The 56,630-nt window shown below is 70.9% G+C and carries 54 protein-coding genes and 1 pseudogene (2 of these 55 running past the window's edge); 31 read left to right on the plus strand and 24 right to left on the minus strand.

The features are described from left to right. On the minus strand, positions 1–28 hold the 5' end (the start) of the coding sequence (locus F6W97_RS17180; protein WP_155371365.1) for a LacI family DNA-binding transcriptional regulator. It extends 1,001 nt beyond the left edge of the window; only the first 28 of its 1,029 coding nucleotides appear in the window; it begins with the start codon at positions 26–28; the stop codon falls past the left edge of the window. A gap of 190 nt (positions 29–218) precedes the next feature. On the opposite strand from F6W97_RS17180, the gene F6W97_RS17185 reads away from it, so the two are divergent. From F6W97_RS17185 to F6W97_RS17205, 5 genes are all read left to right on the plus strand, one after another. Then, entirely contained in the window at positions 219–2,114 is a 1,896-nt protein-coding gene (locus F6W97_RS17185; RefSeq protein ID WP_230686751.1) for a glycoside hydrolase family 127 protein, read from the plus strand. Between the two features lie 147 nt (positions 2,115–2,261). Then, positions 2,262–3,551 carry an ABC transporter substrate-binding protein gene (locus F6W97_RS17190; RefSeq protein WP_230686752.1) on the plus strand — a complete coding sequence of 430 codons (1,290 nt, stop codon included), beginning with the start codon at positions 2,262–2,264 and terminating at the stop codon, positions 3,549–3,551. A 70-nt stretch (positions 3,552–3,621) separates the two neighbouring features. After that, entirely contained in the window at positions 3,622–4,581 is a 960-nt protein-coding gene (locus F6W97_RS17195) for a carbohydrate ABC transporter permease (protein WP_155371368.1), read from the plus strand. Positions 4,582–4,592: 11 nt separating this feature from the next. Further along, positions 4,593–5,402, plus strand: coding sequence for a carbohydrate ABC transporter permease (locus tag F6W97_RS17200; protein ID WP_155371369.1), 810 nt, complete (start codon positions 4,593–4,595; stop codon positions 5,400–5,402). 115 nt (positions 5,403–5,517) lie between these two features. Beyond that, positions 5,518–8,823 (plus strand): discoidin domain-containing protein, encoded by a 3,306-nt coding sequence (locus tag F6W97_RS17205; RefSeq protein WP_230686753.1) that lies wholly within the window; start codon positions 5,518–5,520, stop codon positions 8,821–8,823. 154 nt (positions 8,824–8,977) lie between these two features. Here F6W97_RS17205 and F6W97_RS17210 read toward each other — a convergent pair whose 3' ends face one another. After that, positions 8,978–10,147 carry a serine hydrolase domain-containing protein gene (locus tag F6W97_RS17210; protein WP_230686754.1) on the minus strand — a complete coding sequence of 390 codons (1,170 nt, stop codon included), beginning with the start codon at positions 10,145–10,147 and terminating at the stop codon, positions 8,978–8,980. Between the two features lie 801 nt (positions 10,148–10,948). Here F6W97_RS17210 and F6W97_RS17215 point away from each other — a divergent pair. The 5 genes from F6W97_RS17215 (at position 10,949) to F6W97_RS17235 (ending at position 15,323) form a co-directional block, all read left to right on the plus strand. Beyond that, positions 10,949–12,154 (plus strand): helix-turn-helix domain-containing protein, encoded by a 1,206-nt coding sequence (locus F6W97_RS17215; protein ID WP_155371371.1) that lies wholly within the window; start codon positions 10,949–10,951, stop codon positions 12,152–12,154. Next, the gene (locus F6W97_RS17220; RefSeq protein WP_196279192.1) at positions 12,151–12,891 is read left to right on the plus strand and encodes a TIR domain-containing protein; all 741 of its coding nucleotides are present in this window, start codon (positions 12,151–12,153) and stop codon (positions 12,889–12,891) included. The genes F6W97_RS17215 and F6W97_RS17220 overlap by 4 nt, the downstream gene beginning before the upstream one ends. A 152-nt stretch (positions 12,892–13,043) precedes the next feature. After that, a complete protein-coding gene (locus F6W97_RS17225) occupies positions 13,044–13,283 on the plus strand; it encodes a hypothetical protein (RefSeq protein WP_155371372.1) in 240 nt (79 codons plus the stop codon). Next, positions 13,280–13,702, plus strand: coding sequence for a hypothetical protein (locus F6W97_RS17230; RefSeq protein ID WP_155371373.1), 423 nt, complete (start codon positions 13,280–13,282; stop codon positions 13,700–13,702). The genes F6W97_RS17225 and F6W97_RS17230 overlap by 4 nt, the downstream gene beginning before the upstream one ends. 157 nt (positions 13,703–13,859) lie before the next feature. Beyond that, entirely contained in the window at positions 13,860–15,323 is a 1,464-nt protein-coding gene (locus F6W97_RS17235) for a hypothetical protein (RefSeq protein WP_155371374.1), read from the plus strand. Positions 15,324–15,440: 117 nt separating this feature from the next. Here F6W97_RS17235 and F6W97_RS17240 read toward each other — a convergent pair whose 3' ends face one another. From F6W97_RS17240 to F6W97_RS17255, 4 genes are all read right to left on the minus strand, one after another. Beyond that, a complete protein-coding gene (locus F6W97_RS17240) occupies positions 15,441–15,626 on the minus strand; it encodes a hypothetical protein (RefSeq protein ID WP_155371375.1) in 186 nt (61 codons plus the stop codon). Positions 15,627–15,661: 35 nt separating this feature from the next. Further along, on the minus strand, positions 15,662–16,474 hold the full coding sequence (locus F6W97_RS17245) for an ATP-grasp domain-containing protein (protein ID WP_155371376.1): 813 nt from the start codon (positions 16,472–16,474) through the stop codon (positions 15,662–15,664). 80 nt (positions 16,475–16,554) lie between these two features. Further along, positions 16,555–17,598 (minus strand): serine hydrolase domain-containing protein, encoded by a 1,044-nt coding sequence (locus tag F6W97_RS17250; protein WP_155371377.1) that lies wholly within the window; start codon positions 17,596–17,598, stop codon positions 16,555–16,557. Positions 17,599–17,608: 10 nt separating this feature from the next. Continuing rightward, on the minus strand, positions 17,609–18,058 hold the full coding sequence (locus tag F6W97_RS17255; RefSeq protein WP_196279193.1) for a DUF6220 domain-containing protein: 450 nt from the start codon (positions 18,056–18,058) through the stop codon (positions 17,609–17,611). 206 nt (positions 18,059–18,264) lie between these two features. Here F6W97_RS17255 and sigJ point away from each other — a divergent pair, with 206 nt between their 5' ends. After that, a complete protein-coding gene (gene sigJ, locus F6W97_RS17260) occupies positions 18,265–19,206 on the plus strand; it encodes an RNA polymerase sigma factor SigJ (RefSeq protein ID WP_155371378.1) in 942 nt (313 codons plus the stop codon). A 57-nt stretch (positions 19,207–19,263) separates the two neighbouring features. Continuing rightward, on the plus strand, positions 19,264–19,818 hold the full coding sequence (locus tag F6W97_RS17265; protein WP_155371379.1) for a TIGR03086 family metal-binding protein: 555 nt from the start codon (positions 19,264–19,266) through the stop codon (positions 19,816–19,818). 7 nt (positions 19,819–19,825) lie between these two features. Here the strand turns inward: F6W97_RS17265 and F6W97_RS17270 are convergent, their stop codons facing one another. After that, a complete protein-coding gene (locus F6W97_RS17270) occupies positions 19,826–20,665 on the minus strand; it encodes a potassium channel family protein (RefSeq protein WP_155371380.1) in 840 nt (279 codons plus the stop codon). A gap of 89 nt (positions 20,666–20,754) precedes the next feature. Here F6W97_RS17270 and F6W97_RS40150 point away from each other — a divergent pair, with 89 nt between their 5' ends. Together F6W97_RS40150 and dinB are read left to right on the plus strand one after the other, a co-directional pair. Continuing rightward, on the plus strand, positions 20,755–20,901 hold the full coding sequence (locus F6W97_RS40150) for a hypothetical protein (protein ID WP_196279199.1): 147 nt from the start codon (positions 20,755–20,757) through the stop codon (positions 20,899–20,901). Between the two features lie 85 nt (positions 20,902–20,986). Further along, entirely contained in the window at positions 20,987–22,177 is a 1,191-nt protein-coding gene (dinB, locus tag F6W97_RS17275; protein ID WP_155371381.1) for a DNA polymerase IV, read from the plus strand. Positions 22,178–22,183: 6 nt separating this feature from the next. Here dinB and F6W97_RS17280 read toward each other — a convergent pair whose 3' ends face one another. Next, on the minus strand, positions 22,184–22,801 hold the full coding sequence (locus F6W97_RS17280; RefSeq protein WP_155371382.1) for an MBL fold metallo-hydrolase: 618 nt from the start codon (positions 22,799–22,801) through the stop codon (positions 22,184–22,186). Positions 22,802–22,803: 2 nt separating this feature from the next. Continuing rightward, positions 22,804–23,169, minus strand: a complete 366-nt coding sequence (locus tag F6W97_RS17285; protein ID WP_155371383.1) for a VOC family protein — start codon at positions 23,167–23,169, stop codon at positions 22,804–22,806. A 201-nt stretch (positions 23,170–23,370) separates the two neighbouring features. Here F6W97_RS17285 and F6W97_RS17290 point away from each other — a divergent pair, with 201 nt between their 5' ends. Both F6W97_RS17290 and F6W97_RS17295 read left to right on the plus strand, forming a co-directional pair. Further along, positions 23,371–23,643 (plus strand): DUF305 domain-containing protein, encoded by a 273-nt coding sequence (locus tag F6W97_RS17290; RefSeq protein WP_196279194.1) that lies wholly within the window; start codon positions 23,371–23,373, stop codon positions 23,641–23,643. Positions 23,644–23,895: 252 nt separating this feature from the next. Beyond that, positions 23,896–24,342 (plus strand): hypothetical protein, encoded by a 447-nt coding sequence (locus tag F6W97_RS17295; protein ID WP_155371385.1) that lies wholly within the window; start codon positions 23,896–23,898, stop codon positions 24,340–24,342. 92 nt (positions 24,343–24,434) lie between these two features. On the opposite strand, the gene F6W97_RS17300 is transcribed toward F6W97_RS17295, so the two are convergent. Continuing rightward, positions 24,435–25,403 carry a helix-turn-helix transcriptional regulator gene (locus F6W97_RS17300; protein WP_155371386.1) on the minus strand — a complete coding sequence of 323 codons (969 nt, stop codon included), beginning with the start codon at positions 25,401–25,403 and terminating at the stop codon, positions 24,435–24,437. 64 nt (positions 25,404–25,467) lie between these two features. Here F6W97_RS17300 and F6W97_RS17305 point away from each other — a divergent pair, with 64 nt between their 5' ends. Next, positions 25,468–25,929 carry a hypothetical protein gene (locus F6W97_RS17305; protein WP_155371387.1) on the plus strand — a complete coding sequence of 154 codons (462 nt, stop codon included), beginning with the start codon at positions 25,468–25,470 and terminating at the stop codon, positions 25,927–25,929. Positions 25,930–26,017: 88 nt separating this feature from the next. Here F6W97_RS17305 and F6W97_RS17310 read toward each other — a convergent pair whose 3' ends face one another. The 5 genes from F6W97_RS17310 to F6W97_RS17330 all read right to left on the minus strand — a co-directional run bounded on the left by F6W97_RS17310 (position 26,018) and on the right by F6W97_RS17330 (position 31,864). After that, a complete protein-coding gene (locus tag F6W97_RS17310; RefSeq protein ID WP_155371388.1) occupies positions 26,018–26,881 on the minus strand; it encodes a sugar phosphate isomerase/epimerase family protein in 864 nt (287 codons plus the stop codon). Between the two features lie 72 nt (positions 26,882–26,953). After that, positions 26,954–28,138 carry a substrate-binding domain-containing protein gene (locus tag F6W97_RS17315; protein WP_155371389.1) on the minus strand — a complete coding sequence of 395 codons (1,185 nt, stop codon included), beginning with the start codon at positions 28,136–28,138 and terminating at the stop codon, positions 26,954–26,956. A 70-nt stretch (positions 28,139–28,208) separates the two neighbouring features. Then, the gene (locus tag F6W97_RS17320; RefSeq protein WP_155371390.1) at positions 28,209–29,213 is read right to left on the minus strand and encodes an ABC transporter permease; all 1,005 of its coding nucleotides are present in this window, start codon (positions 29,211–29,213) and stop codon (positions 28,209–28,211) included. Positions 29,214–29,277: 64 nt separating this feature from the next. Further along, complete coding sequence (locus tag F6W97_RS17325) at positions 29,278–30,282, minus strand: ABC transporter permease (RefSeq protein WP_155371391.1); 1,005 nt, start codon at positions 30,280–30,282, stop codon at positions 29,278–29,280. 64 nt (positions 30,283–30,346) lie between these two features. Then, on the minus strand, positions 30,347–31,864 hold the full coding sequence (locus F6W97_RS17330) for a sugar ABC transporter ATP-binding protein (protein WP_230686755.1): 1,518 nt from the start codon (positions 31,862–31,864) through the stop codon (positions 30,347–30,349). Between the two features lie 453 nt (positions 31,865–32,317). On the opposite strand from F6W97_RS17330, the gene F6W97_RS17335 reads away from it, so the two are divergent. Next, positions 32,318–35,878 (plus strand): ThuA domain-containing protein, encoded by a 3,561-nt coding sequence (locus F6W97_RS17335; protein ID WP_155371392.1) that lies wholly within the window; start codon positions 32,318–32,320, stop codon positions 35,876–35,878. A gap of 83 nt (positions 35,879–35,961) precedes the next feature. Here F6W97_RS17335 and F6W97_RS17340 read toward each other — a convergent pair whose 3' ends face one another. Beyond that, positions 35,962–37,227 carry an AI-2E family transporter gene (locus F6W97_RS17340; RefSeq protein WP_155371393.1) on the minus strand — a complete coding sequence of 422 codons (1,266 nt, stop codon included), beginning with the start codon at positions 37,225–37,227 and terminating at the stop codon, positions 35,962–35,964. Positions 37,228–37,470: 243 nt separating this feature from the next. Between F6W97_RS17340 and F6W97_RS17345 the strand changes: the two genes are divergently transcribed. Both F6W97_RS17345 and F6W97_RS17350 read left to right on the plus strand, forming a co-directional pair. Next, entirely contained in the window at positions 37,471–37,626 is a 156-nt protein-coding gene (locus F6W97_RS17345; RefSeq protein WP_155371394.1) for a hypothetical protein, read from the plus strand. Between the two features lie 281 nt (positions 37,627–37,907). Beyond that, entirely contained in the window at positions 37,908–38,735 is an 828-nt protein-coding gene (locus F6W97_RS17350; protein ID WP_155371395.1) for an NAD-dependent epimerase/dehydratase family protein, read from the plus strand. Positions 38,736–38,830: 95 nt separating this feature from the next. Here F6W97_RS17350 and F6W97_RS17355 read toward each other — a convergent pair whose 3' ends face one another. The 4 genes from F6W97_RS17355 to F6W97_RS17370 form a co-directional block, all read right to left on the minus strand. Further along, positions 38,831–40,120, minus strand: coding sequence for a S1 family peptidase (locus F6W97_RS17355; RefSeq protein WP_196279195.1), 1,290 nt, complete (start codon positions 40,118–40,120; stop codon positions 38,831–38,833). A gap of 153 nt (positions 40,121–40,273) precedes the next feature. Then, positions 40,274–41,023: a class I SAM-dependent DNA methyltransferase gene (locus F6W97_RS17360; RefSeq protein WP_155371397.1), complete on the minus strand. Its 750-nt coding sequence runs from the start codon at positions 41,021–41,023 to the stop codon at positions 40,274–40,276. 61 nt (positions 41,024–41,084) lie between these two features. After that, positions 41,085–41,537 (minus strand): DUF4440 domain-containing protein, encoded by a 453-nt coding sequence (locus tag F6W97_RS17365; RefSeq protein ID WP_155371398.1) that lies wholly within the window; start codon positions 41,535–41,537, stop codon positions 41,085–41,087. Further along, positions 41,534–42,313, minus strand: coding sequence for an IclR family transcriptional regulator (locus F6W97_RS17370; protein WP_155371399.1), 780 nt, complete (start codon positions 42,311–42,313; stop codon positions 41,534–41,536). The genes F6W97_RS17365 and F6W97_RS17370 overlap by 4 nt, the downstream gene beginning before the upstream one ends. Positions 42,314–42,440: 127 nt before the next feature. Between F6W97_RS17370 and F6W97_RS17375 the strand changes: the two genes are divergently transcribed. The 10 genes from F6W97_RS17375 to F6W97_RS41270 all read left to right on the plus strand — a co-directional run bounded on the left by F6W97_RS17375 (position 42,441) and on the right by F6W97_RS41270 (position 53,726). Further along, positions 42,441–43,769, plus strand: coding sequence for a sugar ABC transporter substrate-binding protein (locus tag F6W97_RS17375; RefSeq protein ID WP_155371400.1), 1,329 nt, complete (start codon positions 42,441–42,443; stop codon positions 43,767–43,769). 28 nt (positions 43,770–43,797) lie between these two features. Further along, the gene (locus F6W97_RS17380; protein WP_155371401.1) at positions 43,798–44,775 is read left to right on the plus strand and encodes a carbohydrate ABC transporter permease; all 978 of its coding nucleotides are present in this window, start codon (positions 43,798–43,800) and stop codon (positions 44,773–44,775) included. Further along, positions 44,775–45,626, plus strand: a complete 852-nt coding sequence (locus F6W97_RS17385) for a carbohydrate ABC transporter permease (protein WP_155371402.1) — start codon at positions 44,775–44,777, stop codon at positions 45,624–45,626. Before F6W97_RS17380 ends, F6W97_RS17385 begins: the two co-directional genes overlap by 1 nt. A gap of 46 nt (positions 45,627–45,672) precedes the next feature. After that, a complete protein-coding gene (locus tag F6W97_RS17390; protein ID WP_155371403.1) occupies positions 45,673–46,596 on the plus strand; it encodes a 5-dehydro-4-deoxyglucarate dehydratase in 924 nt (307 codons plus the stop codon). A gap of 28 nt (positions 46,597–46,624) precedes the next feature. Further along, positions 46,625–47,932: a glucarate dehydratase family protein gene (locus tag F6W97_RS17395; RefSeq protein ID WP_155371404.1), complete on the plus strand. Its 1,308-nt coding sequence runs from the start codon at positions 46,625–46,627 to the stop codon at positions 47,930–47,932. Then, entirely contained in the window at positions 47,926–49,038 is a 1,113-nt protein-coding gene (locus F6W97_RS17400; protein WP_155371405.1) for a hypothetical protein, read from the plus strand. The genes F6W97_RS17395 and F6W97_RS17400 overlap by 7 nt, the downstream gene beginning before the upstream one ends. After that, positions 49,035–50,324, plus strand: a complete 1,290-nt coding sequence (locus F6W97_RS17405; RefSeq protein ID WP_230686756.1) for an aldehyde dehydrogenase family protein — start codon at positions 49,035–49,037, stop codon at positions 50,322–50,324. The genes F6W97_RS17400 and F6W97_RS17405 overlap by 4 nt, the downstream gene beginning before the upstream one ends. Before the next feature lie 71 nt (positions 50,325–50,395). After that, the gene (locus tag F6W97_RS17410; RefSeq protein WP_155371406.1) at positions 50,396–50,881 is read left to right on the plus strand and encodes a hypothetical protein; all 486 of its coding nucleotides are present in this window, start codon (positions 50,396–50,398) and stop codon (positions 50,879–50,881) included. A 162-nt stretch (positions 50,882–51,043) separates the two neighbouring features. Continuing rightward, positions 51,044–53,389, plus strand: coding sequence for a cellulose binding domain-containing protein (locus F6W97_RS41265; RefSeq protein ID WP_155371407.1), 2,346 nt, complete (start codon positions 51,044–51,046; stop codon positions 53,387–53,389). Between the two features lie 202 nt (positions 53,390–53,591). After that, entirely contained in the window at positions 53,592–53,726 is a 135-nt protein-coding gene (locus tag F6W97_RS41270) for a hypothetical protein (protein ID WP_269059698.1), read from the plus strand. Between the two features lie 19 nt (positions 53,727–53,745). Here the strand turns inward: F6W97_RS41270 and F6W97_RS17420 are convergent, their stop codons facing one another. After that, entirely contained in the window at positions 53,746–54,411 is a 666-nt protein-coding gene (locus F6W97_RS17420; protein ID WP_155371408.1) for an NAD(P)-dependent oxidoreductase, read from the minus strand. Positions 54,412–54,471: 60 nt separating this feature from the next. Next, entirely contained in the window at positions 54,472–54,717 is a 246-nt protein-coding gene (locus tag F6W97_RS40750; RefSeq protein ID WP_230686770.1) for a hypothetical protein, read from the minus strand. Here F6W97_RS40750 and F6W97_RS40755 point away from each other — a divergent pair. After that, positions 54,599–54,946, plus strand: coding sequence for a winged helix-turn-helix transcriptional regulator (locus F6W97_RS40755; RefSeq protein ID WP_230686768.1), 348 nt, complete (start codon positions 54,599–54,601; stop codon positions 54,944–54,946). The two genes, F6W97_RS40750 and F6W97_RS40755, sit on opposite strands and share 119 nt — an antisense overlap. 59 nt (positions 54,947–55,005) lie before the next feature. On the opposite strand, the pseudogene F6W97_RS40760 reads toward F6W97_RS40755, so the two are convergent. Beyond that, positions 55,006–55,443, minus strand: a pseudogene (locus tag F6W97_RS40760) (GNAT family N-acetyltransferase); the annotation flags it as partial. 308 nt (positions 55,444–55,751) lie between these two features. After that, positions 55,752–56,630: the end of a DUF11 domain-containing protein gene (locus tag F6W97_RS17435; protein WP_230686757.1), read on the minus strand. Its footprint extends 1,602 nt past the window's final position; 879 of the gene's 2,481 nt are visible here — the last part of the coding sequence; the start codon falls outside the window, past its right edge — the gene reads right to left on this strand; it ends in the stop codon at positions 55,752–55,754.

A 56,630-nucleotide genomic window follows, 5' to 3' on the forward strand; every position in this document is an offset into this window, starting at 1 on the left:
TCACCGACGTCGATCGCCGCCTGCCCATGGAAAGCCTTTCGCTCGTTTTTCGACAACGTGTCGGAGCTTACGCACGGAACCGTTGCTGTGCATAGCCCTGGCCACGTTATCGAGATGTGACACGACGGCCATCTTGCCGAAAAGGTTTTCGGCATCCATGGTTGCTCCAACGTGGAAGTGACCGCGGTCACGAGAGCTTGTTGGAGGCGGAGATGACGGTGGCGGCGCGAACCGCCGACCTCACCGGAGGTCGGCCCGTGGTGCCGTCGCGAGGAGTCCTGCGACCGCTGGGCCTGAGCGAGGTCCGGATCACGGGGGGCTTCTGGGCGCAGCGGCAGGCGACCAACGGGCGGGCGACGCTCGACCATGGTCGCGAATGGATGGACAAGCTCGGCTGGACCGGCAACTTCACCGCTGAAGTGGGCCGGGGCAGCGCCGAGCGGCGCGGTCGCGAGTTCTCCGACTCCGAGGTGTACAAGCTGATCGAGGCGATGTCATGGGAGACCGGCCGGCAGGCCGACCCGGCCCGCGACGCCGAGATCGCCGAGCTGACCGCGATGATCGCGAGCGCGCAGGCCGAAGACGGCTACCTGCACACGGCGTTCGGCCGGTCCGGCCAGCGCGCCCGCTACGGCGACCTGGCCTGGGGGCACGAGCTCTACTGCGCCGGGCACCTGCTCCAGGCGTCGGTGGCGCGGGCCCGCACCAGCGGCGACGACGCGCTGCTGAACGTGGCGCGGCGGGTCGCCGACCACGTCTGCGAGGAGTTCGGGCCGGCCGGCCGCGACGCGGTCTGCGGGCACCCGGAGATCGAGCCGGGCCTCGTGGAGCTGTTCCGGGCGACGGGGGAGCAGCGCTACCTGGACCAGGCGGCGCTGTTCGTGGCCCGGCGCGGCCGGCGGACCCTGCCCCGGCACGAGTTCGGCTGGGCGTACTTCAGCGACGACATCCCGGTCCGCGAGGCGAAGGTGCTGCGCGGTCACGCCGTGCGGGCGCTCTACCTCGCGGCGGGGGTCGTCGACCTGGCCGTGGAGACCGGGGACGACGAGCTGCTGGAGACGGTCGCGGCACAGTTCGACCGGACCCTGGCCCGGCGCACGTACCTGACCGGCGGGATGGGCTCGCGGCACCTCGACGAGGCGTTCAGCGACGACTTCGTGCTGCCGGCCGACCGGGCGTACTCGGAGACCTGCGCCGGCATCGCGGCGATCATGGTGGCGTGGCGGCTGATGCTGGCCACCGGCCGCGAGCACTACGCCGACGTCATCGAGCGCATCCTCTACAACGTCGTGGCCACCGCGATCGGCGACGACGGCCGGTCCTTCTTCTACGCCCACACGCTGCACCAGCGGTCGCTGACCCCGGTGCTGCCCGGTGACGTGGAGCAGCTCGGCTTCGGCGGCGGCCCGCGCGCGCCGTGGTTCGAGGTGTCCTGCTGCCTGGCCAACACGGCCCGGCTGCTGGCCAGCCTGTCCACGTACGTGGCCTCGGCCGACGACGACGGGCTGCGCGTGCACCAGTACGCCGACGCCGACCTCGACACGACGCTGGCCGACGGGCGGCGGGTCGGGCTGCGGATGCGCACCGGCTACCCCGACGAGGGGACTGTCGGCATCGAGGTGACCGCGGCCGAACCCGGCCCGTGGACGCTCGCGCTCCGGCTGCCCTCCTGGGCCGCCGGTGCGACGGTCACCGTCAACGGCGAGCCGCAGCCGACCTCGGGCGACCGGGCCGTGCTGCAGCGGGACTTCGCCGTCGGCGACCGGATCGTGCTCGCGCTGCCGATGCGGCCCCGGTTCACCCGCCCCGACCCGCGCATCGACGCGGTCAGAGGCTGCGTGGCGGTGGAGCAGGGGCCGGTCGTGCTGTGCGCGGAGTCGGTCGGCGGCGTCCTGGACCTGGACAGCCTGCGGGTCGACGCGGGCACCGACCCGGCCGCCGACGGCGGGGTGACGGTCCGCGGGCTGACCGAGGAGCTGCCGGAACGGCCGTGGCCGTACGCCGACGCCGGACCCGTCGGGCAGCGCACCACCTTGGACGTGCCACTGGTTCCGTACCACCGCTGGGCGCGCGGCGGACCCTCCACCATGCGGGTCTGGCTGCCCACCACCTGATCCACCACTGACGCACCACGTAACGAAGGCACCACCGCACATGGGGACACGGCTCGTCCCGGTTCGCCACCGCTCCCTCGGCGCACCGGGCGACTTCCCGGGTTCCGGCTCCACCCGCTCATCCACATACCGATGGAAGGAGAGATTGTGAGATCTAGAGGACTTCGGGCGCTGGCCGTCACGGCGGCGGCCCTGCTGGTGACCGCCGTCGCCGCGTGCGGCGCAGACGACCCGGAGGCTCCCGGCGCGTCGGGCACCGCCGGTGTCGACGACGGCGCGCAGCTGACGCTGTGGACCCGTGCGGCCACCGAGTCGGTGTCCAAGGCGTACGCCGAGGCGTACAACAAGACGCACAAGAACAAGGTGACCGTCACCTCGTACCCGAACGAGGAGTACCCGGCGAAGCTGGCCTCCGCGGCGGGCGCGAAGGCGCTGCCCGACCTGTTCGGCGCGGACGTCGTCTTCGCGGCGCAGTACGCCTCGCAGGGCCTGTGGACCGACCTGACCGAGCGCCTGGCGGCCAGCGGCCTGAAGGACAAGGTGTCGCCCGGACACCTCAACGCCGGCACCTGGGACGGCAAGAACTACGCCGTCCCGCACACCGTCGACATGTCGGTGATGCTCTACAACAAGGACCTGTACACGAAGGCGGGCCTGGACCCGGAGAAGGGCCCGACGTCGCTGAAGGAGTTCGCCGAGCACGCCCGCAAGATTGACAAGCTGGGCGGCGACGTGAACGGCACCTACTTCGGCGGCAACTGCGGCGGCTGCGTCGAGTTCACCTTCTGGCCCTCGGTCTGGGGCGCCGGCGGCGACGTGCTCGACGCCAAGGGCGAGAACGCCAAGGTCGACTCCAAGGAGATGGCCGACGTGTTCGGCATCTACCGGGCGCTGTACGACGAGGGCGTGGCGGCTCCGGCGTCCAAGGACGAGGCCGGTCCGACCTGGCTCGGCGCGCTGCAGAGTGGCAAGATCGGCATCGCCCCCGGGCCGTCGGTGTGGCTGGGCCTCATCGAGGAGAAGGGCGTGAAGATGGGCGTCGCGCCGATCAGCGGGCCCGACGGCGGCGACTCCACCTTCATCGGCGGTGACGCCATCGGCGTCGGCGCCACCAGCACCAAGGCCGCCCAGGCCTGGGACTTCCTGCTCTGGACGATGTCCGAGGAGGCCCAGGTCGAGGTCATCGCCAAGAACAAGGGCGTGCCGATCCGCACCGACCTGGCGTCGAACAAGTACTCCGCGGCCGACCCGCGCATCGTGCTCATCAACAGCCTGGTCGCCAAGGGCAAGACGCCGTACGCGAAGAACTTCAACGCCTCCTTCAACGACCCGCAGAGCCCATGGCTGCAGACGGTCCGCGGAGCCCTGTTCGGTGATGCCGCCAAGTCCCTGACCGACGGCAACACCGCGATCACCAAGTCCCTCCAGCAAGGCTGACCCGAACCCGGCCCGGCCGCCGCCCTACCCCGGCGGCCGGGCCACCTCGACCGACCGACCCGGAGACGCGATGTCCACGCTCACCCCGCCCCGCAGCGGCAAGGCGCGCCCGCTGCCCGCACCGGAGGCCGCCCGGCCGCCGAAGCGGTTCCGGCGCAGCGCCGCCCGCAGCCGCGCCGCGCTCGGGGCCCTCTACGCGACGCCCACTGCGGTCATGGTCGGCCTGTTCTTCCTGGTGCCGCTGGTGCTGGTCGGCTGGATGTCGCTGCACAAGTGGCCGCTGCTGGGCGCGCCGACGATGAACGTGCCGGACAACTACACCCGCATCGCCGACAACGAGCTGGTCGCCTCGGCGGTCTGGTTCACCGTCAAGTACACGGTGCTGATGACGGTGGGGCTGTTCGTCGTCGCGTTCGGGCTGGCCCTGCTGGTGCAGCAGCGCCGGCGCGGGGTCGGCTTCCTGCGCACCGCGTTCCTGCTGCCCATGGCCGTCGGCTTCGCCAGCGCCTCGCTGCTGTTCCTGGGGCTGCTGTCCGACGAGATCGGCCCACTCAGCGACCTGCTCCGCAAGCTCGGCGTGATCGACGGGTACGTGTCCTGGACCAGCGGCAGCTCCGAATCCGCGCTGGGTTCGGCGATGGTGCTGGTGCTGTGGCGCTTCGCCGGGTTCAACATGCTGATCCTGCTCACCGGCCTGCAGGCGATCCCGCTGGAGGTGTACGAGGCGGCCCGCATCGACGGCGCGAGCCGCTGGCAGACCTTCCGCCGGGTCACCATCCCGCTGATGCGCCCGACGATCGCGCTGGTGCTCACCATGATGATCACGGGTTCGCTGCTGGCGTTCGACCAGTTCTGGATTCTCACCCGCGGCGGCCCGGACAACAGCACCACCTCGCTGGTGATGGTGATCTACCGGGAGGCGTTCATCCGCCTCGACCTCGGCTCCGCCGCCGCCATCTCGGTCGCGCTGCTGGCCGTGCTCGTCGTCTTCAACGTCATCCAGCTCGGCGTCCTGCGCCGGCGCTCCTAGGAGAGGCAACCATGACCAGGTCTTCCCTTGCCGGACGGTGGGGCTACTACGTCACCGGCACGGCGCTGGCGATCCTGTTCCTGTCGCCGCTGCTGTGGAGCGGCTGGGCGTCGCTGCGCACCAACACCGGCTTCGGGCTGGAGAACTACGACCGGCTGTTCACCTCGGACAACGGCATCCGGGTGCACCATGTGGTCAACAGCCTCACCGTCAGCGCACTGACCGTGGCGGGCACGCTGCTGGTGGCGACGCTGGGCGGGTACGCCTTCGGCCGGTTCCGCTTCCCCGGCCGGGACCTGCTGTTCCTGCTCACCCTGGCGATCCTGATGGTGCCCTACGCGACCATCCTCATCGCGCTGTACGTCCTGCTCGGCTGGATCGGCCTGCAGGACAGCCTGATCGGCCTGAGCCTGGTGCTGATCATGTTCCAGCTGCCGTTCTCGATCTTCATGATGCGCAACTCGTTCGAGGCGGTACCCCGCGAACTCGAGGAGTCGGCCCAGGTCGACGGCTGCAACAGCGTCTCCACCCTGCTCCGGATCATGCTGCCCGCGGTGAAGCCCGGCCTGATCACCGTCGGCCTGTTCGCGTTCCTGACCTCGTGGAGCGAGTTCTTCGCCCCGCTGATCCTGCTGAACTCGACCGACCAGTTCACGACGACTCTCGCCGTGGTCAACATGCGCACCGCCAGCCACGGCTCCATCGACTACGCCGCGCTGGAGGCGGGGGTGGTCTTCATGGCCGTGCCCTGCCTCCTGCTGTTCGCCTTCATGCAGCGCAGCTACGTACGGGGGTTCACCTCCGGCGCGCTGAAGGGCTGAACAGCCCGTTTGACCCCCGGCCGCGCCCGCACCGCCTACCCGGCGGGCGCGGCCGGGTTCACCAGACCTCTCACCGCGTTCCTTCCCACCGTCCCCCTTTGTGGAGGTGAACACCATGCCACTGCTTTCGCGCTCCCGGCGCAGAAGCCTGGCACTCGGCCTGTCCGCAGTACTGGCCACCGGAGTGATCGCCGTACAGGCGTCCAATCCGGCGATGGCGGCGCAGACCATCGGCTTCCCCACGTTCAGCGGCCCGGCGATCCCCGCCCCACCGGTCGCCTACACCAGCGGCAACATGATGCAGTCCATCTACAACGCGGAGTCGGCCGGCACCGACTTCTGGATGGACCGGCTGCTGGCCCGTCCCGGCAACGACCCGGCCGGCACCTGGCTGATGACCCGCGGCCGCGCGTTCTACCTCAAGACGCACACCCCGGGCACGCTCGGCTTCGCCGGGCAGGCCGCCTACTGGGAGAGCATCAACAACAGCAACGCGTACACCGTCGCGGTCACCCCCGGCACGTTCACCGAGCAGGTGAACTCGCGCTGGCAGGCGCCCAGCCACTGGAAGAGCGTGCACACCAGCGGCTCGATCACCATCAACCAGACCAAGTTCATCACCGACAACAACGTCGCCGTGACGAACCTGTCCATCACCAACGGCGGCAGCAGCTCCACCACGCTGCAGCTGCGGGCGACCTCGCCGTTCGCCACCTCCGGCAGCGGCAGCGAGCTGACCGGCCAGGTCAACGCCTACAACAATCTGACCACGCTGTACCCCCGCATCACCGGTGACGGCTTCACCGTCTCCAGCGGCGGGCTCAACCGCTCGGTGACCATCGCCGCGGGCGCGACCGTGACCGCCAAGGTGGTCATGGGCTTCGTCACCAACGAGATCCCGGCGTCGCTGACGGAGTACAACGCCTACGCGGGCTACAGCAACGCGACCGCGTTCGCGACCCACGTGCGGGCGTACAACCTGTGGTGGGCGCAGAACCTGCCCTACATCGACGTCGCCGAGCCGGCGATCAAGAAGAACATCTACTACCGCTGGTGGCTGATGCGCTTCAACAACCTCGACGCCGACATCCCGGGGCAGACCTTCCAGTTCCCGACGTCGACCGAGGGTGTGCTGGGCTACAACAACGCGATCGTGCTGACCCAGCCGATGCACATCGACGACCTGAAGTACCTGCGCAACCCGATCTACGCGATGGGCAACGTGCTGTCGACCGGGCAGGTCTCCAAGGGCGGCCGCTTCCTGGACAACCCGGGTGACCCGGAGAACTGGTCCAACAGCTACACCCAGTACATCGCCGAGGCGGCGTGGAAGGCCTACCAGATCTACGGCGGCCAGCCGGCGATCGCGGGCAACATCGCCAAGTACGCCGAGGGCGACGTCAAGGGCCAGCTGTCCTTCTACGACACCAACAACAACGGGCTCATCGAGTACGACTGGGGCGCGCTGACCGGCAACGACGCCGACGCGGTGTCGTTCCACTACCGCTCGGGCCGGATGGACCGCGCCGAGTCGGCCTACCAGTACTCGGGCGCGCTCGCGGCGGCGCAGGCGTACGACGCGATCGGCAACACGGCCAAGGCCGCCGAGATGCGCACCTTGGCGACCCGGATCCAGAACGCGCTCACCAGCGTGCTGTGGAACTCCAGCCGCCAGCTGTTCGAGCACCGCTACCCCGACGGGACCTTCAACCCCTGGAAGGAGATCAACAACTACTACCCGTTCGCGGTCGGCGCGATCCCGAACACCGACACGTACAAGCAGGCGCTGCGCCTGTACGACAGCCCGGCGCAGTACCCGATCTTCCCGTTCTACACGGCCAACCAGGTGGACAAGGCGGCCGCGGCAGCCCAGGGCCAGCCCGGCTCGAACAACTTCTCCACCATCAACTCCACCGTGCAGTTCCGGCTGTACTCCTCGGTGCTGCGCAACTACCCGAACGCGTGGATGAACGCCCAGGACTACAAGAAGCTGCTGTACTGGAACGCCTGGGCGCAGTACCCCAACGGCAACACCCAGTACCCGGACGCCAACGAGTTCTGGGCCGACTGGAACGGCAGCTCGATCACGTACCGCTCCTGGATCCACCACAACATCCTCGGGTCCAGCAACTGGACCGTGATCGAGGACGTGGCCGGGCTGCGCCCGCGCAATGACGCCAAGGTGGAGCTGTCGCCGATCAACATCGGCTGGACCCACTTCGCGATCAACAACCTGCGCTACCGCAACGCCGACCTGTCGATCGTCTGGGACGACCCGGCCGACGGCGTGACCCGCTACCCGGGCATCCCGCAGGGCTACTCCATCTTCATCAACGGCAACCGCGTCGCCACGGTCAACAGCCTGGTCCCGTTCACCTGGGATCCGGCCACGGGCGCGGTGACCACCAGCGGCACCGTCGCCTTCAACACCTCGGCGCCGAGCCTGCAGGCCCCGACGCAGGTCGTGCAGACCGACGCCCGGCTGACCGACATCATGGCCAAGGCCGGCGTCGACCTGACCGCCAACCTGACCAACCTGGTCACCGGCTCGACCGTGTCGGCGTCGTACAGCGGCTCCGGTGCGGGCACCGGCGGCGCGGTCGACGGCTTCCCGATCAACGAGCCCTTCTGGGGCGCGGGCGGCTCGCCGAACGCGCAGGACTGGTACGAGGTCAACTTCGGCACCGCCCGGACGCTGAACGAGGTGCGGCTCTACTTCAAGGACAGCCGTCCCGCGTCGGCCACCTACCGCGCGCCGTCGTCGTACCAGATCCAGTACCTCAACGGCTCCACCTGGACGAACGTCGCCAGCCAGGTCAAGACCCCGGCCGCGCCACGGGCCAACTACAACCTGGTCACCTTCCCGGCGGTCAGCGCGCAGCGGGTACGCGTGCTGGCGACCAACGCCTCCGGGGCGAAGACCGGCCTCACCGAGATCAAGATCTTCAATCGGGGCGGCGTCCAGCCGCCGGACCCGCCGGTGTCGACCAACCTCGCCCTGTCGGGCACGCCGGTCTGCTCCTACACGTCCACGTGGGAGGCCTGCGCGGCGATCAACAACGGTGACGAGCCGACCAGCTCCAACTACGGCGGCACCAACCAGGGCAACCGCTGGGGCACCTGGCCGGAGACGGGCACCCAGTGGGCCGAGGTCCAGTGGTCCTCAGCCCAGTCGGTGAAGCAGGCGCAGGTCTACTTCTTCGACGACGAGGGCGGCATCGACATGCCCTCCACCTGGAAACTCCAGTACTGGAACGGCAGCGCCTACGTCGACGTCCCCGGCGCGAGCGCGTACACCCTCACCAAGAACGCCTACAACACGGTGAACTTCACCTCGGTCAGCACCACTCGACTGCGCGTGTCCCTCACCGCGACCGGCACGGCCTCCCTCGGCCTCCTGGAGGTCAAAGCCTTCGCCTGACGAAGGAAGGGCACCTTCACATCGCCATAGGTAGCGGAAGGTGCCCTTCTTAACAGTCCCGGTAGAGATGATCGCCGTCTGCGGTCGGAAACTGTGGTTCGACCGCACTTTCTGACCGCAGACGGCGATCACCACGTCCGAGCCCGCCGGGGGGTCAGCTGGTCGGGGTGGGAGCCGGGGGCGGTGCGGGCATGGTCGGCAGGGCGAGCCCGGCGTAGATCTGGTTGAGGACCGTCGGGAGGAGGGCGTTGGCGGTGGGGCGGCTGGCCGGGTCGACGGTCAGGTTGGTCCAGACCACGATCGTCACGTTGTTGTCCAGGTCGTGGCCCATGAACGAGTTGAAGCCCGGCATCTCGCCCCCGTGGTAGTACAGCGAGGCGTTCGGCGCCAAGCGCTGGTAGGTGATGCCGTACCCGTACTTCTGCCCGAGCTCGCCGCCGTCCGGCTTCTCGGCCTGGAGGCTGTCCAGCCACTGCTGCTGCATGCCGGCGTTCAGGACCTTCCCGGTGACCAGCGAGCGGATCCACGTGGCGAGGTTCTCCGCGGTGGAGATCGCCCCACCCGCGGCGGTGGCGTACGACGGGTTCTGGTTCGTGTAGTCGATCGGCTCCAGCGAGCCGGTGCGCATCGCCGCCTGCATGTCCGCCGGGTAGGGCGCGTCGATCATCGCGTGCGCCGAGCCACCGTAGAGGTAGCCGTGCGAGCCGGGGTCCGGGATGGTGTTGTCCTCCGGTGCGGGCAGCAGGGTCCCGTCCAGCCCGAGCGGGCCGTACAGCCTGTCCTTGAACTGCTCGCCCAGCGGGCTCCCGCCCACCTTCTCCGCGACCAGTCCGAGCAGCGCGTAGTTGGTGTTGTCGTACTCGTACTCCGCGCCGGGCGCGAAGTTCGGCGGGTGCTGGAACGCGATGTCGAGCACCTCCTGCGGCGTCCACACCTTCGCCGGGTCGGCGTCGAGGGTCGCCGAGAACTCCGGGGCGTTCGTGTAGTTGTACAGCCCGCTGCGCATCTTCAGCAGCTGCTCCAGGGTGATGTTCGCGCCGTTCGGCACGTCGGGGACGTACGCCGAGATCGGGTCGCTGAGCTTGAGCCTGCCCTCCTGGGCCAGCAGCAGGATCAGCGCGCTGGTCATCGTCTTCGTGTTCGAGCCGATCCGGAAGTGGGTGCTCGTCGCCGGAGGCTTCTGCACGCCCCGCTGCATGGTCCCGGACACCACGGTGTACGACCCTTGCGGCGTGCAGACCAGCACCACGGCCCCGGGGACCAGCATCGACTCGGCGGCGGCGTCGACGGCAGCCTGCAGCGACGCCTGATCGATCTGCTTCAACGCGGGTCCCCCTGGTGGCGGCGTGGCACCCGCGGCAGGCGGCGCGCAAGCCTGCGCGGCAGCGGGGGCGGCATGCGCCGCGCTGGGCGAAACGGCGGCGAACGACCAGCTCGCGAGGAGCACCACCGCGCCGGCGAGCCGTGTCCCGGACGCCGTGCCGAGGCGTCGACCGGGCCGGCGATGGTCGATTTCCGGTGTGCCATTCGCCTGAGAACGCCTCAACATCGCCATCACGGCCTCTGTCGTGGAAGTCGGTGCCGCACCGCCCGTTGTGCCTGGCACGTCGGCGACACCCGAACCCACCCAGTTTAGTGCCGAGGCCGGGACGTACTGATCGTTTCGCCTGGTCAGGTGCTGGTTCCGGGGCGCCTGCGGTGTCGTCAGGCGGTGTCGTGGCGACGTGCGGCCTGCCGCTTGTGTTCCTGGCACAGGGCTGCGGTCGGTTGACCACAGTTGCCACACCAGGTGAGGGGTACGCCATCGGTGGGCGGTGTGCGCCCGTGCCGGCGGCGTGCCGACCAAGCCCCGACCAGGACACCGAGCGCCGCGCCCGCGATCGCTCCGGCGAGCGCCTCCAGTGCTGCCACAGCGCGACCTCCGTTCGGGGTGGTGGTGCCGGGGCGGACGGGGGTGCGAGCCACGGGCGTCCCGGCGCCGGCTCCATGCGAAGTCCTGCTGAACGGGACGCGCATTCCGGCCCGCCTATCACGGTATTGAGGTTCACCGCTGCGGGTGGCACCATTTGGCACCACGGACTCTAATCTGGAGTCGATCCCCCTCGCCTACCTCGTAGGACATGCGATGAAGTCACCCGAACGTCCTTCACCAGAGCCGATCGGCGACAAGATCAGACGCCTGCGCGAGATTCGCGGCTACTCGGTGCGCCAGGCCGCCGCGCTGGCGGGGATCTCCCACACCCAGTGGGGGCGCATCGAGAAAGGGCAACGCAGCGCGGACAACAGGTTCCAGCTGGCGGACATCGCACAAGCGCTGAAGGTCTCGCTGTCCGACCTGACCGGCGCGGCGGGCCTGGTGGCGGGGGACTACGCGCACACGCGCACCGCAGTCGCGCAGACGATGCAGGCCGTCATCGAGGCGGACCTCGAAGATCCGCCCTTGGCCGAGCCGATCCCGATGGACCTGCTGACCCAACGCCTCGAACTCGTGCAGAGTCTGCGCTTCAAGTGTGATTACACGGGTGCCTCGACCGTCCTGCCGGAATTGTTGAAGGGTCTGCACGCGGCGGCGTTCGGCCAGGACCGCGTGCGGGCGCTGCGGGGCCTGGTCCTGGCGCAGGAGACGGCATCCTTCGTGGTGCGCTACCTCGGCGACCCGGCCAGCGCGGTCATGATCGCTGACCGGAGCAGGCAGGCTGCGGCAGCATCAGGTGATCCGGTGATCATGGGCCTGTCCGCCTGGACCCAGGCGCACGCCGCGGCGGGATGCGGCCTGTATTCGCGTGCGCAGCGCATCGCCGACCGGGCGGTGGCAGACCTCGAGCGCGCCGTCGGGCTGCCGGACGCACGAGAGATGCTCGGCCAGCTGTTGATGGTGGCCGCCTTCACCCGGTACGCGCAGGGCGATGTCAGCGGGGCCGCGAGCGCCGTCGCCGAGGCGGAGAGGCTCGCCGAGCTGACCGGGCAGAGCGCGGCTCTGGGATTGAACTTCGGTCCGACGAACATCAGGTTCTGGCAGGTCAACATGGATGCCGACGGTGCGGATCCGGGACGTGCCGTGGAGATCGCGCGCGGGGTCGACCCGAACGACGTGCCGGTCGTGTCCCGGCAGGCGGGGTTCCACATCGACGTCGCCCGCGCGCTGGCCAACATCGGCCAGGACCAGGCCGCGATCCGCCAGTTCCTGATGGCCGAGCGCATCGCCCCGCAGCGGGTGCGCATGTCCCCGATCGTGCAGGAGACCGCGCGGGGCATGCTGGAGCGGGCGCGTCGCGGCACCGGATGGGTGGAGCTGCGTGGTTTCTGCGAGCGGGTCGGTGTCGGCCTGTGACCGCACCGCAGGTCACCGTGGTGTACGCGAACGAGGAGCCACCCGCCGCCTGGCAGGCGTCAGTGTTCGTCGCAGGTCCGATGCCACGTGATCCGGAGTTGCCGTCGTGGCGTCCCGAGGCGTTGCGGCTGATCACCGAGTGCTGGACGGTCGACGGCCTGCTGGTGGTGTTCGTGCCCGAACCGCGCGACCGCCACCGTCCGCCGGCGGGTTACGTGCACCAGCTGTGGGAGGACCGGTGGATGTCGGTCGTCGACGCGATCCTGTTCTGGGTCCCGCGTGAGATGCCGGGCACGCCCGGACTGACCACCAACGTCGAGTTCGGCAGGTACGAGGGCAGCGGGCGGGTCGTGCTGGGCATGCCGCCGCACGCGCAGAGCGTTCGCTATCTGCGGCACTTCGCCGACCTGCACGAGGCCCCGGTGGCGGACACGCTGCCGCAGACGGTTTCCGCCACGCTCGGGCTGGTGGGCTGCGGGTCGTGGCGGGAGGCAGGCACGCGCGACGTACCGCTGATCGTGTGGCGTACCCGTGCGTTCCAGACCTGGTGGAGTGCCCTGTCGGCGCGTGGTGACCAGCTGTGCGGCGCGCGGGTGCGCTGGACCTCAGGTTCCGGCGCGGCGTCATGGGTGGTCGACGCGACGGTCGCTGATCCCGGCGGCGGGGTCGAGCTGCGCCGGGTGATGTGCCTCGACGGCTCAGGCGACACGGTGACGGCGGCCGTCCAGGCGTCGTGATCGCTCGCGGGGTGTTGGACCCGCGCCCGGCGTCATCGACGTCCAGGGAATCGAAGCGGGACCTCGCCGCCGTCGCGTCCCGTCGCGCACCGGCGGTCGCTGCTAGCGTGTCCTCTGGCCGGACCATGTCATACAGATGTAGCCTCAAAGGTATGACATCGCCAGGTCGCCGGGTCACGGTTTATCTGCCGGCGCACATCGCCGACATCGTCGAGAGCCAGGGCAAGGGCAATCAGTCCCGATACCTCGCCGAAGCCGTGCAGACCCTGGAGCGCCGCCGGGCCACCCTCGCCATGTTGCGCGAGGCCGGTTACCTCGTCACGGCTGAGGGCGTGCAGCGGATGCGCGAGCGGGTGCAGGCTCTGGAGGCACGGCGAGCGAGCCGCGGGTGACGGCCCCGGACGAGGCGATCGCGACCGATCCGCAGGTGCGCGTGGTGCTCGACCAGACCGCACTGATCGCGTACGCCCGGCTGACCGGGATGGGTGTCGCCGAGCTGATCGCCATGGTCGAGGAGGACGACGGCACCAGCCTGGTCGGCATCCCGGCGGGGCAGTTCCTGGCCGCGCACTGGCAGTTGGACCCTGACGAGCAGCAGCGGCTGATCGGCCTGGTGAGCCGGCCGGAGTCGGTGACGGTGGTGCTACCGCTGCTGGGGGGCGACGCCGTCGAAGCGGTGGAGATCGGCCACGGCATGGGGCACGCGGTGATCGAGGCCCGCCGCCGGGGTGCGCTGCTGGCCACGTATGACGGCGACGAAGCCCGCCGCCACCTGGCCGCCGACGGCGTACTGGACCTCATGGACAAGTAGTCCCGCCGGTGTCGGTCGTGCGATCTCGATGGCCGTGGCGAAATGTCCATCTGCAGGACAGAGAGTAATTGGACCGTTACCGTTTGGGCATAATGTCCCACTTTGGCGGTTGCTGTTCTCTGTGAGGCGCACCATGCACGTATCCAGGCTTCGTCCCATGCTGCTCGCCTGCGTCCTGCTGAGCGGCGGCTGCACAGCGGCCTTCAACGCAGACGCCCGGCAGGCGTCCCGCACGGTCATGCCGACCGAGCTGACCACGATCGTGGCGGGGGCCACCGGCGCCGAGCTCGCGGTCCAGGCCAGCCGATCGCTGTTCAGCCATGCCCCGGCGGTCGTCCTCGTCGGCGAGCAGGACGAGTCGAGCCTGGCCGACGCCGGCTCCGTGGCCGTCGAACTCGGCGTTCCCATGCTGCTCACCGCCGCCGCGGACGGCACGGCGGCCGCGGTGCGCGAGGAACTGGGCCGGCTCGCGCCGGAGACGCTGATCCCGGTCGGCGACGCGGCCACCGGTTGGGCCAAGGACCACGCGATCAAAGGCCAGGAAGTGAAGCCCTACCAGGGCTCTGGACTGCCGCGGCTGGCGGCGGCCGCCCCGCTGGACAAACTGATCGTGCTGACCCTCGACCGGGCGGACGCCGCGGCGGCGACGGCCACCGCCAAGGCGAGCCGGGCCCAGGTGCTCGTGCTCAAAGATCCCGACCCCCGCTCCGACGACGAGGTGATCAAGGCGCTCACGGGCCGGCCCGCCACGCACGTGATGGCCCTCGGCAGCGCCTTCGGGCCCGCGGAGCGGCTGCGCAACCGGATCGCCACGGCCGCCACCGGAACGCTGCTGCCCGGTGGCCGCCAGGTGGTGTTCCCCAACCGCCGCATGATCGCCCTCTACGGCCACCCGGGCGACTCCGGCCTCGGCTCGCTCGGCGAGCAGGGCGTCGACGCCGCAGTGGCCCGTGCCCGCAAGGTCGCCGGTCAGTACGCCGCGATCGACAAGGGCCTGGTCGTACCCGCCTTCGAGATCATCACGACGGTCGCGTCCAGCGACCCGGGGCCCGACGGCGACTTCTCCAACGAGTCGACGGTCGATCACCTGCGCCCCTGGGTCGACGCCGCGGGCAAGGCCGGCATCTACGTCCTGCTGGACCTGCAGCCCGGCCGCACCGACTTCCTCACCCAGGCCAAGCGCTACGAGGAACTGCTCGTGCAGCCGCATGTCGGCCTCGCCCTCGACCCCGAATGGCGGCTCGCGGCCGGCCAGCGGCACATGGTGCAGATCGGCTCGGTCGGCGCGAACGAGATCAACAAGACGGCGGCGTGGCTCGCCGAGCTCACCCGCTCCCGCCACCTGCCGCAGAAGATCCTGATGCTGCACCAGTTCCGCACGGACATGATCAGTGGGCGGACGGGTATCGACACCAGCGTCGACGAGCTGGCCGTGGTCATCCACGCCGACGGCTTCGGCTCGGCCAGCGAGAAGATGGCGACCTGGGACAACGTACGCGCCGAGGCGCCGAACCAGGTCTGGTGGGGCTGGAAGAACTTCTACGACGAGGACAAGCCGACGTTCTCGCCGAAGCAGACCATCGCGATCGAGCCGTCCCCGGTCTTCGTCTCGTACCAGTAGCAGGCGTCGACCGAGATCGTTCGACTTGCCGGGCACCCGTGCGTATCTTGAGGCGGCATTCGCCCGGTTGCCTGGCAAGTCGGTGGATCGTGGGGTGGGCGGCGCAGGGGGTGGCCGTCAGTTCCAGTTGGTGTCGGTGCACGTCAATTCCGGGCACACCCCCGCCACGTACGCGAAGTCGTCGCCCAAGGCGCCACGCAGGCGCCGGTCGGTGACCGCGCGGCCGAGCAGATCCACGAGTGCCGCCACCCCGCCTGCCGTGCCGACCGGGGACGAGGTGCCGGGCGGGGTCTGGAACGACATGCGCGGACTGTACCGGCACGGCTCGACTCAGCCGACTACCCGGCGGGCCCGGCAGACCGGACGAACGCATGATCGCGGGAGGCCAGGCGGTCGCGTGGTCCGGCCGCGCGGAGCACCACGTCCAGGACCCGGTCGGGGTCGGCGGCGTAACTCGTGCTGAACCAGGCCATGTTCGCCTCGACGACCGCCCAGTGCTCCTCGCCCCGGTCGGCGTCGCTCGCCAGGCCCACGTCGACGACGACGGCGCTGGGCAGGCTGTCGGCACAGGCGCCGAGCAGGTCAGCGGCGAAGGCGAGCACGTCCGCGCGGTGCGCGCCGACCTCCAGCGGGGCCGGGTCGAGCCGGCCACCGGTGGCGTAGCGGCAGGCGGTGTGGACAGCACCGTCGAGGACGAACAGCCGGTACTCCACCACGAACGTGACGATGTCGCTGACCAGCACCGCGGTGTCGGCCGGCAGGCGCTCGTCGCCGGGCAGGCGGGAGCCGTCGGCGTAGACGCACGCGGTCAGGGTCTTGTCCCGCGGCGGCTTGACGAACATCGGCGTACGCGACCAGCGCGCCTCACCGAGCGTGGTGAGGCTGATCTCGCGGTGCGTGTACTCGTACGGCAGCCGCGTCAGCCAGTCGTCGTCCGGTTCGAGCAGGGCCAGGTCGAGGTCCGCGGCGACCGTGCCGGCGAAGACGGGCCCGCCGTAGACGTGTCCGCCGACGGTGTGCCGCAGCCGGTCCGGCGCCGCCGGGCCGACCAGCTGCTCAACTGCCAGACCGCGTCGCCGGGCTGATGCGGACAGCAGCTCAGCCGTGCTGTCGAGCCGTGGAGGCAGTACCAGGAAGTCGGCGGTCGTCATGAGTGACGATTCTGGCGAGCATCAGCTCTCCCGTCGCCGCATTATCCGTGCCGCCATCAGCGGGGGACCTTCCGGAACCGTCAGTCGTGGCCGTCGAAGACGAACGCGAAGTGGCTCAGGACGTGCTCGGTGCTCGGCGACCGCCCGGTGTCGGTGGTGATCGACACGGTGAGCTGGCGCGACGCGTCCGGCGTGTGGAAGGAGAACGTGTCGTAGCCGAAGAAACCGCCGTGCTTTCCCCACACGGCCGCGCCACCCGGCAGGCGGACCCGGACCAGGCCGAGGCCACTGTCCGTCCCGGCCGTCGTCCACGGCGTGGGGGTCAGCATCTCCCGCAGTTCGGCGTGGCCGAGCAGTTCGCCGCGCAGCAGCCCGGCGAAGAAGCGGTTGACGTCGCGCGCGGTCGAGACGATGCCGCCGGAGGCCCACGCCGTGGACCGGTCGAACACGGTGACGTCGACCGGCCCGCCGTCGCCGGGCAGGTAGCCGTGCGCGTGTGGTCGGGGCAGGCCGGGGTCCTCATCGCGCACGACGGTCCCGGCGAGCTGTAACGGCGCCAGGATCCGGCTCTCGACGTGCTCGGCGTACGGCCGGCCGGCGGCCTGCTCGATGACCATGCCGGCCAGGATGTAGCCGGTGTTGTTGTAGGCGATGGCGCTGCCGGGCGGGAACTGCGGCCCTCGGCGTTCGGCGAGGGCGACCGTCTCCTCGGGACGGACCCGCAGGCCGCGCCGCGACAGCACCACGCCGGCGTCCAGTTTGCCGTTCACGGTCCAGGCGTCGGTGTAGTTGTACAGCCCCGCGGTGTGCATCAGCAGGTGGCGGACGGTGATGGCGTCGCCTTCGGCGAGCAGGCCGGGCAGCCATCGCCCGACGGTGTCGTCGAGGCTCAGCCTGCCGTCGCCCGCCAGCTGCAGCATCGCGGTGGCCGTGAACGTCTTGGTGACGCTGCCGATCCGGAAGTGGCCGGCCGGGTCGACCGGCGTTTCGGTTCCCCGTTCGGACACGCCGCCGGCCATCGCGTACGAGCCGGTGCCGTCGCGCACCTCGCACAGTGCGCTCAGCGCCCCACCGGCCACGATCGCGTCGAGGGCTTCCTGCAAGCGGGCCGGCGAGATCAGCATGACGTGGACCCTAAGGTGCGACCGGCTCCGCCGCCGGCCCGGATCCCACCGCGTCGGTGGCCGGCACAGCCGGTGCCGCGGCCCTGGCCAGCGCCCATGCCTGCCGGAGGGTCGTCATGACCATCGCCAGCAGGAGCAGGCCGTTGACCGCGTGCAGTCCGAAGACGAGCTGGCCGCCGGTGTCGCCGACGGCTCGGGCGAGTTTCGCGATCACCACCTGGACGGCGGTCAGGCCGGCGATCCCGGCCGTCGTCGCGATGAGCCGCCCCGGGATCCGGGCCGGCGCACCGACGATCACCATCACCACCGGCAGGAGGAAGATCACATATCCCAGTACGTGGTGGGGCCGGTAGGCCGCGCCACCGGGCCCGGTGGCGGACGCGCCGCTCGCGGCGAAGTAGAACTCCGCCACGACGACCAGCGTGAGCAGGGTCGCCAGCACGGCGAAAGCCTTGCGCATCGAAAGCTCCTTGCGGTCGACCGCATCGCGGGGCGGCGCCGCCACCGGCGACGGGGCCGGGTTGCCGAGCCGTTCCGCGTGCGGAATGGTGTCTCACTGTTCCGACGACGCAGCCGCTGGAAATGTGAGGTGACGCCGACCACACCTCGCGCCGCGGGTGCCGCGTCGGACCGATGAGCGGCGCGACCGAAGGAGCCGGTGACACCATGACCACCCGACCGGAGCCGGACGACGGCAGCACCGACCCCGGGCCGGCCGCGGTGATGAGCGAGCGGCGTCAGCTGATCAATCTCGCGTATCGGCTGCTCGGCTCGCTGGCCGAGGCGGAGGACGCGGTGCAGGAGACCTATGCCCGCTGGTACGCCATGTCCCGGGAGCAGCAGGACGCCATCGCGTCGCCCGGCGCCTGGCTGGCGAAGGTCGCCGGCCGCATCTGCCTGGACGTGCTCGGTTCGGCGCGGGCCCGGCGGGAGCGCTACGTCGGCGAATGGATCCCGGAGCCGCTGCCCGGCCGTGGCGAGTGGACCGGTGGGCGGCCGGGTGGGAGCACGGGCGATCCGGCCGACCGGGTCACCCTCGACGAGTCGGTCAGCATGGCCTTCCTCGTCGTGCTCGAATCGATGACCCCGGCCGAGCGGGTGGCGTTCATCCTGCACGACGTCTTCTGCCACTCGTTCGCCGAAGTGGCCGAGATCGTCGGCCGTACGCCCGCGGCTTGTCGCAAGCTGGCCTCCTCGGCCCGCGCCCGGGTCCGCGCGTCGCAGGCCCAGGCGGCTCCGGTGGCCCGGCAGGCCGCCCTCGTCAGGGACTTCAAGCTGGCCTGGGAAGCCAAGGACATCGGGGCGCTGGTCGCGCTGCTCGATCCCGACGTCACGGCGATCGCCGACGGCGGCGGCGTGGTCAGCACGGTGCCACGTCCGGTGCAGGGCGCTGCGCAGGTCGCGCGCTACGCGGTCGAGGTCGCGAGCTGGCTGCCGGGCCTGACGCTCCTGGAGCGTACGGTCAACGGCCTGCCCGGCCTGGTGGCCCAGCGCGACGGCGTCACGGTGACGGTGCTGGCCTTCGACATCGCCGGCGGGCGGATCAGGCAGATCTGGGGGATACGCAACCCCGACAAGCTCCGGGCGTGGACGGCGGAACGGTCGTAGCCCCGTTGTATGGTCCAGCCGTGGCGCGGTGTGCGCCGACGCGAAGGAGCTGACGTGATGGCCGGTCCCGCTGACGAGCACCGCCTCATCGCCGGGGCGTTCACCGAGCGCGTGCGCGGCGTCGCCCCGGGCGGTTGGGATCGGCCGGCACCGTGCGCAGGCTGGGTCGCCCGTGACGTCGTCGGTCACCTGGTCGAGTGGTTCCCGGGTTTCCTGCGGGCGGGTGCGGGCGTCGAGCTGCCGAAGGGTCCGCCCGTCGCCCAGGACCCGGTGGCCGCCTGGACGGTCCACAGCGACGGGGTGCAGGCCCTGCTCGACGATCCGGCCACGGCAGACAAGGTCCTGGCTAACCCGAACATCGGCGAGATACCGCTGGACCAGGCGGTCGCCATGTTCTACACGTCGGACGTGTTCATGCACACCTGGGACCTGGCTCGGGCGACCGGCCAGGACGAGCGCCTCGACCAGGAGCGGTGCGCCGCGATGCTGGAGGGGATGCTCCCGATGGACGCGGTGCTGCGGTCCAGCGGGCATTACGGGCCGAGGGTCGCGGTTCCCGACGACGCCGACCCGCAGACGCGCCTGCTCGCCTTCATCGGCCGCACTCCCTGATCGGGATTCATTCGGGGGCGGCGCCCGGCGTGGGAGTGTCGCCCGGCGCGAGGTGACGGGTGAGCACGGCCAGCTGCTCGCGCAGGCCGGCGAGTTCCTTCACCTCCGCACGGAGGAGCGCGAGTTCGGCGAGCACCGGCTCGTTCGGTGTTCCCGGATCTGGCCCGGCGTCTTCAGGTTCAAGGCCGAAGAAGCTGGCGAGAGATCCGGCGAGCAGGCCCAGCAGCGCGACGCCCATGAACATGACGGCCGTCCCGTCGATCCGGCCGGCGGTCGTGATGGGCACGATGTCGCCGTACCCCACGGTGGTCAGGGTGACCGTCGCCCACCAGATCGCGTCGCCGAAGGTGGCGAACTCCGGGTTGGTGGGGTGCTCCGCGTAGTAGGCCATGGCCCCGCCCACGAACAGGACCGCCAACGCGATGATCGCGACCCGCCCGAGCCGGGCGAAGAGCCGCCGGACGCCTTTGGTGGCCAGCAGCAGCCGGCTGAGCCTGGCCAGCCGCAGCACCACCACGATGCTGCCGCCGTGAGCGCCGGAGAGCAGGAACCACGGTGCGGTGAGGATCACGATCGCGAGGTCGAACTTGCCCAGGCGGGTGCCCAGGTAGTTCACGAGCAGCCGCTGATGCATGAAGAAGTCGGCGACGAACACCAGCCACGAGACGACGCCGATCAGGACCGCGACCCAGTTTCCCTGCTCGGGGGCGACGATCAGCGGCAGCACCGCGGACAGGATGATCGGGAGCCGGGCGAGGCGGTCGTATCTGGCCAACGCCGCCGTGGCCGCCGCGTCTCGCGGCTGTCCGCCTCGCGGGACCGCAGTTGCCTCCTCGGTCGGGTTCACCCCAGAGATCCTGCCCGTCCCGGCACGCCGCGCCCGGGAACCGGGCGACTGCGCCGCAGCGTGTTGCCGGCTGCGTACGCTGGCCGGACGTGACGAAGGTCGATCAGGAAGGCGGCGGCATGTCGCAGAACCGGCGGACGGTGGAGACCTGTCTCGAAGGTTTCCGCAGGAACGACCACGCGCAGATCCTGTCCTGCCTGACCGGCGACATCGAGTGGACCGTCTACGACGTCTGATCGCCGAGCGCCGGGCCTGGGTGATCGAACTCAAGGAGAACGACTACCGCTGACGCGGCTCGTACAGGTGTACTAAGCTGCGTGGATGACCAGCTCGGCGACGATCCTGCACGCGGATCTCGACTCGTTCTACGCCTCGGTGGAGCAGCGGGACTCCCCGCGGCTGCGGGGCCGTCCGATGCTCGTCGGCGCCGGGGTGGTGCTGGCTGCCAGCTACGAGGCCAAGGCGTACGGGGTGCGCACCGCGATGAGCGTGCGGGCCGCCCTGGCCCGGTGCCCGACGGCGATCGTGGTCCCGCCCCGCATGGCGGCGTACACCGAGGCCAGCCGGGCCGTGTTCGAGGTCTTCGACGACACCACGCCGATCGTCGAACCGCTGTCGATCGACGAGGCGTTCCTCGACGTCGCCGGGCTGCACCGGATCGCCGGCACGCCCGTGGCGATCGCCGCCCGGCTGCGTCAGGACGTGCTGGCACGAGTCGGCCTGCCGATCACCGTCGGGGTGGCCCGCACCAAGTTCCTGGCCAAGGTCGCCAGCCGCGTCGCGAAACCGGACGGGCTGCTCGCCGTCGAGCCCGCCGACGAACTCGCCTTTCTGCACCGGCTGCCGGTCGAGGTGCTCTGGGGCGTCGGCGAGGTCACCTCGGGAAAGCTGCACCAGCGCGGTATCCGTACCGTCGGGCAGGTGGCCCGGTTGGGCGAGGCCGCGCTGGTGTCGATGCTCGGCCAGGGCGCGGGCCGCCACCTGCACGCCCTCGCCCACAACCAGGATCCGCGGCCCGTCGTCACCGGGCGCCGCCGCGCCTCGATGGGAGCCCAGCGCGCACTGGGCCGCGGCCCGCACACCGTGGAGTTCCTGGAGGCCGCGCTCGCCGGGCTGGTCGAGCGGGTCACCCGCCGGATGCGCGGCGCGCAGCGGCCCGGCCGCACGGTGGTGCTGCGGCTGCGGTTCGCCGACTACACCCGGGCGACCCGCTCGTCGACCATGCCCAAGGCGACGTCGCAGACCCAGGCGGTGCTCGACACCGCCCGGGCTCTGCTCGCGACCGCGACGCCGCTGGTGGCCGAGCGCGGCCTGACGCTGATCGGCGTATCCGTGAGCAACCTGGACCGGACCGGCGACATCCAGCCCGAGCTGCCCTTCGACGACCTGCCCCGCGACGCGCTGGACACCGCCGTCGACGCGGTGCGCCGCCGTTTCGGCACCATGTCGCTGCAGCGCGGCACGCTGCTGGGCACCGACACGGGCCTGGTCATGCCGATGCTGCCCGACTGAGCGCTCCTAGAGGACGACGGTGTCGCCCAGCGGGATGCGGGTGTAGCCGATCCCCTCCTCGCCGCCCAGCCAGGCGTCGAACTGCCGCAGCCCGAGGTCGTTGAGCACCCCGTCGTGGATCGGGAACGCGCGGCGCGGCCGCACCGCCCGGGCGAACCGGATTGCGTCGCCGATCTTCAGCCACGGGCCGGCCGCCGGGATAAGCAGCGTCTCGACCGGCTCGGCGGGCACGAACAGCGAGTCGCCGGGGTGGTAGACGCCGTCGACGACGAAGCCGACGTTGGCACAGCCGGGCAGGCCGTCGATGATCTCGGCGTGCTCGCCGCCGACCGCACGCACCGTGAACCCGGCCGCGGTGAAGACCTCACCGGGGGAGACGGCCTGCACCCCGCCGCCCAGCTCCTCCGCGAGCTTGCGATGGGTGTGGACGGTCAGCTCCGGGTTGCGCTCGCGGGCCGCCCGGAGCAGGTCGAGATCGACGTGGTCGGCGTGCTCGTGCGTGACGAGCACAGCGGACACGCCGTCGAACGACACCGGCTCCGAGTAGACACCCGGGTCGATGAGCAGGGCCCGGTCGCCGTCCTCGAGGCGTACGCAGGCGTGGCCGTACTTGGTCAGCCGCATCTTCAGAACCCCCGCTCCGCCTGCGAGCGCAGCACGCAGAACTCGTTGCCCTCCGGGTCGGCGAGCACCGCCCAGCCGGTGCCGTCGGCGTTGCGGTGGTCGGCGGCCATGGTCGCGCCGAGGCCCACCACCCGCTCGACTTCCACATCGCGGGGCGTGTCCGACTGCAGGCACAGGTGCAGGCGGTTCTTGACCGCCTTGGGTTCGGGGACCCGCTGGAAGAACACGGTCTGTGCCGACGGCAGGTCGAACGCTGCCTCGTGGCCGTCGTCGAACACGACCTCGCTGTCGAAGACCTGTGCCCACCAGCGTGCGAGGGCGCCGGGATCGGCGGCGTCGAACGTGACGTTGCGGATTGTCGTCGTCATGCGGCCACTCTGTTGCCTCGACGGCGGCACCGTCAAACGAGATGCGACGGGGCGGTCGGGCCACGCGGCCATCGTATGACCCGGCAAATGCTCCGAAATGGTAACAAGCCGTCTGGTAAGACCACACGGTGGTCGGAGATTCGCAACCGATCATCGGAGGATGCCACGGCCTCGCCCGGTGCCCTTCCCTCGCTGCCGGCGATGCCGACGGCCGCCCCTGGCGCGATGCCGTCGCTGCCCGCCATGCCCGACGCCGCCGAACTGCAGGGCCTCAGCGGCGAGCAGTTCGACAACCGGATCGTCGAGCTCTTCTCGGCCAATCACGAGGGCCTGCTCGGCTCCGTCACCGCCGAACTGGCCAACGGCGTCGACCCCACCGTCAAGGGCATCGCCGACCAGCTCAAAGTCACCGCCGACACTGAACAACAACAGCTCGAGACCCTGACCGGCCCCACGCCGACACCCACCCGCTGACCGACACGTGAAGCCGGCGCCCTTCCAGCACCGCAGCGGCAGAGCAAAGCCTTGCGGCGGTTGAGCATTTCCACGGTCGCGCCGGCTTGGCGCATTCGTCGGCTGGACATCCCCGGTCGGCAGGCTGTTGACCCGGGCCCTCATGCTGGCCGCATGACAGAATGGACCGCAAGGAGCGCGGCCGCTGCGAGGGTCCTCCTGCGTGTCGCTGCGGCGTTCGCGGCTGGCGCCGTCGTGATCAGCTTGTACGTGGTGGCAACGGTCGACCTGGCCCTCGACCGGTACGTGGATCGACACCACAACATCAACGTCGAAGGCTGGCGTTTCGGCCCGTGGCTCGACGTGGTGGTCAACCTCGCCATCGTGACGGCGGGAGCGCTCGCCGTCGCGGTTCCGGCGCTGCTCCTGGCCCAGCGTGGCGGGCGTCCCGGTATCAGCACGGTCGCGGCTCTCGGGATCGGTGTGACGCTCATCGGACTGCCCTTGATGCCCTGGCTGATGTTCGACCCCGTGCTGGCGTACGAGGCACACGTGCACGCGGCGCAGGCCGGTGCGTACGGCTGGTGGTACTACCCGGCCCTGGCCGGTGCCGCGGTCCTTGCCGCCGCCTGCGTGCTCGGCGCCGTCGTGCTGGGGCGACGATCACCAGACCGGAGACGCCGCAGCGCCTCCGCGCCCGGCCCGGAGGCGTCGTCCTAGAGACTGATCAACATAAGGCGCTGATGCTACGTGAAGCAGAACTCGTCGCCCTCTCGGTCAGCTCGGCGTGCCGAGCTGACCGAGAGGGGCCGTCACAGCGGGCGGGGCGCGGCCGCGTACACACGGGCCAGTTCCTTGACCGTGGCGGTGATGCGTTCGCGCAGCGACGCCGGTTCCAGCACCTCGACCTGCGTGCCCAGGCGCAGGAACTGCATCTCCGCGTGGCTGTCTGTCTCGATCGGCACCCGTGCCAGGATCCAGCCGTCCGGTTGCGGCTCACCGGCCGCGGCGGCGTCGGCGACGGCCCGGCCCATCACGTGCGGCAGCAGTTCCAGGGCGGCGGGGGACAGGCGCACCAGCGCCTCGCCGCGGACCAGCCGGGCCCGGAAGTCGGTGATGTGCCCGTGCCAGTGCGCCGCCAGGTCGAACCCCTCCGGCCAGGTGAAATCCTCCGGCAGCACGGTCAGCTCACGGATCTGGCTGACCCGGAACGTGCGCACACCCCGGGCCGCGCGGGCCACCAGATACCACTTGCCCGCCTTCAGGACCAGCCCGTACGGCTCCAGCCGGTGTTCGGCGGGGCCGGTCCAGTTCTCATAGCGGACGGCCAGGGCGTGCTGGTGCCATACCGCGTCGGCGAGGGTGGCGAGGTGCTCGGAGCTGTCGCCGTCCTCGTACCAGCCGGGGGTGTCGAGGTGGAAACGCTGCCGCATGCGGGCGGACCGCTCGCGCAGCGCGTCCGGCAGCGCGGCGGCGAGCTTGAGCTGCGCGGCGGCCACCGCCTCGGCCAGGCCGAGGTCTGCCGCGACGCCCGGCAGCTCCGCGAAGACCAGGCCGCGGGCCTCGGCGGCGGTGAGTCCGGTCAGCTGGGTGCGGTAGCCGTCGACCAGCCCGTAGCCGGCGGCGTCGCCGTAGACGGGGATGCCCGCGGTGCCCAGCGCCTGCATGTCCCGGTAGATGGTGCGGGCCGACACCTCCAGCTCGCCGGCCAGCTGGTGCGCGGTCTGGCGGCCGCGGCTCTGCAGCAGCAGGACGATGGAGAGCAGTCGGTCGGCGCGCATGTCCGGAAGTCTGCCGCCGGGCACTGACAGAACATGTCAGGGGTACGGCCCTAGCGTCCTCGGCATGACGAACACTGATTTCGACTTCCTCGCCGGCACGTGGGACAGCGTGCAGCGCCGCCTGGTCAAGGTCCTGGTGGGTTCCGACGAGTGGTACGAGTTCGACGCGACCCTGGACTGCCAGGTGCTGCTTGACGGGACCGGCGTCCTGGACGTGCTCCGCGCCCCGGAGCGCGGGTACGAGGGCATCGCTCTGCGCCTGTTCCACCCCGAGGAGCAGACGTGGCGGATCTGGTGGGCTTCGAAGAACACCGGTGGCCTGCTCGACGAGCCGGTCGTGGGTCGCTTCGACGGCGCCGTCGGCACTTTCGAGTGCGACGACACCTGGGAGGGCACGCCGATCCGGGTCCGCTACCAGTGGTCGCAGACCGACACCGACCACCCGCACTGGGAGCAGTCCTTCTCCACCGACGACGGCGCGACCTGGGAAGTCAACTGGACTGCCGACTTCACCCGTCGCGCCTGAGCCGTCCCGGCGTGGCAGCATGATCGCTGTTTCGTGTCAAAAGCTGTGGTCTGACCTCACTTTCTGACACGAAACAGCGATCATCACCTCAGGTGAGGAGGGCGGCGGTCACCTGGCGGAGGTAGGCGAGGCCGGAGGTGGCCAGGTCGTCCTGGGTGGGGGCGAGGGGGCGCCAGATGGCGGCGGCGATCGCGATGGCCTCATTGTCGCCGGTGAAGGATTCGATGCAGATGGGGCCGCGGTAGCCGGTGGCGGCCAGCGCGCCGAGCCAGCGCGGCCAGTCGAGGTGGTCGCGGCCGGGTGCGCCGCGGTCGCTGCCGGAGACCTGCACGTGCACGATACGCGGCCCGGCCAGGGTGACCGCGGCGTACGGATCGGACTCCTCGATGTTCATGTGGTAGCTGTCGAGCATGATCCCGACGTTGCCGGGCAGCCCGTCGATCGCCTCCAGGGTCTGCGCCATGGTGTTGACGACCGAGGTCTCGTAGCGGTTCAGCGCCTCGATCCCGATCGCGACCCCGCGCTCGCCGGCGTACTCCGCGATCGGCTCCAATGCCGACCTCAGCTGCCGGTAGCAGTCCCGCCGTTCGTCGGCGGACATGCGCCAGAGCCGCCCGACGGCCGCGTAGACGGGCCCGCACACGCTGGGCGCGCCGAGCACGGCGGCCGCGTCGACCAGCCCGCGCAGGTAGTCCTGCGAGCCGCGTACGGTCTCGGCATCGGTGCAGACGAGGTCGCGGCCGGGCGGGGTGACGGCGAGCACCGAAGCGGCGCTCAGGCCGTGTTCGGCGAGCAGGTCGCGGACCTCGGCGGGGGACCAGTCGCCGGGATTCTCGACGGGGATCTCGATCGCGTCGAAGCCCCAGGCCGCGATGCGGGGGACGAGCTCACGCAGGGCGTGGTCGTCGACGGGTGAGGTCCAGATCCACGGGTTGGCTCCGACGGCGAACACGGCGCACCTCTTTCACTGGTGAGAAAGGCGGCCGCCCCGGGAGGAGGGCGGCCGCCGTGGTGAGGCAGGGGATTACTTGCCGCCCCAGTCCTTGGGGTAGCCGGGCAGGGTGGCGCAGCCGCACATGGCGTAGTGCAGCGGCGGCATGTCCGCCTGCACGTACTGGCTCAGGTTGTCGGAGGTGATGGTCGGCTGGGGCAGCTTCCAGGGGCTGGCCACGGCCTCGCCGTTGAGGATCTTCAGCGCGGCGATGACCGGGGTGCGCCACTGGTAGGTGGGGTAGGTCGGGGCGATCGCGGTGAGCTTCTTGTCCTGCCACATCTTGAGGAAGTCCTGCTGGTCCTCGCCGACGATGGCCGGGAACGGCTTGCCCGCGTCCTCGAACGCCTCGGCGGCCGCGACCGCGGTGGCGCCGGCGTCCATCCAGATGCCGTCGATGTCGCCGAAGCGCTGCAGGTAGTTGGTGACGATGGTCTTGGTCTTGGCCGCGTCGCCGTCGGTGAACTCGACGCCGACGACGTCCAGGTCGGACTTGTCGAAGACGACCTTCGCCGCGCCCCAGCGGGCTTCGAGCACGTCGACGCCCGGCAGGATGCGCAGCGCGAGGATCTTGCCCTTCGGCTTGACCTTCTCGACGAGGAACTCCGCGCCGGTCGCGCCGAACGCGTACCCGCCGATGGGGTTGATGAAGGTGACCGGGCACTTGGTGTTGACGCCGCGGTCGAACACGATGACCGGCACCTTCGCGCAGGCCTGCTCGACGGCCGGGGTCAGCGTCGCGGTGGTGTTCGGGGAGACGATGAGCGCGTCGCAGCCCTTGCCGAGCAGGTCGGTGATGTCGGAGATCTGCTTGTCGTCCTTGCTCTCCGCGTCGGCCACGGTGAACGTCTTGATCTCCGGGTGCAGCTTCACCTCGGCCTGCATGTTCTTGAAGCCGACCTGCCGCCACGGGTTGCCGACACCCGCGTTGGAGAAGCACAGGTGGTACGGGCCGGCCTTCTTGTACTTGGCGGTGTCCACCGTCTTAGGGTCGAGCGCCTGCTCCCACGGCTTGTCCGCGGGACCGGTGGCGGTCTTGGTACGCAGCGCCAGCTCGTTGTCGTGGTCGGCCTGGACGAAGAACTTCGACGTCTCGCCGGTGCCGGCCCCGCTGGGTCCGGCGCTGGGCGACGCGCCGGGCACGTCGCTGGTGCAGCCGACCACGCCCACCGCCACGGCGGTGCACACGGCCAGCAGGAAGGGTGTGCTTCTCCTCATGCGCGTTCCTCTCGGTTGCAGATCAGGGCGGTGCAGTCAGGCGGTGCAGTGGGCGGTGCAGTGGGGCGGTTCAGGTGCGGCGGCGCAGCGTGCCGACGGCGACGGCGGCGAGGATGATCAGGCCCTGCACGGCGGAACTGAGCGCGCCGGAGACGCCGAGCAGGTTGAGCAGCGTGAGCAGGGTCTGCAGGGTGAGCGCGCCGAGCATGGCGCCGGCGACCGAGCCGCGCCCGCCGCCGAGCACCACCCCGCCGAGCACGACGGCGGTGATGGCGGTGAACTCCAGTCCCTGCCCGACCTGGAAGGACACCCCGCCGAAGCCACCGAGCAGGATCGCCGCGACGGCCGCGAGCAGGCCGCTGGCCAGGAACGCGATGGTGCGCACCCGGGCGGTGCGGGCCCCGGTGACGCGGGCCGCGCGCGGGTTGTCGCCGACGGCGAGCAGCACCTTGCCGAAGTCCGACCGCATCGCCAGCACGGCGAGGACCGCGACCCCGGACAGGACCAGCACCGCGTACGGCAGCTGCCCCAGCACCGGCACGCCGTCGATGCCGCGGCGGCCGAACATCCGGAACTCCTCCGACAGCGCCCCGCGCGGGGAGCCGCCGGTCCAGGTGTAGACCGCGCCGACGAGGACCAGGTACATGCCGAGGGTGGTGATGAACGAGGGCACCTGCAGCAGCGTGGTGACCAGGCCGTTGACCAGGCCGATGAGCAGGCCGAAGCCGAGCAGTAGCGCGATGACGGGCCAGGTCGCGGCCGGGTCGCCGTCGATGAGCCGAGCGGCGATGACGACCTCGGCGGTGACCAGGGAGCCGACCGACAGGTCGAAGTCGCCCGCGACGATGACGAAGTACTGCCCGGCGGCCAGGATGATCAGCGGGGCGGCGCGTTTGAGGAAGGCCAGCAGCACGGGTGGGTCGTAGAAGTCGGGCTGGCGGATGCCGACCGCGATCAGCAGCAGCGCCAGGATGATCAGCACGGGCCGGATGCTGCCCACGCCCCAGCCGCTGCGCCCGCCGCCGCCCAGTCCGGATGCCACGGCCGGGGCCGGGGTTGCCAGTTCGGTGCTCATGCCTTCTCCTCGCTGCGCTCGCCGGCGGCGTCGCCACGCCCACCGATTCGCTCGCGGTGCTCGCTCATGCCACGGCCGCCTTCCGCCGGTCGGAGGTGCGGCGCAGGCGCAGCGCGTACACCGCGACCGCGGCGACGATGACCACGCCGCGCACCATCTGCTTGAAGAAGGAGTCCACTTCGAGCTGGTTGAACACGCCGTCGATGACGGCCAGCAGCAGCACCCCGCCGACGGTGCCGGTGACCCCGCCGCGGCCGCCGGCGAGCACGGTGCCGCCGAGCACGACGGCGGCGATCGACTCCAGGTCGTAGCCGCCCTCCGCGCCGACCCGCGGCGCGCCGGCCCCCAGGCGGCTGGCCAGGTAGAGCCCGGCGATGCCGGCGCACAGTGAGCAGATGACGTGGGTGCGGATCAGCACCCGGTCGGTGCGCACCCCGGACAGCCGGGCCACGTCGAGGTCGCCGCCGGTCGCGATGAGGTGGTGGCCGTAGCGGGTGCTGCGCAGCGTGAACCAGACCGCGGCGGCCACCGCTGCGAACAGCAGGAACGACAGCGGCACGGGCCCGAGGCGGTCGTAGCCCAGGTGCTGGAAGGAGACGGGCACGCTGCCTGCCGGTCCGGCGTACCCCTGCTCCAGGTAGCCCTTGATGAGCAGCCCGACGCCGAGGGTGGCGATGAACGCGTTGATCCGCAGCTTGGTGATCAGCAGACCGTTGACCAGCCCGATCACGGCGGAGACGACCAGCACGAGCAGGATCGCCGGCAGCACCATGCCGTCGGAGCCGGCCATCGTCTCGGCGGCGACCAGCGAGGTCAGGCTGATCACGTACGCCACGGACAGGTCCAGCGAGCCGGCGAGGATGGCGATGGTCTGCCCGACCGCGACGATGCCCAGCCCGGCGGCACGCTGCAGCAGGCTGATCGTGCTGGATTCGCTGAACAGCGAGCCGCCGTCGAGGGCGACCAGCGTGCCGCCGACGATCAGCGCCACGGCGAGGGCGGGCCATACGCCGTTGGTGGCGTCCAGGCCCGGCAGCCGCAACCGGGCGCGCAGCGTTTCCGTGCTCATGCCTTCTCCTCGCTGCGCTCGTCGGCGGCATCATCGAACTTGCTGATTCGCTCGCCGCGCTCGCTCATGCGGGCACCTCCGTGCTCGTGGCGGCCCCGGTGGCCAGGCCCATCACGGCTTCCTCGCTCGCCCCGGCGGGCAGCTCGCCGGCGATCGCGCCGTCCCGCATGACGACGATGCGGTCGCTCATCCCGATCAGCTCCGGCAGCTCGGACGAGATCATCAGCACCGCGGCGCCGTCGTCGGCGAGCCTGCGGATCAGGTCGTGGATGGCGGCCTTCGCGCCGACGTCGATGCCGCGGGTGGGCTCGTCGAACAGCAGCACGCGCGGTTTCATCGCCAGCCAGCGGGCCAGGATCACCTTCTGCTGGTTGCCTCCGGACAGGTAGCGGATCTCCTGACCGGTGCCCGCGGCGTGCACCTCGACGGCGTCCAGCAGCTCGCGCACGGTGGTGGTGCGGGCCGCGCGGGCGAACCAGCGCGGCTGCACGGCACGTTGGGCCAGCAGGGCGTTGTCGAGCACCGACTGGCTGAGCGCGAGGCCCTCGCCTTTGCGGTCCTCGGTGACGTACGCGATCCCGGCCCGTACGGCCTGCCGGGGTGAGCGCACCCGCACCGGCACGCCGTCGAGCAGCATCTGCCCGGTGCGGAAGCCGTCGATGCCGAACACGGCACGGGCCAGCGCGGAGCGTCCGGAGCCCTGCAGCCCGCCGATGCCTAGCACCTCGCCGGAGCGCAGTTCGAGGTCGACCGGGCGCAGCCGGCCGTTCCCGGCGGCGGCCAGCTGCAGCCGGGCCGCGCCGGCGCTGCCGGGTGCGGCACGCTCGGGGAAGTAGTGCGACAGCTCGCGGCCGACCATGTGCCGGACCAGGGTGTCCGGGGTGGCCTCGGCGGTGTCGAGGGTGGTCACCCGGCGGCCGTCCTTGAGCACGGTGATCCGGCCGGACAGGTCGAAGACCTCGGTGAGCCGGTGCGACACGTAGAGGATGCCGATGCCGCGCTGCTGCAACCGGCGGACCAGGTTGTAGAGCAGCTCGACCTCGTGCTCGGCCAGCGAGGCGGTGGGCTCGTCCATGATGAGCACCCGCGCGTCCAGCGCGAGCGCCTTGACGATCTCGACCACCTGCTGCTGGGCGACGCCGAGCCGGCCGACCCTGGTCTGCGGGGCGATGGCGGTCTCGCCGACGCCCGCCAGCAGCTCGGCGGTGCGGGCGTGCATGGCCCGGCGGTCGACCAGGCCGCGGCGCAGCGGTTCGCGGCCGAGGAAGACGTTCTCGGCGACGGTGCGCTCCGGGAGGAGGTTGAACTCCTGGTGGATGATGCCGATCCCGGCGGCCTGCGCGGCGCGGGGATGGGGCAGCGTCACCGGCTTGCCGGAAAGCTCCAGGGTGCCCGCGTCGGGCTGGTACACCCCGCTGGCGATCTTCATCAGGGTTGACTTGCCGGCGCCGTTCTCGCCGACCAGCGCGTGCACCTGTCCGGGGTGCAGGTCGAGGTCGACGTCGTCGAGCACGCGTACCCCGAAGAACGCCTTGCCGACCCCGCGCATCCGCAGCAGGGGCTGGTCGCTGTCTGGCTGCACCGCACCTCCTCGATCGATCAGTTCGGTTGAGGCCGGAGGCTTCCGCACTTTCGTTGGCGCAGCAAGAACTTTTGCTGTCCTGATCGGAAGTCTTGGCGTCGGACGTTAAACGTTGACGCTCGATCTAGCAAGCCTGTTACGAGCCGGAAATGGTCACGGTTCGGCATTGACGCATCTACCAGGCGCGATGTGAACGGCTTTTCGGGCTTTCTTCAAAGCGGGCATTAGTTTTGCCTGGCAGACAACAAACTTTCAGTGAATATTTTAAAACTGGCATCGGCAGAATATTGACGAGGCCTGTTGGCTCGGGCCATGCTCGGCTTCGCGCTCCCCGTTAACGGGACTGACACATGTCGATGCGGAATCCCTGTCCGGCATCGGAGCGCTGCACGGTCATGCGTCGCGGCGGACGCATGAGGACCCCCGCCCGTCCTTTTCCACGAAGGAGACGGCATGAGCCGCCGCAGACCTGTCCTTGGCGCGTTCTTAGCGCTGGCCACCGCAGTAGCCGTAAGCGTGCTCCCCACGAACACCGCCTCGGCCGCACCCGCGTTCCGGGCGCTGGTGTTCAGCGAGACCGCCGGTTACCGGCACGGATCCATCGCCGCCGGCGTCACCATGTTCAACCAGCTGGCCGCGGCCAACAACTTCGAGGTGGTGTTCAGCGAGGACTCCACCGTGCTGAACACGGCCAACCTCAACACCTTCGACGTGCTGGTCATGTTCCAGACCTCCGGCATGATCTTCGACAACGACGCCCAGCGCACCGCGACGCAGAACTTCCTGCGCAGCGGCAAGGGCATCGTGGCCATTCACAACGCCACCGACATGGGCATCGAGTCGGCGTTCCCGTGGTGGGACGCGACCATCAACGGCGGGGCGCACATGCCCGAGCACTCGCCCGGCTCGCTGCAGGGCTACGCCCGGGTCGCGGACAAGGTCCACCCGTCCACCGCGGGCCTGCCGGACAACTGGCAGCGCACCGAGGAGTGGTACAACTTCGACGTCAACGCCCGCGGCCAGGTCCACGTGCTGGTGACCGCCGACGAGCGCACGTACAACCCGGGCGGCGCGGCGATGGGCCCTGACCACCCGATCTCCTGGTGCCGCGAGGCCGAGGGCGGCAAGGTCTGGGCGACCGCGATGGGCCACGACGACGCGTCCTACAGCGAGACCAACTTCCGCAACCACATCCTGGGCGGCGTGCGGTACGCGGCGGGCAACCTGGCCGGCGACTGCGGCGGCACGGTGTGGAGCAACTTCGAGAAGGTCACCCTGGACTCCAACACCGTCGACCCGATGGCGATGGACGTGGCCCCCGACGGCCGCGTGTTCTACGTCCAGCGCGGCGGCAAGCTCAACGTGTTCAAGCCGGCCCAGCAGCAGACGGTGCAGGCGGCCCAGCTGTCGGTCTACACCGGCGGTGAGGACGGCCTGGTCGGCATGGCCCTCGACCCGAACTTCGCCACCAACGGGTGGATCTACCTGTACTACTCGCCGGCGTCCAGCTCGACCGACGTCAACCGGCTGTCCCGGTTCACCATGACCGGCGACACGCTCAACCTGTCCAGTGAGCAGGTCCTGCTCAGCGTGCCCGCGTACCGGGATCGCACCTTCGCCGAGCCGGGGCACACCGGCGGCTACGTCGCGTTCGGGCCGGGCGGCAACCTCTACCTGTCCACCGGCGACGACTCGCCGCCCAACCTCGACCCGGCCTGGCAGGGCTACGCGCCCCTGGACTGGCGGTCCGGCAAGAGCTTCCTGGACGCCGCCCGCAGTGCCGGCAACACCAACGACCTGCGGGGCAAGCTGCTGCGCATCCACCCGGAGAGCAACGGCACCTACACGATCCCCGGCGGCAACCTGTTCGCCCCGGGAACCGCGCTGACCAAGCCCGAGATCTACGCGATGGGCTTCCGCAACCCGTTCCGGTTCGAGGTCGACATGCAGACCGGCTGGGTGAACCTGGCCGACTACGGCCCCGACCGCGGCGGCGCGACCACCAACCGGGGGCCGGAGGGCCTGGTCGAGCTCAACGTGATCAAGCAGGCGGGCAACTTCGGCTGGCCGTTCTGCCACGGCAACAACCAGGCGTACGCGCCGTACAACCCGGACACCGGCGTGGTCGGCGCGAAGTTCAACTGCAACGCGCCGGTCAACGACTCGCCGAACAACACCGGCCTGCGTACGCTCCCGCCGCTGGTCCAACCCCAGATCTGGTACGGCTACGGCGTCTCGCCGACGTTCCCGGAGATGGGCGAGGGCGGCTCGGCGCCGATGGGCGGCCCGGTCTACCGCTACAACGCGTCCAGCACCTCGGCGACGAAGTTCCCGGCGTACTACAACGGCGTGCACTTCTTCTACGAGTGGTCGCGCAACTACATCAAGGAGATCCACTTCGACGGCTCGGGCAACCTGGTGAAGATCAACCCGTTCCTGCCGGGCGGCGGCTTCATCAAGCCGATGGCCATGCGCTTCGGCACCGACGGGTCGCTCTACGTGCTCGAATGGGGATCGGAGTTCGGCGGCGGCAACAACGACTCCGGGCTCTACCGCATCGACTACGTGCACGGCGGGCGCGCCCCGATCGCCAAGGCCACCGGCACCCCGACCAACGGGCTCGCCACGCTGAACGTGACGTTCTCCAGCGCCGGCTCCTACGACCCGGACGCCGGGGACACCATCTCCTACGCCTGGGACTTCGACAGCAACGGCAGCACCGACTCCACCGCCGCGAACCCCACCCGGGCGTACACCACCAACGGCAACTACACCGCGAAGCTGACCGTCACCGACAACACCGGCCGGTCCTCGTTCGTCAACGTGCCGATCACCGTCGGCAACAACGCCCCGGTCGTCAACATCACCTCACCGCCCAACGGCGGCATGCTCGACTTCGGGCAGAACGTCGCCTACAACATCAGTGTCACCGACGCGCAGGACGGCACCATCAACTGCACGCAGGTGTTCACCAACCCCGCACTCGGGCATGACGACCACGCCCACCCGACCACCGACCTGCCCGGCTGCTCCGGCACCGTCAACACCGGCAACCTCGGCGGCCACCCGGACGGGGCCAACCTGTTCTACCTGCTCAACTCCCGCTACCAGGACAACGGCAACGGCACGGTGGCGCGGCTGACCGGCTACGCCAACGTGGTGCTCCAGCCCAAGCACAAGCAGGCGGAGTACTTCACCAGCCAGTCCGGCATCCGGGTCGTCGCGCAGGCCGGGGCGGAGAGCGGCAACCGGATCGGCGACGTCAGCAACAACGACTGGATCATGTTCGATCCGATGAGCGTGCAGGGCATCACCAGCGTCAGCTACCGGGTCTCCTCGCCCAGCGGCGGCGGCAGCATCGAGCTGCGCGCCGACTCGCCGACCGGCACCCTGCTGGCGACCAACCCGATCGCGGCGACCGGCGGCTGGGACACCTACGTCCAGCAGGCGGCCGTGAGCGTGGCGGCGCTGTCCGGCACGCACAAGCTGTACATGGTGTTCAAGTCGAGCGCCAACAACGGCTTCGACGTCGACTCGTTCACCTTCGCCGGGGCCGGGGTCGGCACCAACCCGACCGGGGGCATCGCGGGCAAGACGTACACCTTGACGGCCCAGCACAGCAGCAAGCTGGCCGACGTCAGCGGGGTGTCCACGGCCGACAACGCGACCGTGGTGCAGTGGCCGGCCACCGGGGCCAACAACCAGCGCTGGCAGGCCGTCGACGCGGGTGGCGGCTACGTCTACCTCAAGGCGGTGCACAGCGGGAAGTGCCTGGCCGCATCCGGCGGCTCGACCGCCGACGGGGCGGCGATGGTCCAGCTGACCTGCACCACGAACAACAACATGAAGTGGCAGGCGGTCACCACCTCGACCGCCGGGGTGTACCAGCTCAAGGCGGTGCACAGCGGCAAGTGCCTGGACGTCAACGGCGCCTCGACGGCCGACAACGCCGCGGTCATCCAGTGGGCCTGCCACACGGGCACCAACCAGTTGTGGCGGCTCACCCAGGTGTAGGACCCGCCGGTCCGCGCACACCTGGGTGAGCGGACCGGCGTACGCGGCGGGCAGGACTCTGGCGTCCTGCCCGCCGCGGCCCGTCAGGGCGTCGGGTCGGCGCTGACCACGACCGCGTCCGGGGCGGGTTGGGGGCGGTGGTGCATCAGGTGGCGCAGCGCGGTGTTGAGCACCGCGACGATCGGGACTGCGACCAGCGCTCCGATGATCCCGGCGACGGCGATACCCGCGGCCAGCGCCACGATCACGGCCAGCGGGTGGATCGCGACCGCGCGGCCCATGATCAGCGGCTGGAGCACGTGGCCTTCCAGCTGCTGCACCAGGATCACCGCGGCCAGCACGATCAGCGCGGTGAGCGGGCCCTGGTCGACCAGCGCGACGAGCACCGCCACCGCCCCGGACACGGTCGCCCCGACGATGGGGATGAACGAGGACAGGAACACCAGCGCCGCCAGCACGAAGGCGAACTCGACCCGCAGCAGCACCAGGGCCAGGCCGATGCCGACCGCGTCGATGAACGCCACGATCACCGTGGCGCGCACGTACGCCACCAGGGTCAGCCAGCCGGCGTTGCCGGCCTCCAGCATGGGCCGGCGCGCGCGGCGGGGCAGGGCGAACGTGGCCAGGTGCCACAGCCGGTCCCCGTCGCGCAGGAAGAAGAACGTCACGACGATGACCAGCATCGCGGTGATGAGCACCTCGAATCCGGCGCCGGCCGTGGCGAACAGGCCGCTGGTGAGGCTCTGCCGGTTGTCGCTCACCCAGGTGCCGGCGGCCTCGAACGTGCCGTCGAGCTGCCGGGTGGACAGGTGCAGCGGGCCGGTGCCCAGCCACTGGCGGACCTGCTGCAGACCGGCGGAGGCGTTCTCGGCCAGGCCTGGCATGCCGTCGACGAGCTGCGTGACCAGCAGGGTCAGGAAGCCCACCGTCAGCAGCACCCCGCCGAACAGGACGATCGCGGTGGCCAGCGAGGCGGGCAGCCGCAGCCGCTCGCGCAGCAGACGCACCATCGGCGCGAGCAGCGCCGACAGCAGCAGCGCGATGGACAGCGGAATCAGCACCTGGGCGAGCCGTCCGGCCAGCGTCAGCACCACCCAGCCGACCCCGGCGAGCACCAGCAGCCGCCAGCCCCACGCGGCCGCCACCCGCAGCCAGTACGCGACGGCTTGGTCGGGGTTGTCGTGCTGGTCGTCCGCGAGGTCCGGGACGTCCACCGTGTCGGGCAGGATCAGTGGCGGCACGGAACGGGCCGACTCCAGCCGCTGGCGGGCGGCGCGCAGACTCGCCCGCCACCGCGCTGCCTCGGTCGACGGGGGAGCCGTGGTGGCGGCGGGGTCGGACAGCGACATGGTGGCCTCCGGACAGCGGTGCGAGGGGATCGGCGACGGCCGCCCGGCACGAGGGGAGGAGGACCGGCTGTCCCACGGTTACCCACCGCGACGGCGGGCAAACGGAGGCCTGCTGTCCGATGGTTTCCGTTACCGGCTGTTATCTGTCGCACATCCCGGGTACCGTCGTCGGCAGGTGCCCCGGATTTCGGGCCCTGCCCCCGGCTGTTGATCCACTTGGAGCCTTCCTTGTCCGCTGCATCCGTGAACCGTCCCGACCGGCTCAACCCGCCGGCCACGCTGGTCTTCAGCGCACCGGAGGAGCCCCGGACCGACACCCGCGACGCGGCCGAGCCCCGCCCGGTCGCCCTGGACCCGTTCGCCGTGCCCGCGACCGGCAACGCCCACGCCGGAGCCTGATCTACCTCAGCACGGGGTGAGAGCCCGCCCGCAGGCCGCGTGAAGGCCAGGAGCGGGCGGCCCGGAGCAGGCCGCGCTCGGTGCGCGTGCGGATCTCGGGAATGGCGAGGTCGGGCATGTGGTGTCCGACGGCCGAGACGAAGATCCGGCCAGACCCCACTGCCCGACGATCATCGCACTACATGACGATCAGTGTGAGCGCGCAGTTGGATCACGTCTACATATGTGTATCGAGTGTTCCATCTTGGCGGTGCGCTGAGATGCTGGCTATGCTGCTGCCCATGCGACGCATCTTGATCACTGGTGGCGCCGGCAGGGTGGCGACGCTGCTGCGTACGGGCCTGGCGCGGCCGGGCCTCGTGCTGCGCCTGCTCGACCTGCGCGTACCCGCGTCCCTACCGGGAGTCGACGGCTCCCGCGAGGAGATCATGATCGGGTCGGTGACCGATCCTGACGTGCTCGCCGAGGCAATGCGCGACGTCGACGCGGTGGTGCATCTGGGCGGCCAGAGCCGCGAGTCCGACGTGCGCGACGTCATCGAGTCCAACATGTACGGCACGTACCTACTGCTGGAGGCCGCGCGCGCGGCCGGGGTCGGCCGCGTCGTGCTGGCGTCGTCGAACCACGCCGCCGGCTTCCACTCCCGTGGCGCCGAGCCCGTGCCGGCCGGCCTGCCCGGCCGTCCCGACACGCTCTACGGCTGGAGCAAGGTCGCCATGGAGGCGTGCGGGCAGCTCTACGCCGACCGGTTCGGCATGGACGTGATCTGCCTGCGCATCGGGCTGTGGTTTCCGACGCCGCGCAGCCTGCGCGGGCTGGCGATGTGGATATCACCGGACGACGGCGTACGCCTGATCGAGGCGTGCCTGTCCGTGCCGTCGCCGGGCTTCCGGATCGTGTGGGGGATCAGCCGCAACACCCGGCGCTGGTGCTCCCTCGCGGAGGGCGAGGCGATCGGCTACTTTCCGCAGGACGACGCCGAGACCTTCGCCGAGCAGCTGATCGCCGAGCACGGCGAGCCCGACTTCGCAGCCGACCCCGCGCTCACCCGCCTCGGCGGCCCGTGGTGCGACGTACCCCTCGGCCGCAACCTACCGCCCCCGCGATGATCATCCGACTTGCCGGGCGCCTGTGCGTATCTTGACCGTCCATACGCACAGGCGCCCGGCAAGTTCGCGGATCTCGCGGGCGGCGGGCGGCCCGGTCAGTGCAGGATGTTGACGTTGAGTTCGCGTTCGGCGGTGCGGATGCCCTGGTAGACGGTGTCGCATTCGTCCTCGACGCCGCCGACGAGGATGCCGTACGCGACGTGGCTGGCGAACATCGGCGCGCCGCTGTCGCCGGGCTTGCTGCAGTTGGACGTGCGGCCCAGGTTGCGCATGGCCCATCCGCCCAGGTTGGCGGTGAGGCCGAGCTCGGTGACGTAGCCGCAGTTGGTCATACGGGTGGCCATGCCCGTGGTGCAGATGCGCATGCCCAGCAGGCTCATCTTGTCCTCGGCGATGTGGTACGTCGTGTTCTGGTTGGTCTGCGGGCTGTAGGTGACCAGAACCCAGGGCCGCGGGTCCCAGCCGGTCGCCACCGACGTGTCGCTGATCCGGATGATCGCCATGTCCCCGATGTACGTGTCGAAGATCCAGTGGTGCACCGGCCCGATGGCCTTCACGGTGAGCGCGGCGTTCTTGCTGCTCCAGGTGCCCAGGTTGCCCCTGGCGCAGTGGCCGGCGGTGACGACGTACTTCTTGCTGTCGACCTTGCTCTGCGCGATGAAGCCGGACGTGCACGACGTGTCCGGGTGATTGATCTTCACGCCGCCCCGCAGCGGAGCGTCGCAGTAGGGAGAGTCGCAGCCGAGGAAGGGCCGGTGACCGCCGGACGTCGCGGCCAGCACGACTCCGTCGCCCAGGCGCGTCTGCGCCGCCTTGACCAGGTCCTGCTGCGCCGTCGTCAGCTCGCCCTTGCGGGGCACGCCGAGCTGCACCGCGTTCAGGTCGGGGCGCAGGCCCGCGCTGAGGTACACGGTCGCCTCCTGGTTGACCCGGATGACCTCCTCGGCGAGCCAGTCGTTGTCCGCGCCGAGCCGGGCCGCCGAGCGCTTCACGCCGACCAGGTCGTAGCCGCCGGTCAGGCCCACCGCCTGGGCCGCCGCTTTGACGATGCTCTGCGCGGTCGCGTCGACCTGGCCGGTGACGCCGACCTTGACCCGGTCTCCGCCGCGGACGTCGATCCAGACCGCGCCGTAGCGCGCGCCGAGGTCGGTCTGCAGCCGCTCGTCCAGGTCGGGGGCGACGAGCTGCCAGGACATGCGCTCCCTGGCCTCGGCCTCGGTGATGCCGCGCTCCTTGGCGAACCCGGCCGCCTCCTCGGCGAACCAGTCGACTCCGGTCGGGCTCGCGCCCGCCGTGGGCAGCGCAGCGGCCGACCCGGGCGGCGCCAGCGCCACGGCCAGGCCGAGCGCGCACGCCGCGGCGGCGGCCTTGTTCCATCGCACCATCAGTGAACTCCTTGGACACACGGGGGATCGAGCCCTCACCATGTCCGGGCGGCAGATGCGGTGCCACGGCACGTCGTTCTTGCGACTGTCGGGCAGGGAACAGCGGACGCCGTGGCCAACGGCGATGCGGCCCTGAGCAGGACCGCCGTGCCGTCAGCTGGCGGCGTCCATCGGCTTGCGCCAGACCGAGACGTGGCTCTCGCTGTCGGAGGTGAACGGCGCCCCGGTCCAGTCCGCCACCCGCTGTTCGAGGACCAGGCCGGCCAGCCGGGCCATCAGATCGCACTCCGCCGGCCAGATGTAGCGGAAGTTGCTGAAGCCGTAGCGGGTGCTGCCGTCGTCGAGCCGCCGGTAGTGGTGCGAGGTGCCCTGCTGCGTGACCATGTCGTAGGTGTCGAAGCCGACGTGCCGGTCGGTCACCGCGAACGGCACCGCCGACTGGCCCGGCGGGAACCGCCGGATGCCCGGCACCCACAACTCGATGACGAAGCGGCCGCCCGGTGCGAGGTGCCGGGCGGCGTTCTGGAAGCACCGCACCTGTTCGTCCTGGGTGCGCAGGTTGCCGATGCTGTTCCACGGCACGTACACGAGGGAGAACTCGCCGGGAACGGTGGCGGTGGCCATGTCGCCGACGACGACCGGCACCTCGTCCGCGGACACCTTGCGCCGCAGGTGGTCGACCATCGGCTGCGACAACTCGATCCCGCTGACGCGGACGCCCCGGGCCGTGAGCGGGACGGCCACCCGGCCGGTGCCGATCGCGAACTCCAGCGCCGGGCCGTCACCGGCCAGCCGGGCCAGGAAGTCCACGGCGGGGTCGAGCGCATCGGGTGCGAACATCTCGGCCGAGGTGTCGTCGTACTGCGCCGCCGCGTCGTCGTCCCACAGGTCACTACTCGTCATGGGCACGAGCCTGCCTGCCTCGACGCACTCCTGCCATCGGTTTACGACGGGCCCGGTGCGCTCAGCTTTCGCCGATGACCAGGCCGTCTCGCTCGTCGTCCCAGGCGGCGGCGCTGATCCGCCACCCGGCGGAGGTCCGGACGAACTGGATCGTCTTCATGCCCCGGCCGGTGAAGGGCGCGCCGTCCTGCACGCCGGACTTGCCGTAGGCGCAGAAGTGCTGGGCGATGTCGCCGAACAGGTCGGTGCGCCCCGGCAGCTCCCACTCCCGGAAGTCGGTGAGCGTGTTCCCGGCGAGCAGGGCCTGCCGAGGCGCGATGAAGTCGTCGACGCCGTACAGGGTCGGCTCGCCGCCGCAGGTCCGCACGATCACCGCGCCGGGCAGGAACAGCTCCCGGAGCGCGCCGAGCCGGGCGGTGCCGTCGGGGCCGGAGACGAAGGCGGCGAAGAAGGTGTGCACGATGCCCTCGATCGCGGCCCGGTCCGCGGCCGCGGTGTGCTGGTGGCCGCTCACCGGATGCCGTTGCGGCGCAGGGTGCCCGCGAGTGCGGTCGAGGCACGGTTGATCGCGGCGGCGACGCGTGCCACTTCGGCGTCGGTGGCCAGGTCGGCGGGCATGGAGCAGCTGATCGCGTCGGTGGCCGGGATGCGGTAGTGCACCGCGGCGGCGACGCAGGCCACGCCCTCGCTGCCCTGCTCGTGTTCGTGTGCCCAGCCGCGGTCGCGGACCCGGGTCAGCTCCTCGTGCAGGACGTCGCGGTCGGTGATCGAGTGGCTGGTGAAGCCGACCAGCTCGTCGGGCAGGACCTTGTCGACCTCGACCGGGGTCAGTTCGGCCAGCAGCGCCTGGCCCAGCGCGGTGATGTGCGCGGGCAGCCGGCGGCCGACCCGGGACACGACCCGTACGGCGTCCCGCGACTCGCGGCTGCCGAGGTAGAGGACGTGGCCGTCGTCGCGGCGCGCGTAGTGCACGGTGTAGCCGATCTCCGCGCGCAGGTCTTCGAGGGCCTCGTAGACGTGGGGGAGCGCCGGGTCGCGGTCGAGATAGGCGGTGCCGGACAGCAGGGCGTGCGGGCCGACGCCGAACAGCGAGCCGCTGTCGTCGGCCTCGACCCATTTGAGCTCGCGCAGGGTGCGGACCAGGGCATGCAGGCTGCTACGGGGGTATCCCATGATCTCCTGCAGGTCGGAGATGCTCAGCCTGACCGGCGAGGCCGCCAGCGTCTCCAGGATGCGGACCGTGCGCTCGGCTGACTTCACCAGCGAGCTGTCGGGCTGGGTTGAGCTCATGCGTCCCACCGTCCACGCGAATTGTTTCGGGAGTGTTGACGGTCATAGTACCGGACGCTAACTTGTCGTTGCACCACTTGCACATAAGAGGAATCCGTCCACATATGTAGACAGGAGGCAGCGTCCGATGCTCAGTCGAAAAGCGACCAGGCTCGTGGCGGCGCTGGCGGCCGTGTTCGCGCTCGCGACCGTGGCCGGCTGTGGTGAAGACACTCCGCCGGCGGACAGCAAGGCGCCGCTGGAGATCTGGGTACGCAAGCCCCCAGGTTCGAACACCGAGAAGACCCACCAGGCCCTCGCGGCGAAGTTCACCGAGGCCACCGGCATCCCGGCCAAGGTGACGGCCCTGTTCGAGGACTTCGAGACCAAGCTCCAGCAGGCCGCGGCGCAGAAGAAGCTGCCCGACATCGTCGTCAACGACACCGCCCAGCTGGGCACCCTGGTCAAGCAGGGCCTGGTCCGCGACGTCGACCAGGGCGCCATCGCGGGCGGCGACCAGCTCACCCCGGCGTCCTGGGACGCCGCCCGCGGGGCCGACGGCAAGGTCTACGCGGTGCCGTTCTCGGCGCAGTCGTTCGCGCTGTTCATCCGAAGGGACTGGCGCGAGAAGGTCGGCGCCGCCCAGCCGACCAGCTGGGCCGAGCTGGACGCGCTCGCCGCCTCCTTCACGACGAAGGACCCCGACGGCAACGGCAAGGCCGACACCTACGGCTACGTCATCCCCGGCTCCACCAAGCGCGGCTACCTGGACTGGTACTTCTCCAGCTTCCTGTGGGCCGCGGGCGCGGACTACTTCTCCGGCACGGCGGGCAGCCTCGCCCCGGCGATCGGCTCCGACAGCTCGGTGGCCGCGGTGCAGTGGCTCAAGGACCAGTTCTGCGGCGCGAAGAGCGTCGTGCCCGGCGCGGTGACCTCGGAGACCACGCAGGCGCACCCGCTGTTCGAGTCGGGCAAGGGCGGCATCTACTTCACCGGCCCGTACAACATGGCCCGCTTCGACAAGAACCTCGGCAAGGACAAGTACGAGGTCGTCGCTCTTCCGGCCGGGCCCGGTGGCAGGTCCGCGTCGCTGGCCGAGGGCGAGAACGTCTACCTGATGGCGGGCTCGGCCAACCCGGCGGGCCAGCAGAAGTTCGCCGAGTTCCTGATCACCGAGCAGGGCCAGACCATCGGCATGGCCGGCGACACCGACGGCAACGTGGTCCGGCTGCCCGTCAACAAGAACGTCGACCTGGCCAAGGTCCGCACCGACACCCGCTGGCTGGTGTTCGACAAGGTCTACAAGGAGGCCGGCCGGTACGCGCCGGTGGTGCCCGAGTGGACCCCGTTCCGTACCGCGTCGGCGGAGAGCCTGAACGCGATCGTCGCCAACTGCTCCTCCGACCCCAAGGCGGAGCTGGCCAAGCTGGCCGCGAAGTTCGGCGAGGAACTCAAGAAGCAGAAGGCCGGCGCATGAGTGCCCGCACAGTGAGCGGGAGCGACTGATGCAGGCCACCGGTTCCGGGGCCACGGCGACCGCCGTGCGCCCCGGCCGGCGGCCCGGGCAGTCCGCCCCGCCGCCGGCCCCCGCCAGACGCGCCGGGCGTTTCAACGTCAAGGCCGCGCTGATCCCGTGGCTGTTCCTCGCCCCGGCGCTGGTCATCTTCGCCATGTTCAAGTTCTGGCCGATGGCGCAGGCAGTGAAGATGAGCCTGTACGAGGTCCGGCCCTACCTCGGCGACCGCTGGGTGGGCCTGGACAACTACCGGCAGGTGTTCACCGACGAGGACTTCCTCGCGGCCATCGGCCACACCGTGGTGCTGGCGGTCGGCCAGACCGGCGGCTCGATCGTGCTCGGCATGCTGCTGGCGCTGCTGCTGGAGGGCTCGGCCAAGCACCTGTGGGTGGTGCGCACCGCCGCCTTCCTGCCGACGGTCGCCGCGATGGCCGTGGTCGCCGAGGTGTGGCGCATCCTCTACTTCCCGGCGCCCGACGGTGCCGTCAACTCCATCTTCGACTGGTTCGGGGTCGGGCCGTCGCAGTTCCTCAACAGCGCGGACAGCTCGCTGCTGTCGGTGATGGCGGTCGGCGTCTGGCGCGGTGCCCCGTACGACATGATGATCTTCCTGGCCGGGCTGGCCGGGGTCGACCGCAACCTCTACGAGGCGGCCGCGGTCGACGGCGCGAACGTGTTCCGCCGCATCTGGCACGTCACCTTCCCGGCGCTGCGCCCGGTCTTCGCGATCCTGTTCACCCTCGCCGCGATCCGCGGGCTGCGCGTGTTCACCGAGATCTTCCTGCTCACCAACGGCGGCCCCGACGGAGCGACCGAAGTGATGATGACGCTGATCTACAAGCTGGGCCTGGAACGCGGGGAACTCGGCATCGCCGCCGCCGGGTCGATGCTGCTGCTGGCGGCGACCGTGCTGCTCACCGTCGTGGTCCGCGCCGCGCAGACCCGCTCGTCGCGGCAGGTCTCGTGATGGCGTCCGGATTCGACAGCGCGCTGGGCTTCAGCGGCCGCCGCGGGCCGGTCGCGGTCGTGGCCAAGGTCGTGGTGTACACGGTCGTCGTCGCGATCTTCGCCGGGCCGCTGCTGGCGCTCATGGTCGGCGCGTTCACCCGGGTGCCCGACCCCACCTCGCTGTCGCTGACGTCGGGCGAGTTCACCTTCGACAACTTCACCCGGGCCTTCGACCGGGGCGTGCTGGGCTACCTGGCCAACTCGTTCATCGTGGTGGGCGGCGGGCTGCTGCTGCAGATCGCGGTGAGCATCTCGGCGGCGTACTCCCTGGCCCGTAAGCGGTTTCCGCTGATGAAACTGGTGTTCCTGCTCATCCTCAGCACGATGATGCTGCCCGAGGAGGTGCTGGCGATCCCGCTGTCGCTGGTGCTGTCCGAGGTCAACCTCACCGGCTCGCTGCTCGGGATGATCGTGCCGGTCGGCGCGTGGGCGTTCTCCATCCTGGTGATGACCGAGTTCATGAAGGAGATCCCGGTCGAGCTGGAGGAGGCGGCCCGCCTCGACGGGGCCGGCGACCTGCGCGTGTTCTGGTCGGTGGTGCTGCCGCTGTGCCGGCCCGCGCTCGGCGTGATCGGCATCTTCGGCTTCACCATGATCTGGGACCAGTACCTGCTCCCGCTGCTCGTCGCGACCGACGCGCAGCAGTTCACCCTCCCGCTGGCCCTGCGCACGCTGCGCTCCGACGAGGAGGTGGGCGTCGGCGTGCTGCTGGCCGCGTCGCTGCTCGCGCTGCTGCCCAGCGTGCTGGCCTTCCTCGCCATGCAACGCCAGTTCATGCGCGGCCTCACCTCCGGCGCCGTCAAGGGCTGACGCCGCCACCCGCAAGTCTGCACAGCCACTACCGAGGAGATCCACCATGCGCCTGCAGGGGCTGCTCTCGTTCCCGCTCACCCCGTTCACCAGCGACGACAAGGTGGACCTCGCCGTCTTCGCCGAGCACGTCGAACGCCAGATCGCGGCCGCGCCCAGCGCGCTGTTCGTGGCCTGCGGCACCGGCGAGTTCACGGCACTGAGCACAGACGAGTACCGCGACGTCGTCGCCACCGCCGTACGGGTGGCCGACGGGCGGCTGCCGATCTTCGCGGGCTGCGGCGGGGGTCCGCAGGCCGCCCGCGAGTTCGCGCAGATCGCCGCCGAGTGCGGCGCGAACGGGCTGCTGCTGCTCCCGCCGTACCTGGTCACCTCGACGCCGGCCGGACTCGTCGAGCACGTGCGCTACGTCGCGCAGGCCACCGCGCTGCCGGTCACCGTCTACCAGCGCGCCAACGCGGTGCTCGACACCGCGGCCGCAGTGGCGCTGCTGGACATCCCGACCGTGGTCGGCATCAAGGACGGCCGGGGCGACGTCGACGCGATGCTGCGCCTGGTCACCGCGGTGCGTCATTCCGGGCACCCGCGCGCCCAGGAGTTCGGCTTCCTCAACGGCCTGCCCACGGCCGAGATGTCGGTGCAGGCGTACGAGGCGATCGGGGTGGAGAGCTACTCCTCGGCGGTGCTGTGCTTCGCGCCCGACATCGCGACCGCGTTCTACCGCGCGGTCCGCGCCGGGGAGAAGGCGGCCGTGTCCCGGCTGCTGGCCGAGTTCTACCTGCCGCTGGTCGCGCTGCGCGACCGGGTGCCGGGCTATGCCGTCGCGCTGGTCAAGGCCGGTGCGCGGCTGGACGGGCTGGAGGTCGGGCCGGTGCGCCCGCCGCTGGTCGACCTGTCACCCGAGCACCTGGCCGAGCTGAAGGCCGTCATCGCGCGGGGCCGTGCCGCCCTGGCGCAAGTGACAGCATGAACGGCGGACGACACTGCGGGGAGGCGGCATGAAAGGCACCGACATCAGGATCCGTGAGGTCGTCATCACGCCGGTGGCGTTCCCGGACCCGCCGATACTCAACTCGGCCGGGGTGCACCAGCCGTGGGCACTGCGCGCGATCGTGGAACTGCGCTGCGGCGACGGGCTGATCGGCCTGGGCGAGACCTATGGCGACGCCCCGCACCTGGAGCTGCTGCGCAGCGCCGGGGCGACGCTGGCCGGGCTGGACCCGTTCGACACCAACGGGCTGTGGCGGCGGGTGTGCGAGGCCCTGGGCGGCACGGACTCGCCCGACCGGCACGGCCTGACCGGCGGCTCCAGCCCGCAGAAGACCGCGCTGCGGGTGTTCAGCCCGTTCGAGGTGGCGTGCCTGGACCTGCAGGGGCACCTGATCGGACGGCCGGTGGCCGACCTGCTCGGCGGGGCGGTCCGCGACCGGGTGCCGTTCTCGGCGTACGTGTTCTACAAGTGGGACGCCCACCCGCCCGCCGACGGCCCGGCGTCCCTGGTCGGCGCGCTGCCGCCGGTCGACGACCCGTATCCGGAGGCGATCGACCCGGCCGGCATCGTCGCCCAGGCCCACCGGCTGATCGACCAGTACGGCTTCGGCTCGATCAAGCTCAAGGGCGGGGTGTTCCCGCCCGACGAGGAGATCGCCGCGATCCGGGCGCTGCGCGAGGCGTTCCCGGGCCTGCCGCTGCGCCTGGACCCGAACGCCGCGTGGAGCGTGGAGACGTCGCTGCGGGTCGCCGAGGAGACCGACGGGCTGCTGGAGTACCTGGAGGATCCGACACCCGGCATCCCCGGCATGGCCGTGGTCGCCGCGCAGGCCCCGATGCCGCTCGCCACGAACATGTGCGTGGTCAGCCCGGACGACATCGCGCCCGGGTTCACCCAGGGCGCGGTCGGGGTGGTGCTCGCCGACCACCACTACTGGGGCGGGCTGCGCCGCAGCGCCGAACTCGCCGCGATCTGCCGCACCTGGGGCGTCGGGGTGTCCATGCACTCCAACAGCCACCTCGGCATCAGTCTCGCCGCGATGACGCAGCTCGGCGCGGCGCTGCCCGAGCTGACGTACGCCGCGGACACGCACACGCCCTGGCAGTGCGGCGTCGACGTGCTGGAGCGTCCACTGCCGATCACCGGCGGCGCGGTCGCGCTGCCGGACGGGCCGGGACTCGGCGTCAGTCTGGACCGCGACGCCCTCGCCCGGATGCACGAGAACTTCGTGCGTTGCGCGATCCGCGAACGCGACGACACGTCGTACCGGCGGATCTTCGAGCCCGGCTACACCAAGCGCAGGCCCCGATGGTGATCAGCGTGCACGCGTTCCCGTGGGACGTGCTCGGTGACGACGGCATCGTCGACCGGTTCGCGCAGACCGGAGCGGACGCGGTGACCCTGGCCGTGTCGTACCACTCGACCCGGGCGGCGACCCCGCTGCACCCGTCGCGGCGGTTCGTCGACGCCCGGCACGCCGCGCTCTACCGGCCGATTCGCGAGCACGTCTGGGCGAACAGGCGGCTCGTCCCGCAGGGGCCGGACTGGACCGGTGGCGACGCCGCAGGTGAGGCCGCCGCCGTACTGAGGAACGCAGGCATCCCCGTCAACGCCTGGATCGTGCTGGCGCACAACACCCGGCTCGGCCTGCTGCATCCCGGTCTGACCGTGCTCAACTGCTTCGGCGAGCGCTACCCGTACGCGCTGTGCCCGGCGCAGGCGGAGGTACGCGAACACTGCGTCACGCTGGCCGGCGAAGCGCTGCGGGACCTGCCGGTCGACGGGGTGTCCCTGGAGTCGTGCGGGCAGATGGGGGTCGCGCACATCGGCTGCCACGAGAAGACCGACGGGGCGTACTCCCCGCTGGTCCAGCGGCTCCTGAGCATCTGCTGCTGCACCGCCTGCACCACCGGGTGGGCCGCCCGGGGGCTGGACCCCGACCGGGTGGTCGCCGCGCTGCGCGAGTCCGCCCGCACCGAGACCCCGCTGCCCGAGCAGACGGCGTCGGCACTGCTGGCGGCCCGGCAGGACGCCACGGCCACCATGCTCGGCGAGGTGCTGGCGGAGGTACGCCGACACGCTCCGGACGCGCCGATCGCGCTGCACGGCCACCCCGACCCGTGGGCGGCCGGTCCGTCACCGGGCCTCGCTCCGCAGGTGCCGGCGCTGGTGGACCGGGTCCTGGCGCCGTGCTGGCCGACCGACCCGGCCACGGCCAAGCTGGTGTCGGCACTGGCCGGACGTGTCATCGTGGACGCCTACGTGACCGTGCTGCCGCCGGCCCGGCCCGACCGGCTGTCCGAGCATGTGGCCAGGTTGCGCGAGGCCGGCGCGACCCGGCTCAGCCTGTACCACCTCGGCCTCGCCTCCGCCGCGTACCAGCCGCTGCTGGCCGCCCTGACCAAGGAGTTCCGATCGTGAACGTGTCCACCGCGGTATCGCAGGCCGTGGCAGCCGCGCCGCACCTGGCCTCGCTCAGCGGCGAGCTGCGACGCACCATGCTGTACGCGGCCGCGGACGCGCTCGCCGCGGCAGGCGACGAGATCGTCGCGACCGCGCTGGCCGAGACCGGGCTGACCGAGGCCCGGCTGCGCGGCGAGCTGGACCGCACCACCGGCCAGCTGCGGCTGCTCGGCGACCACGCGGCAAAGCCGTGGCGGCGGGTGTCCGCCGGGGTCGCCGCGGGCGGCGGTGACGTGGTGACCGTGCCCGTCCCGGTCGGCCCGGTCGCGGTCTTCGCGGCGTCGAACTTCCCGCTCGCGTTCGGCGTCAGCGGCGGCGACACCGCGTCGGCGCTGGCCGCCGGGTGTCCGGTGGTGGTCAAGTCGCACCCGGCGCAGCCGCGCACCGGGGAGCTGCTCGGGCAGATCCTCGCCCGTGCCCTGCCCGACGGCGCGTTCTCGCTGGTCGCGGGCGGGCCCGAGGCGTCCCTGGAACTGGTGCGGGCGGCCGGGGTCCGGGCGGTCGGCTTCACCGGTTCGCTGACCGGCGGCCGGGCGCTGATGGACGCGGCCGCGGCGCGGCCCGACCCGATTCCGGTGTACGCCGAGATGGGTTCGCTCAACCCGGTGCTGGTGCTGCCCGGCGCGGCGGTCCCGGCGACCGTGTCTGCGCTGGCCGCGGCGGTGACCGGCTCCGCCGGCCAGCTGTGCACCAAGCCGGGCCTGGTCGTGACGGGGTCTGCGGCGTTCGCGGACGAGCTGGCGGACGCCGTCGCGGCGGTGCCGGTGCACCGGATGCTGACCGAGGGCATGGCGCAGGCGCACGAGAAGTGGCAGGCGCACGCGGGCGCGGCGCACCGGGTCGTCGCGGGTGCGGGCTCGCCCGCGCCGTTCGCGGTGGTCGTCGGCGTCGACGAGCTGGCGGGGGAGCTGCTGGAGGAGCACTTCGGGCCGTCGGTGGTGATCGCCGTCGGAGCCGCCGAGGAGGTGCCGTCCCGGCTGGAGGGTTCGCTGACCGCGTCGGTCTTCGCCGCCGACGCCGACCGTGAGGCGGCCCGCTCGCTGCTGCCGGGTCTGCTGGCGCGGGCCGGGCGCATCGTCTGGAACGGGGTGCCCACCGGTGTCGCGGTGTGCGACGCGATGCAGCACGGCGGGCCGTGGCCGGCCACGTCGGCGTCCTGGTCGACGTCGGTCGGCACCGAGGCGATCGAGCGGTTCCGCCGCCCGGTGGCGCTGCAGGGGTTGCCGGCCGACCTGATGCCGTGACACCTGGCCGCGTGTCGGGATGGCGTCGAGCACGGGCGTCCGGGGTCCGGCGGGCCATACCTTGCCGAGGCATGAGACTCCGCATCGCACTCGTCGCCGCCGTCGCGGCACTGGGATCCGTGCTCGTCGCCCCGGCCGCGGCCAACGCCGCACCGGACGACCTCGCCTGCTCCGCGGCAGGCAGCTACAGCCGCTATGTGGGCGGCACGCCGAAGACGTTCTGGCTCGTCGGAACGGTGGGCAGCTACCGCTACTGGCAGGTGGTGGGGGGCACCACCGGCTACTACCAGAGCAGTTACGTCGTCCGGTGCAGTGGCGGGGCGATCACCTCGTCCACCGACCTGGCCGTCACCGCCACCGGCGGCGACCGCTGCGGCACCACCACGACCAGCCAGTACCGGTACGTCGGCACGCAGGCCGCGCTCCTTCCGTACCTGCCGTTCCCGCTCGAGTACGACTACCGGTACTGGCACGTGTACCGGTGGGTGAGTTCGGGGTTCTTCGGCCTCTGGACGTACGACCACTCCGAACTTGCCCAGTGCCCCACGGCCGGGTGACAGGGCCTATCACCTGCGAATACATATATCTGTAAGATCCACGGCGTCCATGTATATGGACGCCGTGTCAATTTGTGGGCGGCTATTGACCTGCTGGATACATGTCAGCAAACTGTTCGATCACAGGAGTCCATTGGCGACCCCCATCCCCGGAGGCACCTGATGTCTCGACGATCCGTCCCCACCCCGCTGCTGGCCGCAGCCACCGCCGCCCTGCTCACCACAGGGCTGCTCCTGGCGGTGCCCGACCGCCCGGAGCCGACCCCGGTCGCCGCACTGACCACACTCGACCTGTCCGCCGCCAACCGCCGTGCGCCGATCGCCGGCCTCTACGACTGGTCCAAGGCCGGCTACCGCAGCGGCGCGAACCTGCCCGGCGCCGCCGAGACCAATCCCGACGCCGCCTGCCAGATCACCCCCGCCGAGCTGGCCGCGACCTACGCCGTCACCCCGAACGACGGCGTCGACGACTCCACCGGCCTGCAGGCCGCCATCGACGCCGTGCGCACCGGCTGCTCCCCGGGTGCGAGCTACACCAGGCTTTCCCTGATCACGCTGCCCGCCGGCACGCTCAACGTGTCCCGCCAGCTCGCCGTCGACGCCGACTACCTGATCATCCGCGGCGCGGGCAGCGGCACCGGCGGCACCAGGCTCGTGTTCCGGCCCGACGCGAACACCCGCTACGACGCGCTCACCGGCGACGGCTCGGACTGGGACGAGGACGGCATGACCTCGGGTTCGGCCAAGGGCGGCTGGATCTGGCCCGGCCGCGGCCTGTTCCGGGTCCAGTCGCGCGGCGTGCACACCAGCTACGCGAGCGAGTACGCGGCCGCGCCGGCCAACCGCAAGGACCTGTTCGAGGGCACCGTCAACGTGCACTGGAAGGCCGGGCTCAAGCTGCGCGGCAAGACCGGCGACACCGGCTTCGCGGCCCGCACCGGCGACACCGTCGTGCACCTGGCGACGAGCGGCTCGCTCAGCGCGTTCACGGTCGGCGGGCTGGTCAACATCCGCGCCGCGAACTCGCTGAACTTCTACGCCCAGCAGGACGTGACCCCGGCCGACGGCACCCTGCAGAACATCCACATGCGCCAGCAGATCTTCACCGTCACCGCGGTGGACAGCGCCAACCGCACCCTCACCCTCGACAAGGCCCTGGAGTACGACGTCCCGGTCACCTCGACCTCCGACGGCAGCGCCGCCATCGACGGCACCGTGTACGACTCCAAGGCCGCCCCGCTGGTCGACCCGGTGCTCGGCGTCGGCTTCGAGAACTTCGCCCTCACCCAGGACATGCCCGGCCTGAACGCCGCCGCCGCGGTGCACAACTACGGCAACATGTCCCCGGCCGACGAGATGCACGGCATCGTCTTCAAGTGGGCCGCCAACTCCTGGGTGCGCGGCATCAGCGCGCAGATGACCGGCTCGCACCCGATCGTCACCGAGGAGGCCTACCACCTGCAGATCGTCGGCAACTCCCTCGACGGCTCGTGGAACAAGGGCAAGGGCGGCAACGGATACTTCCGCGGCTCGCGCGTGTGGGACTCGCTGTACGCCGGCAACACCTCGCGCAACCTGCGCCACTTCACCTTCCAGTGGTCGTCGTCGGGCAACGTCGTCATCGGCAACGACTTCGACTCCGACATCAACCTGCACGGCGGCTGGGAGCGCAACAACCTCATCGAGCTCAACACGGTGACAGTGCCGTTCGAGCACCGCTCCGCGAACTGCACCGCCAACTGCGGTGAGGAGGGCGGCGGCGGCACCGACGCCTCGACCTGGTTCCCGATCTGGTGGGGGGCCGGCAGGAAGGCGGTCAAGTGGTCGGGCTCCAGCGGCCCGCGCAACGTCTTCTTCAACAACACCATGAGCAAGCAGGTCACCGCGGGCGCGGCCTACACCGCGTACTACGCCGACCACCAGCGCATCTACCAGTTCGGCTGGAACGGCACCGGCTGGAGGCACCTCGACTCCGCCGGAACCCCCATCCCGGACTGGGCGGGCCGCGAGCAGCTCGACTACACCGGCGGCCACGGCGTCGACGCCACCCGCACGGACGCCGCCGCCTCGCTGTTCCTCAAGTCGCTGACCGGCGCGCCGAGCCCGTCCCCGACGTCCGCCTCCCCGAGCCCGTCGGCGCCCGCCTCGCCGTCGGCCCCACCCTCACCGTCGGTCTCTCCGTCCAGGTCCCCGAGCCCGTCGCCGTCCGCGCCCGCGGGCTGCCTCACCGTCCGGACCACACAGACCTCGTCCTGGGGCAGCGGCTACGGCATGGACGTGTTCATCAAGAACAACTGCGCCACGGCGACGACGAGCTGGACCGTCGAGTTCGACCTGCCCGCCGGCACCACGGTCAGCAGCTCCTGGAGCTCGACCCGAACCTCGACCGGCCAGCACCACAAGTTCGTCAACGTCGCCTACAACGGCGACATCGCCCCGGGCCAGGAGGAGGACTTCGGCTTCAACGCCGCCGGCACCGGCCTCCCCCTGAACATCACCGCCCGCTGACATCCGAGGGAAGGGCGCCTTCCTGACGCTCCCAGTCAGGAAGGCGCCCTTCCCGACTGCCTGCTGCCCTCGTCTCGACATATCGGCGATGTTCGACTCGGGGACCGCGCCTGATCGATGGACGTCATTAGCAACGGTCTGTCGGTGCGCAGTGCCCGAAGGGGCGACGTGCCCGGCGTCGGACATCACCCAGCATGTCGTCGTGTTCGGGTACACCGACCGGCCGCCGGCCGTCGTCCACGCCCGCAGCTGCGCCTGGGATCAGTCCGGGCAGATCCGCTACGGTGCCGCCCTCAAGGACGTCACCGCCTTCTGGGGCGCCGCCTGGAACGAGTGAACGGCGGCTGCGGGGCGCGTCACCCGAAGACGGAGACGCGCCTGCGGTGGTGCCGGGCGGACTCGATCTCATCGATGATCGCGACGGCCAGGTCGGCATAGGACAGCCGTGCCGTCGCGGGCGGCGCGATCTCGCCGCCGACCTGGTAGCGCCCGGTCCGCGGGCCGTCGCCGTGCAGCGCCGCGGGCGGCGTGACCATGAGCCAGTCGACCCCGCCGGCGTACGCCCGCAGCCGCTCCAGCCCGACCGTGTGCGCGACCGCGAACGGGCGGATCTCGGCGGGGAACGCCGCGGGGTCGTCCATGATCAGACGGCCGTCGGCGTCACGCAGGTTCGCGAACAGCCCGACGACCACCAGCCGTGCCACGCCCGCCGCGGTGAGCCCGGAGGTCAGCGCGTCGGCAGCCTTGCCGAAGAAGTCCGGATCGAGCGAGGCGAACCCCTGCTCCGGGCCGCTGAACGGGCTCACCGCGTGCACCACGGCGTCATGGCCGCGCACCAGGTCGGCCATCGGCGCGGCGGCCGTGACGTCCCCCGCCACCACCGACACGCCCTCGGCACTGAGTCCCGGGTGCCTGCCCGGATCGCGGACCACGGCGGTGACCTGATGCCCGCGTGCGCGTGCCTCGGCCGTGACCGCCCGGCCCGCCCGGCCGCCCGCCCCGAACACCACGATCCTGCTCATCCCGTATCTCCTCCGCCTGTCCGTCCGCACTGGAGGAAGACGGTATCCACGAGATACTGGTTACTTCAACGATACCGGGATAGCGTTGCGGCTCATGGCCGAGCCGCTGGACCCGGAGATGTTCGACCCCGTCTGCCCGTCGAGTGCGCTGCCGGTCCAGATCGGCGACAAGTGGACCGCGATGGTGGTGCTCTGCCTCGAAGGCGGCCGGCGCAGGTTCACCGAGCTGCGGGCGCCGCTGCGGGCGATCACCGCGAAGGTGCTCACCCAGACTTTGCGCGCGATGGAACGCGACGGCCTGGTCACCCGCACCGCCTACGACGAGAACCCGCCCCGGGTCGAGTACGAGCTGACCCCGCTCGGGCGCACCCTGCTGACCCTGGTCGACGCCGCCCGTGCCTGGAGCCGGGACCATCTGGCCGCGCTGCTCGCCGCCCGCGCGGCGTACGAGGCGATCCAGGCCGTGCCGCCGGCCGGGCCGGCCGCACGCCGGGCGGCGCACCCGGAACGGCACCGGGCGAGGTCGATCCAGTAGCGCCGGACCCGGACGTGTCCGGTGTCGAGGATGCCCTGGAGCACCCCGCCCTGGCTCTCGATGGTGCGGGCCGAGGCGATGTTGTCCTCCAGACAGGGGATGAGCACGCGGTTCAGGCCGAGGACGGTGCGGGCCTCGCGGAGCATCTCGCCCAGGGCCCAGCTCGCCAGGCCGCGGCGGCGTGCCGAGGGGCGTACGCCGTAGCCGATCTGGCCGAGGTCGTCGTTCGGCAGGTGCCGCAGCGTGATGCCCCCGAGCACCTGGCCGTCCTCGACGATCCAGCGGCAGGAGGCGTGCCGCTCGCCGGGGCAGGGGTCCCCGGCGCCGTGGTCGAGCCACACCCGCCTGCGCACCCAGTCGGCGAAGCCGTCAGGGGAGTCGAGGTCGTCTCCGGGGCCGATGCCGAAGCCGTCCTCGTGCAGACCGGGTCCCCAGTCGTCGCGGCAGTCCTGGAAAGCGGCGTACAGGCTGGTGGTGGGCGATATCAGAGTTGGCATGCGGGCCACCGTAGTCACAGTGCGGGCCTTCGACGACCCCCTCCGCTCCACCGTGGATTATGTCCACAGGTCGCCTCTGCCCTCGACATGGTCACTCCGTTCAGGGGAGTACGAGTGCGATCCATTGGACGTTTCTCGGTGGCCACAGGGCCCTTGCGGGGCGATCTGCCGATGGGGGCACCCTGGCCCGGCGGCCATGGCAGATGTGATCCGCGCCACAAATGAGTCGCGGCACCCGGGTGGGTGCCGCGACTACCTCGTGTTGGCGCTGCTCTCCGTCGGGGGACAGCCGGCGGAGAGCAGCCTGATCACCGGGCGCGCAGTTCCTGTGCCCGGTCCGGAGACCCGAGGATGCACAGCAGCGAGCAGGCCGTCGCCGACGACGTGCCCGATGTGGTCGGCGGGGTGCCCTGCGGCGCGCCGGCCGCGCTGTAGTTGACGCTGGCCGTGTTGACCAGCGGCAGCAGCAGCAGGAACGTCGAGCAGTGGATCTGCTTGCTCGCCCCGGCGGCCAGTGTGAACGTGCCTCCCGCCGTGACGCAGCCCGGCGCGACCGAGTCGTTCACGGTCACCCCCACCGCGTCGACCGGACCGGTGTTGGTCACCGTGATCCGCCAGTACGCCGTGCCGAGGACCCCGAGCAGCCCGGCCGGGCTGGACTTGCCCCACGGTCCGACACCGCCCGGCCCGCACCGCGAGGCCCGGGTGTCCTTGCAGATCTCCTTGTTGACGGCGATGTTCGGCTGGCAGGCCGCACCGGGGTTGATGGGCTGCTGCACGGTGTTGGAGGTCAGCGCTCCGCCGGCGTCGGTGCCGGTGGCCGTGTTGGACACGGAGTACACGCCGCAGTCGCTGCTCAGCTTGGTCTGGAAGCAGATCTGCGGCGGGTCGCCGTCGAAGCCGGCGACCAGGTGCGGCTCGTTGCCGCCGCCGAAGTCGTCGACGTTGAGCAGCCGCAGGCTGGCCTCGATGACCAGGGCCGGATGGGTGCTCGGCGAGATGCCGGACAGGTCGACGCTGCCGTCGGCGGCGAACGGCAGGGTCGCGATCACCGTATTGTCCGGCTTGCTGATGGTCGCGGCGGAGTTGGCCAGGTCGATGTTGGCGATGTCGATGTCGACCAGGCGCGCGTCCTGGTATCCGGTGATGTGCCCGGAGGCCCCGTCGCAGTAGAAGTCGGGCGTGGT

Source organism: Catellatospora vulcania (assembly GCF_009720385.1).
Classification (GTDB): Bacteria; Actinomycetota; Actinomycetes; order Mycobacteriales; family Micromonosporaceae; genus Catellatospora; species Catellatospora vulcania.

Excerpts from the sequence above, each read along its gene's own strand:
- F6W97_RS17195 (WP_155371368.1), top strand. The coding sequence starts at position 3,622 with ATGTCCACGCTCACCCCGCCCCGCAGCGGCAAGGCGCGCCCGCTGCCC.
- F6W97_RS17200 (WP_155371369.1), top strand. The coding sequence starts at position 4,593 with ATGACCAGGTCTTCCCTTGCCGGACGGTGGGGCTACTACGTCACCGGC.
- F6W97_RS17205 (WP_230686753.1), top strand. The coding sequence starts at position 5,518 with ATGCCACTGCTTTCGCGCTCCCGGCGCAGAAGCCTGGCACTCGGCCTG.
- F6W97_RS17215 (WP_155371371.1), top strand. The coding sequence starts at position 10,949 with ATGAAGTCACCCGAACGTCCTTCACCAGAGCCGATCGGCGACAAGATC.
- F6W97_RS17225 (WP_155371372.1), top strand. The coding sequence starts at position 13,044 with ATGACATCGCCAGGTCGCCGGGTCACGGTTTATCTGCCGGCGCACATC.
- F6W97_RS17235 (WP_155371374.1), top strand. The coding sequence starts at position 13,860 with ATGCTGCTCGCCTGCGTCCTGCTGAGCGGCGGCTGCACAGCGGCCTTC.
- F6W97_RS17240 (WP_155371375.1), bottom strand. The coding sequence starts at position 15,626 with ATGTCGTTCCAGACCCCGCCCGGCACCTCGTCCCCGGTCGGCACGGCA.
- F6W97_RS17245 (WP_155371376.1), bottom strand. The coding sequence starts at position 16,474 with ATGACGACCGCCGACTTCCTGGTACTGCCTCCACGGCTCGACAGCACG.
- F6W97_RS17250 (WP_155371377.1), bottom strand. The coding sequence starts at position 17,598 with ATGCTGATCTCGCCGGCCCGCTTGCAGGAAGCCCTCGACGCGATCGTG.
- F6W97_RS17255 (WP_196279193.1), bottom strand. The coding sequence starts at position 18,058 with ATGCGCAAGGCTTTCGCCGTGCTGGCGACCCTGCTCACGCTGGTCGTC.
- sigJ (WP_155371378.1), top strand. The coding sequence starts at position 18,265 with ATGACCACCCGACCGGAGCCGGACGACGGCAGCACCGACCCCGGGCCG.
- F6W97_RS17265 (WP_155371379.1), top strand. The coding sequence starts at position 19,264 with ATGGCCGGTCCCGCTGACGAGCACCGCCTCATCGCCGGGGCGTTCACC.
- dinB (WP_155371381.1), top strand. The coding sequence starts at position 20,987 with ATGACCAGCTCGGCGACGATCCTGCACGCGGATCTCGACTCGTTCTAC.
- F6W97_RS17280 (WP_155371382.1), bottom strand. The coding sequence starts at position 22,801 with ATGCGGCTGACCAAGTACGGCCACGCCTGCGTACGCCTCGAGGACGGC.
- F6W97_RS17285 (WP_155371383.1), bottom strand. The coding sequence starts at position 23,169 with ATGACGACGACAATCCGCAACGTCACGTTCGACGCCGCCGATCCCGGC.
- F6W97_RS17290 (WP_196279194.1), top strand. The coding sequence starts at position 23,371 with ATGCCGACGGCCGCCCCTGGCGCGATGCCGTCGCTGCCCGCCATGCCC.
- F6W97_RS17300 (WP_155371386.1), bottom strand. The coding sequence starts at position 25,403 with ATGCGCGCCGACCGACTGCTCTCCATCGTCCTGCTGCTGCAGAGCCGC.
- F6W97_RS17305 (WP_155371387.1), top strand. The coding sequence starts at position 25,468 with ATGACGAACACTGATTTCGACTTCCTCGCCGGCACGTGGGACAGCGTG.
- F6W97_RS17315 (WP_155371389.1), bottom strand. The coding sequence starts at position 28,138 with ATGAGGAGAAGCACACCCTTCCTGCTGGCCGTGTGCACCGCCGTGGCG.
- F6W97_RS17320 (WP_155371390.1), bottom strand. The coding sequence starts at position 29,213 with ATGAGCACCGAACTGGCAACCCCGGCCCCGGCCGTGGCATCCGGACTG.
- F6W97_RS17325 (WP_155371391.1), bottom strand. The coding sequence starts at position 30,282 with ATGAGCACGGAAACGCTGCGCGCCCGGTTGCGGCTGCCGGGCCTGGAC.
- F6W97_RS17335 (WP_155371392.1), top strand. The coding sequence starts at position 32,318 with ATGAGCCGCCGCAGACCTGTCCTTGGCGCGTTCTTAGCGCTGGCCACC.
- F6W97_RS17340 (WP_155371393.1), bottom strand. The coding sequence starts at position 37,227 with ATGTCGCTGTCCGACCCCGCCGCCACCACGGCTCCCCCGTCGACCGAG.
- F6W97_RS17350 (WP_155371395.1), top strand. The coding sequence starts at position 37,908 with ATGCGACGCATCTTGATCACTGGTGGCGCCGGCAGGGTGGCGACGCTG.
- F6W97_RS17355 (WP_196279195.1), bottom strand. The coding sequence starts at position 40,120 with ATGGTGCGATGGAACAAGGCCGCCGCCGCGGCGTGCGCGCTCGGCCTG.
- F6W97_RS17360 (WP_155371397.1), bottom strand. The coding sequence starts at position 41,023 with ATGACGAGTAGTGACCTGTGGGACGACGACGCGGCGGCGCAGTACGAC.
- F6W97_RS17370 (WP_155371399.1), bottom strand. The coding sequence starts at position 42,313 with ATGAGCTCAACCCAGCCCGACAGCTCGCTGGTGAAGTCAGCCGAGCGC.
- F6W97_RS17375 (WP_155371400.1), top strand. The coding sequence starts at position 42,441 with ATGCTCAGTCGAAAAGCGACCAGGCTCGTGGCGGCGCTGGCGGCCGTG.
- F6W97_RS17380 (WP_155371401.1), top strand. The coding sequence starts at position 43,798 with ATGCAGGCCACCGGTTCCGGGGCCACGGCGACCGCCGTGCGCCCCGGC.
- F6W97_RS17385 (WP_155371402.1), top strand. The coding sequence starts at position 44,775 with ATGGCGTCCGGATTCGACAGCGCGCTGGGCTTCAGCGGCCGCCGCGGG.
- F6W97_RS17390 (WP_155371403.1), top strand. The coding sequence starts at position 45,673 with ATGCGCCTGCAGGGGCTGCTCTCGTTCCCGCTCACCCCGTTCACCAGC.
- F6W97_RS17395 (WP_155371404.1), top strand. The coding sequence starts at position 46,625 with ATGAAAGGCACCGACATCAGGATCCGTGAGGTCGTCATCACGCCGGTG.
- F6W97_RS17400 (WP_155371405.1), top strand. The coding sequence starts at position 47,926 with ATGGTGATCAGCGTGCACGCGTTCCCGTGGGACGTGCTCGGTGACGAC.
- F6W97_RS17410 (WP_155371406.1), top strand. The coding sequence starts at position 50,396 with ATGAGACTCCGCATCGCACTCGTCGCCGCCGTCGCGGCACTGGGATCC.
- F6W97_RS41265 (WP_155371407.1), top strand. The coding sequence starts at position 51,044 with ATGTCTCGACGATCCGTCCCCACCCCGCTGCTGGCCGCAGCCACCGCC.
- F6W97_RS17420 (WP_155371408.1), bottom strand. The coding sequence starts at position 54,411 with ATGAGCAGGATCGTGGTGTTCGGGGCGGGCGGCCGGGCGGGCCGGGCG.